This window comes from Microbacterium sp. W1-4-2 (assembly GCF_058349885.2).
The window spans coordinates 688,234-745,904 of record NZ_JBYRJC020000001.1 but is presented as its reverse complement, the minus strand read 5'-3'; the positions used below and the strand labels follow the sequence as shown (position 1 = coordinate 745,904).

General features: G+C 69.8%; 47 protein-coding genes and 1 tRNA gene (2 of these 48 only partly in view). 15 read left to right on the top strand and 33 right to left on the bottom strand.

The genetic code is table 11. The features are described 5' to 3' along the window. Positions 1-1,252, top strand: the 3' portion of a protein-coding gene (locus AC3RX0_RS03255; RefSeq protein ID WP_491504498.1) for an ABC1 kinase family protein. 482 nt of this gene lie to the left of the window's left edge; the window shows 1,252 of its 1,734 coding nt (coding positions 483-1,734); its start codon lies off the left edge, out of view; the stop codon is at positions 1,250-1,252. Here AC3RX0_RS03255 and AC3RX0_RS03250 read toward each other — a convergent pair. The 3 genes from AC3RX0_RS03250 to AC3RX0_RS03240 are packed head-to-tail and all read right to left on the bottom strand — an operon-like array spanning position 1,216 to position 5,886. Further along, positions 1,216-3,741, bottom strand: coding sequence for an HAD-IC family P-type ATPase (locus tag AC3RX0_RS03250; RefSeq protein ID WP_491504497.1), 2,526 nt, complete (start codon positions 3,739-3,741; stop codon positions 1,216-1,218). The genes AC3RX0_RS03255 and AC3RX0_RS03250 overlap by 37 nt on opposite strands. Before the next feature lie 10 nt (positions 3,742-3,751). Further along, positions 3,752-4,429, bottom strand: coding sequence for a BON domain-containing protein (locus AC3RX0_RS03245; RefSeq protein WP_498165872.1), 678 nt, complete (start codon positions 4,427-4,429; stop codon positions 3,752-3,754). A gap of 47 nt (positions 4,430-4,476) precedes the next feature. Continuing rightward, positions 4,477-5,886, bottom strand: coding sequence for an MBL fold metallo-hydrolase RNA specificity domain-containing protein (locus AC3RX0_RS03240; RefSeq protein ID WP_491504495.1), 1,410 nt, complete (start codon positions 5,884-5,886; stop codon positions 4,477-4,479). A 117-nt stretch (positions 5,887-6,003) separates the two neighbouring features. Between AC3RX0_RS03240 and ppsA the strand changes: the two genes are divergently transcribed. Next, positions 6,004-8,424, top strand: coding sequence for a phosphoenolpyruvate synthase (gene ppsA / locus AC3RX0_RS03235; RefSeq protein WP_491504494.1), 2,421 nt, complete (start codon positions 6,004-6,006; stop codon positions 8,422-8,424). Next, on the top strand, positions 8,421-9,359 hold the full coding sequence (locus tag AC3RX0_RS03230) for a 1-phosphofructokinase family hexose kinase (RefSeq protein ID WP_491504493.1): 939 nt from the start codon (positions 8,421-8,423) through the stop codon (positions 9,357-9,359). Before ppsA ends, AC3RX0_RS03230 begins: the two co-directional genes overlap by 4 nt. Before the next feature lie 19 nt (positions 9,360-9,378). On the opposite strand, the gene AC3RX0_RS03225 is transcribed toward AC3RX0_RS03230, so the two are convergent. Both AC3RX0_RS03225 and AC3RX0_RS03220 read right to left on the bottom strand, forming a co-directional pair. Next, complete coding sequence (locus AC3RX0_RS03225) at positions 9,379-11,076, bottom strand: sensor histidine kinase (protein WP_491504492.1); 1,698 nt, start codon at positions 11,074-11,076, stop codon at positions 9,379-9,381. Positions 11,077-11,408: 332 nt separating this feature from the next. After that, positions 11,409-12,353, bottom strand: coding sequence for an SDR family NAD(P)-dependent oxidoreductase (locus tag AC3RX0_RS03220; protein ID WP_498165869.1), 945 nt, complete (start codon positions 12,351-12,353; stop codon positions 11,409-11,411). On the opposite strand from AC3RX0_RS03220, the gene AC3RX0_RS03215 reads away from it, so the two are divergent. After that, a complete protein-coding gene (locus AC3RX0_RS03215) occupies positions 12,324-12,965 on the top strand; it encodes a response regulator (RefSeq protein WP_498165866.1) in 642 nt (213 codons plus the stop codon). The genes AC3RX0_RS03220 and AC3RX0_RS03215 overlap by 30 nt on opposite strands. Here the strand turns inward: AC3RX0_RS03215 and AC3RX0_RS03210 are convergent. The 6 genes from AC3RX0_RS03210 to AC3RX0_RS03185 all read right to left on the bottom strand — a co-directional run bounded on the left by AC3RX0_RS03210 (position 12,962) and on the right by AC3RX0_RS03185 (position 18,534). Next, entirely contained in the window at positions 12,962-13,468 is a 507-nt protein-coding gene (locus AC3RX0_RS03210; protein ID WP_491504489.1) for an amino acid kinase family protein, read from the bottom strand. The two genes, AC3RX0_RS03215 and AC3RX0_RS03210, sit on opposite strands and share 4 nt — an antisense overlap. Before the next feature lie 208 nt (positions 13,469-13,676). After that, positions 13,677-14,708: an ornithine carbamoyltransferase gene (gene argF / locus AC3RX0_RS03205; protein ID WP_491504488.1), complete on the bottom strand. Its 1,032-nt coding sequence runs from the start codon at positions 14,706-14,708 to the stop codon at positions 13,677-13,679. Further along, positions 14,705-15,988 (bottom strand): arginine deiminase, encoded by a 1,284-nt coding sequence (locus AC3RX0_RS03200; RefSeq protein WP_491504487.1) that lies wholly within the window; start codon positions 15,986-15,988, stop codon positions 14,705-14,707. Before AC3RX0_RS03200 ends, argF begins: the two co-directional genes overlap by 4 nt. Then, positions 15,988-17,397 (bottom strand): amino acid permease, encoded by a 1,410-nt coding sequence (locus AC3RX0_RS03195; protein ID WP_491504486.1) that lies wholly within the window; start codon positions 17,395-17,397, stop codon positions 15,988-15,990. Before AC3RX0_RS03195 ends, AC3RX0_RS03200 begins: the two co-directional genes overlap by 1 nt. A gap of 234 nt (positions 17,398-17,631) precedes the next feature. Then, positions 17,632-18,060 (bottom strand): hypothetical protein, encoded by a 429-nt coding sequence (locus AC3RX0_RS03190; protein WP_491504485.1) that lies wholly within the window; start codon positions 18,058-18,060, stop codon positions 17,632-17,634. 3 nt (positions 18,061-18,063) lie between these two features. After that, a complete protein-coding gene (locus AC3RX0_RS03185; protein WP_491504484.1) occupies positions 18,064-18,534 on the bottom strand; it encodes a universal stress protein in 471 nt (156 codons plus the stop codon). A 374-nt stretch (positions 18,535-18,908) separates the two neighbouring features. On the opposite strand from AC3RX0_RS03185, the gene AC3RX0_RS03180 reads away from it, so the two are divergent. Further along, positions 18,909-19,928 carry a peptidoglycan-binding protein gene (locus AC3RX0_RS03180; protein ID WP_491505370.1) on the top strand — a complete coding sequence of 340 codons (1,020 nt, stop codon included), beginning with the start codon at positions 18,909-18,911 and terminating at the stop codon, positions 19,926-19,928. A 138-nt stretch (positions 19,929-20,066) separates the two neighbouring features. On the opposite strand, the gene AC3RX0_RS03175 is transcribed toward AC3RX0_RS03180, so the two are convergent. After that, positions 20,067-20,165, bottom strand: a complete 99-nt coding sequence (locus AC3RX0_RS03175) for a hypothetical protein (RefSeq protein WP_491504483.1) — start codon at positions 20,163-20,165, stop codon at positions 20,067-20,069. Between the two features lie 114 nt (positions 20,166-20,279). Between AC3RX0_RS03175 and AC3RX0_RS03170 the strand changes: the two genes are divergently transcribed. The 3 genes from AC3RX0_RS03170 to AC3RX0_RS03160 all read left to right on the top strand — a co-directional run bounded on the left by AC3RX0_RS03170 (position 20,280) and on the right by AC3RX0_RS03160 (position 23,412). Continuing rightward, a complete protein-coding gene (locus AC3RX0_RS03170; protein ID WP_491504482.1) occupies positions 20,280-20,978 on the top strand; it encodes a BON domain-containing protein in 699 nt (232 codons plus the stop codon). A gap of 11 nt (positions 20,979-20,989) precedes the next feature. Then, on the top strand, positions 20,990-21,436 hold the full coding sequence (locus tag AC3RX0_RS03165; RefSeq protein ID WP_491504481.1) for an Hsp20/alpha crystallin family protein: 447 nt from the start codon (positions 20,990-20,992) through the stop codon (positions 21,434-21,436). An 89-nt stretch (positions 21,437-21,525) separates the two neighbouring features. Further along, positions 21,526-23,412: a heavy metal translocating P-type ATPase gene (locus AC3RX0_RS03160; RefSeq protein ID WP_491504480.1), complete on the top strand. Its 1,887-nt coding sequence runs from the start codon at positions 21,526-21,528 to the stop codon at positions 23,410-23,412. A 467-nt stretch (positions 23,413-23,879) separates the two neighbouring features. Here the strand turns inward: AC3RX0_RS03160 and AC3RX0_RS03155 are convergent, their stop codons facing one another. Next, on the bottom strand, positions 23,880-24,353 hold the full coding sequence (locus AC3RX0_RS03155; protein ID WP_491504479.1) for a universal stress protein: 474 nt from the start codon (positions 24,351-24,353) through the stop codon (positions 23,880-23,882). A gap of 188 nt (positions 24,354-24,541) precedes the next feature. Here AC3RX0_RS03155 and mgtA point away from each other — a divergent pair, with 188 nt between their 5' ends. Then, positions 24,542-27,211, top strand: a complete 2,670-nt coding sequence (gene mgtA, locus AC3RX0_RS03150) for a magnesium-translocating P-type ATPase (RefSeq protein ID WP_491505369.1) — start codon at positions 24,542-24,544, stop codon at positions 27,209-27,211. On the opposite strand, the gene AC3RX0_RS03145 is transcribed toward mgtA, so the two are convergent. The 6 genes from AC3RX0_RS03145 to eno form a co-directional block, all read right to left on the bottom strand. After that, a tRNA-Leu gene (locus AC3RX0_RS03145) sits at positions 27,171-27,243 on the bottom strand. The genes mgtA and AC3RX0_RS03145 overlap by 41 nt on opposite strands. Before the next feature lie 83 nt (positions 27,244-27,326). Then, positions 27,327-28,934: an NAD(P)/FAD-dependent oxidoreductase gene (locus tag AC3RX0_RS03140; protein WP_498165863.1), complete on the bottom strand. Its 1,608-nt coding sequence runs from the start codon at positions 28,932-28,934 to the stop codon at positions 27,327-27,329. A 23-nt stretch (positions 28,935-28,957) separates the two neighbouring features. After that, a complete protein-coding gene (locus AC3RX0_RS03135) occupies positions 28,958-30,232 on the bottom strand; it encodes a S8 family serine peptidase (protein WP_491504477.1) in 1,275 nt (424 codons plus the stop codon). Then, positions 30,229-30,795 (bottom strand): DUF501 domain-containing protein, encoded by a 567-nt coding sequence (locus AC3RX0_RS03130; RefSeq protein ID WP_491504476.1) that lies wholly within the window; start codon positions 30,793-30,795, stop codon positions 30,229-30,231. Before AC3RX0_RS03130 ends, AC3RX0_RS03135 begins: the two co-directional genes overlap by 4 nt. A 71-nt stretch (positions 30,796-30,866) precedes the next feature. Beyond that, on the bottom strand, positions 30,867-31,397 hold the full coding sequence (locus tag AC3RX0_RS03125; protein WP_491504475.1) for a septum formation initiator family protein: 531 nt from the start codon (positions 31,395-31,397) through the stop codon (positions 30,867-30,869). A gap of 31 nt (positions 31,398-31,428) precedes the next feature. Further along, positions 31,429-32,709, bottom strand: a complete 1,281-nt coding sequence (eno, locus tag AC3RX0_RS03120) for a phosphopyruvate hydratase (RefSeq protein ID WP_491504474.1) — start codon at positions 32,707-32,709, stop codon at positions 31,429-31,431. A 108-nt stretch (positions 32,710-32,817) separates the two neighbouring features. On the opposite strand from eno, the gene AC3RX0_RS03115 reads away from it, so the two are divergent. Next, positions 32,818-33,390, top strand: a complete 573-nt coding sequence (locus tag AC3RX0_RS03115; protein WP_491504473.1) for a GNAT family N-acetyltransferase — start codon at positions 32,818-32,820, stop codon at positions 33,388-33,390. 278 nt (positions 33,391-33,668) lie between these two features. Next, the gene (locus tag AC3RX0_RS03110) at positions 33,669-35,327 is read left to right on the top strand and encodes an HNH endonuclease signature motif containing protein (RefSeq protein WP_491504472.1); all 1,659 of its coding nucleotides are present in this window, start codon (positions 33,669-33,671) and stop codon (positions 35,325-35,327) included. Between the two features lie 131 nt (positions 35,328-35,458). Here AC3RX0_RS03110 and AC3RX0_RS03105 read toward each other — a convergent pair whose 3' ends face one another. From AC3RX0_RS03105 to AC3RX0_RS03090, 4 genes are all read right to left on the bottom strand, one after another. Then, positions 35,459-36,454, bottom strand: a complete 996-nt coding sequence (locus AC3RX0_RS03105) for a DUF2332 domain-containing protein (RefSeq protein ID WP_491504471.1) — start codon at positions 36,452-36,454, stop codon at positions 35,459-35,461. Between the two features lie 24 nt (positions 36,455-36,478). Next, the gene (locus AC3RX0_RS03100) at positions 36,479-36,928 is read right to left on the bottom strand and encodes a YdeI/OmpD-associated family protein (RefSeq protein ID WP_491504470.1); all 450 of its coding nucleotides are present in this window, start codon (positions 36,926-36,928) and stop codon (positions 36,479-36,481) included. Positions 36,929-37,168: 240 nt separating this feature from the next. Beyond that, complete coding sequence (locus AC3RX0_RS03095) at positions 37,169-38,200, bottom strand: DUF1648 domain-containing protein (protein ID WP_491504469.1); 1,032 nt, start codon at positions 38,198-38,200, stop codon at positions 37,169-37,171. Then, positions 38,197-38,547: a GntR family transcriptional regulator gene (locus AC3RX0_RS03090; protein WP_491504468.1), complete on the bottom strand. Its 351-nt coding sequence runs from the start codon at positions 38,545-38,547 to the stop codon at positions 38,197-38,199. The genes AC3RX0_RS03095 and AC3RX0_RS03090 overlap by 4 nt, the downstream gene beginning before the upstream one ends. A 100-nt stretch (positions 38,548-38,647) precedes the next feature. On the opposite strand from AC3RX0_RS03090, the gene AC3RX0_RS03085 reads away from it, so the two are divergent. Continuing rightward, complete coding sequence (locus AC3RX0_RS03085) at positions 38,648-39,127, top strand: DUF4442 domain-containing protein (protein ID WP_491504467.1); 480 nt, start codon at positions 38,648-38,650, stop codon at positions 39,125-39,127. Here the strand turns inward: AC3RX0_RS03085 and AC3RX0_RS03080 are convergent. Beyond that, positions 39,099-39,905, bottom strand: coding sequence for a helix-turn-helix transcriptional regulator (locus AC3RX0_RS03080; protein WP_491504466.1), 807 nt, complete (start codon positions 39,903-39,905; stop codon positions 39,099-39,101). The two genes, AC3RX0_RS03085 and AC3RX0_RS03080, sit on opposite strands and share 29 nt — an antisense overlap. A gap of 86 nt (positions 39,906-39,991) precedes the next feature. Between AC3RX0_RS03080 and AC3RX0_RS03075 the strand changes: the two genes are divergently transcribed. Then, on the top strand, positions 39,992-40,504 hold the full coding sequence (locus AC3RX0_RS03075; RefSeq protein ID WP_491504465.1) for a VOC family protein: 513 nt from the start codon (positions 39,992-39,994) through the stop codon (positions 40,502-40,504). A 31-nt stretch (positions 40,505-40,535) separates the two neighbouring features. On the opposite strand, the gene AC3RX0_RS03070 is transcribed toward AC3RX0_RS03075, so the two are convergent. The 3 genes from AC3RX0_RS03070 to AC3RX0_RS03060 all read right to left on the bottom strand — a co-directional run bounded on the left by AC3RX0_RS03070 (position 40,536) and on the right by AC3RX0_RS03060 (position 43,815). Next, positions 40,536-41,786 carry a histidine--tRNA ligase gene (locus AC3RX0_RS03070; protein WP_491505368.1) on the bottom strand — a complete coding sequence of 417 codons (1,251 nt, stop codon included), beginning with the start codon at positions 41,784-41,786 and terminating at the stop codon, positions 40,536-40,538. A 72-nt stretch (positions 41,787-41,858) separates the two neighbouring features. After that, positions 41,859-42,485: a nucleoside triphosphate pyrophosphohydrolase gene (locus AC3RX0_RS03065; RefSeq protein WP_491505367.1), complete on the bottom strand. Its 627-nt coding sequence runs from the start codon at positions 42,483-42,485 to the stop codon at positions 41,859-41,861. Positions 42,486-42,642: 157 nt separating this feature from the next. Next, positions 42,643-43,815 (bottom strand): Na+/H+ antiporter NhaA, encoded by a 1,173-nt coding sequence (locus AC3RX0_RS03060; protein WP_491504464.1) that lies wholly within the window; start codon positions 43,813-43,815, stop codon positions 42,643-42,645. Positions 43,816-43,996: 181 nt separating this feature from the next. Here AC3RX0_RS03060 and AC3RX0_RS03055 point away from each other — a divergent pair, with 181 nt between their 5' ends. Then, a complete protein-coding gene (locus tag AC3RX0_RS03055; RefSeq protein WP_491504463.1) occupies positions 43,997-46,672 on the top strand; it encodes a phosphoenolpyruvate carboxylase in 2,676 nt (891 codons plus the stop codon). A 3-nt stretch (positions 46,673-46,675) separates the two neighbouring features. On the opposite strand, the gene AC3RX0_RS03050 is transcribed toward AC3RX0_RS03055, so the two are convergent. Continuing rightward, positions 46,676-47,287 carry a gamma carbonic anhydrase family protein gene (locus tag AC3RX0_RS03050; protein ID WP_491504462.1) on the bottom strand — a complete coding sequence of 204 codons (612 nt, stop codon included), beginning with the start codon at positions 47,285-47,287 and terminating at the stop codon, positions 46,676-46,678. Between the two features lie 162 nt (positions 47,288-47,449). Between AC3RX0_RS03050 and gdhA the strand changes: the two genes are divergently transcribed. Beyond that, a complete protein-coding gene (gene gdhA, locus AC3RX0_RS03045) occupies positions 47,450-48,808 on the top strand; it encodes an NADP-specific glutamate dehydrogenase (protein ID WP_491504461.1) in 1,359 nt (452 codons plus the stop codon). Between the two features lie 15 nt (positions 48,809-48,823). On the opposite strand, the gene AC3RX0_RS03040 is transcribed toward gdhA, so the two are convergent. From AC3RX0_RS03040 to AC3RX0_RS03020, 5 genes are all read right to left on the bottom strand, one after another. After that, a complete protein-coding gene (locus AC3RX0_RS03040) occupies positions 48,824-51,319 on the bottom strand; it encodes a bifunctional lysylphosphatidylglycerol flippase/synthetase MprF (protein WP_491504460.1) in 2,496 nt (831 codons plus the stop codon). Then, positions 51,319-52,614, bottom strand: coding sequence for an alpha/beta hydrolase (locus AC3RX0_RS03035; RefSeq protein WP_491504459.1), 1,296 nt, complete (start codon positions 52,612-52,614; stop codon positions 51,319-51,321). The genes AC3RX0_RS03040 and AC3RX0_RS03035 overlap by 1 nt, the downstream gene beginning before the upstream one ends. 157 nt (positions 52,615-52,771) lie before the next feature. Next, positions 52,772-56,392, bottom strand: coding sequence for a transcription-repair coupling factor (gene mfd, locus AC3RX0_RS03030; protein WP_491504458.1), 3,621 nt, complete (start codon positions 56,390-56,392; stop codon positions 52,772-52,774). A 31-nt stretch (positions 56,393-56,423) separates the two neighbouring features. Beyond that, positions 56,424-57,005 (bottom strand): aminoacyl-tRNA hydrolase, encoded by a 582-nt coding sequence (pth, locus tag AC3RX0_RS03025; RefSeq protein ID WP_491504457.1) that lies wholly within the window; start codon positions 57,003-57,005, stop codon positions 56,424-56,426. Between the two features lie 74 nt (positions 57,006-57,079). Beyond that, positions 57,080-57,671: the 3' portion of a 50S ribosomal protein L25/general stress protein Ctc gene (locus AC3RX0_RS03020; protein ID WP_491504456.1), read on the bottom strand. It continues 29 nt past the right edge of the window; 592 of the gene's 621 nt are visible here — the last part of the coding sequence; the start codon falls outside the window, past its right edge; the stop codon is at positions 57,080-57,082.

Below are 57,671 nucleotides of genomic sequence, written 5' to 3'. Positions count from 1 at the left end.
TCAAGCACACGCGGCGACACTCGCCGACGGCACCCCTGTCGTCGTGAAGGTGCGCAAACCCGGAGCGGTGTCGCAGGTGCATACCGATCTGGAGATCCTCCAGAATCTCGCCGTGCACGCGGCGCGCGCTTGGGAGTTCGCGCGCGACATCGACGCCGTCGGAATCGTCGAGGAGTTCGCCCAGTCCTTGCGGGCTGAGCTCGACTACCTGCAAGAAGGCCGGAACGCCGAGAGATTCGCGCGAAACTTTCGGGACGACCCGACGATCGTCATACCCGGGGTCTCGTGGCCGCACACCACCTCGCGTGTCCTCACGCTGGAGAGGATGCACGGCATGAACGTCGCCGACACCGGCGCCCTGGAACGAGCCGGCGTGGACCGCGATCTTCTCGCCCGGCGCGGCGCGGGCATCGTGCTGCAGATGATCTTCGAGGATCGCTTCTTCCACGCCGACCTCCACCCCGGTAACCTCTTCATCCACCCGGACGGCACGATCGCCCTGATCGATTTCGGCATGGTCGGCGTCGTCTCAGATGAGTTGCGCGGACATCTGAGCCGCCTGTTCATCGCGATCGTGCGGGGCGATGCCGCGCTGCTCACATCGGCCGTGATCGCCGTCTCGTTGACGAGCGGCGGGATCGATCGGACGACTCTGCACGACGACCTGAGAGCGTTCCTCTCCCATTACCGGCTCGGGTCGGTGCGGCAGACGCCCTTCGCACGCATGATGACGGACCTGTTCGCGGTCCTGCGACGCAATCGCGTCCGGTGGCCCCACGAGATGACCATGCTGTTGAAGGCCCTTCTGCTCGTCGAGTCGCTTGCCATGAGACTCGACCCCGACTTCCGACTCGGCGAGGCGCTCGAGCCCTACGCGGAGCGCCTCGCCCGTGAGCGGCTGCGCGCGTCGGCCATCGCGAAGCGCGTCCTGATGTCCTCGGCCGATGTCGGCGAACTCGCACTCGACCTCCCGGGTATCGTCCGACGCCTGATGGATGCCGTCGACACCGCCGGCATCCAGGTGCACATGCGAGCCGCCGAGCTCGAGCCCCTCCTCGGACGAGCCGAGCGCATCGGGAACCGACTCGTGGCCGGCATGGTCGGCGCGGCCCTGATCACCGGCATCGGCGGACTGGTGGCGGGCGAGCGACGATGGCGCTCCTGGGAGAGCGCCATGGTCGGCGCCGGGCTCACGACGATCGGGGCGTTGAGCGCCTACCTGACGTGGACGGCCCGACGAAGACGGGGCTGAGCCTCCGTGCGGCGCAACCAGACCCGTTGCAGCATGAAGGCGATCCCGATCAGAACGCTCCCGGCAACGGCGAGGACTGCAACGAGTACGAGCAGTTCGGTCGAGAGCGGCTCGAGCTGAAAGAACCTCGCCGTCAACGGGAGCCACGAAACGAGCAGGTATCCCACGATCATGGCCGCCGCGATGAGGCACTTCGGCCACGTGATCGGCAGCGACACGAGGACGAGCACCCAGAGTCCGAGGATCGCGACGAGGATCGTCGCCGCGGTCCGCGTCTGGCTCATGGGCAGGTGCCACGCCTCTCGGCCGATGAGCGCGAGCATCGTCATGCCGATCCCGATGATGGTGCCGACGGGGACGGCGAGACTCAGGGTACGGCGCAGGAAGCCCCGCCGGTAGCGGCGTGAGTTCGGCAGCAGGGCGAGGAAGAACGCCGGGATGCCGATGGTCACGCCGTCCGTGATCGACAGCTGCCGCGGCAGGAACGGAATCTGCACCAGCAGGATGCCGAAGAGGATGCCGATGACGGCGGCGTAGACGGTCTTGGTCAGGAACAGCACCGAGACCCGTTCGATGTTCGCGATGACCCTGCGGCCCTCGTCCACGACGTACGGCAGGTGCGAGAACCGCCCGTCCAGCAGGACGAGGCGGGCGACGGCCTTGGTCGCTGCCGATCCGGAGTCCATCGCGATGCCGATGTCCGCCTGCTTGATCGCGAGGGCGTCGTTGACGCCGTCGCCGGTCATCGCCACGGTGTGGCCACGGCTCTGCAGGGCGACGACCATGGCCTTCTTCTGCTCGGGCGTGACCCGCCCGAACACCGCGTGCGCGTCGACCCTGTCGGCGAGGGCGACCGGATCGGCGGGCAGCGTTCGCGCGTCGCACCCTACGGGGACGTCGAGGCCGACCTGCCGGGCGATCGCAGCGACCGTCTCGTGATCGTCGCCCGAGATGATCTTGACCGTGATGCCCTGACGGGCGAAGTACGCGAGGGTGGATGCCGCGTCCTCGCGTATGCGCTCACGCAGCGTGAGCAGCGCGACGGGGTGGAGTCCCGGCGGCAGCCGCTCGGCCACCGCATCGTCGGGGGCGAGCGCGACGCTGGAGTGCGCGAGGACGAGCGTGCGGCGGCCGGTGGCGGCGAGCTCGTGGACGGCGGTGGCGAGTGTCGCCTTCCCGTCGTCCCCCTCCCACGGGACGGCGCGATGGACGGCGTCCGGGAACACGAGCCCGGGCGCGCCGAGGACCCACGTTCCGGGCAGCCCGTCGAGGGTCGCCGCGCTCCACTTCCGAGCCGAGGAGAACGGGATCTCGCACACGGCGGAGGATGCCGCCGGCCCGGGGTACGCCGCCGCGAGGCTCTGCGCCGTGGCGTTCGCGTCGGGCGCCGCGCCGAACCAGGCGAGCGCCGTGCGCCAGCCGGGCGCGGTACGGGAGTCGAGGGGATGCTCTGCGTCGAATGCGATGTCGCCGCGGGTGAGTGTGCCGGTCTTGTCGAGGCAGACCACGTCGACCCGGGCGAGGCCCTCGACGGCGGGCAGATCCTGGACAAGGACACGGTCGCGGACGAGGCGGGCGGCGGCGACCGCGAAGGCGATGCTCGTGAGCAGGACCAGCCCGAGCGGGATCATCGCGATGATGACGGCGATGGAGTCCACTGCTGCGATCCGCCAGCCGTCGTCGCGCAGCGCGTGCCGCCAGCCGCCGTGGATCTGCACCTGGGCGTTCGTGACCAGCAGGGCGACCGGGCCGATCCCCCACGCGACCCACGCGAGGATGCGATCGACGCTGCGGCGCAGTTCGGAGTGCGCGAGCCGGAACCGCCGAGCCTCGTGCGCGAACCGGTTCGCATACGAGTCGGCGCCCACCCGTACCGTGCGGGCGACGCCCCGCCCTGCGACGACGGTCGACCCCGAGAGCACGTCGTCGCCGGGGCCCTTGTCGACGGCGTCGGCTTCGCCGGTGAGCATCGACTCGTCGATCTCGAGTCCGGCGTCCTCGATCACGACGGCGTCGGCGGCGACCTGGTCGCCGGCGCGCAGCACGAGGAGGTCGTCGAGCACGACGTCGCCGGGCCCGATCTCGGCGTCGACGCCGTCGCGCCGCACGCGGGCGTGCGGCGCGTGCAGGAGGGCGAGCCGGTCGAGCGCGACCTTCGCGCGGACCTCCTGGTAGCAGCCGACGAGGGTGTTGAAGATCGCGGCGAGTCCGAAGAGGGCGTCCTGCCAGTGGCCGAGGACGAGCAGGGCCGCGAAGCACGCGAACACGATCGCGTTGAACAGCGTGAACACGTTCGCGCGGACGATGCTCCACCACGTGCGGCTGGTGTCGGCGGCGAACGCATTGGTCTGTCCCGCGGCCACACGGTCGGCGACGTCGGCGGCACGCAGACCGACGGCCGCTGCGGCACGGGAAGGCGCAGTGCCGGAGGTCGCGGGCCTGTCCGTCACGGCGTCCACATCCACGCGACGGGCGGAGTCGGCATCCATGGCCAACCGTTCAGCGGACGGGCTCACCTGCACGGATCTCGAGACGGTTGTCGACGTCGGTGACGTGCGCAGACGCCCACGCGGCCCGTTCCGCTTGACGTCTCGCCGCCCAGGAGTCCACCGTTCCGGTGAGGATCGCGGTGTTCCCGCGCACCGTGACGGTGACCTCCGCTGTGGCCAGTTGGGCGTTGCGGGTGATGGCCTGCCGGATCCGCCGGTCCGTACCCGCGGCTGCCGGGCGTTCGCTCAGTTCGACTTGGTTGTCCACGTCGTACACACCTCGGAGGAACTGGACGGTCTTCTCTGCCGCCTCACGCTGGTACGCCCATTCCGCCACACCGCGCAGCCGCACGGTATGACCATCGATCTCTGCCTTGACGGTATCGGGCACGTTGACGGCGTTGCGAAGCGCGCGCCGGACCTCTTTGGCGATGTCGATCTCGGTGATCGGACGGTCCGTGACCGGATGCACCGTCATGTCGTCGACCACGGCCCGCACCCCGCGGACCCGCAGCGCCGCTTTCGTCGCAGCCGCGCGTTGACTGTAGTGATCGACCTCGCCGGACAGTGCGACGATGCCGTCGTCCACGGCGACGCCGATTCGCGCCACATCCACCTCCGGGGTCCACTCCAGCTCGTCTCGCACCTCCGCCTGCACGTGCAGGTCGGCGTCGGCCTCAGCCGTCATCTCTTCTCCTCTGCCAGGTCGCGGATGCAGCGCACGGACGGCGGACGTCATGCTCCCACCGCCTGTGCGGTCTCGACGGGCGCGTCCGTGCGTGCGGCATCGAGGTCCACCTCCTGCCCGTGGTCCGCGGCGCGCACGTTCCACCCCAGTGCGCGCTGGATGCGGACGCGCAGGGCGTCCGCCGCGTCGGGCTCGCCGTGCGTGAGGTACACGGCCTGCGGTGCACGCTCGGCATGCCTCATCCACTCCACGATCTGTGGCGCATCCGCATGTGCGGACATCATGTCGAGCATGTGGATCTCTGCCCGGACGGGCACGTCTTCGCCGTGGATGCGCAGAGTCCGCTGGCCTTGCAGCAGCGCGGCGCCCCGGGTTCCTCCGGCCTGGTACCCGGTCAGGACGATGGCGTTCTTCGGATCCGCTCCGTAGGCGACGACGTGATGCAGGACGCGGCCGCCTTCGAGCATGCCGCTGGCGGAGATGATGATCGCCGGCCCACCGCGGAGGTTGAGCAGCTTCGATTCGTCGACGGTCCGGACGAGGGTCGCGATCCGGTACATGTCCTCGAACTCCGCCGCGGAGATCCGGTGCTCCTGCGGATACCGGTGGTAGATCTCCGACCCGTTGACGGCCATCGGGCTGTTCAGGAAGACCGGCACCTCGGGGATGCGTCCCGTCGACCGGAGCCGGCTCAGATGCAGCAGCAGCGTCTCAGCCCGGCCGATGGCGAATGCCGGGAGGATCACGACACCCCCGCGGCCGCACACCCGGGTGATGATGTCGGCCAGCGCCTGCCCGGCATCCTGCGGGGAGTGGATGCGGTTGCCGTACGTGGACTCGCACACCAGAACGTCGGCGCCGGAGAAGGCACGGGGAGGACGCATCAGTGCGTCATCCTCTCGCCCCAGGTCGCCGGTGAAATGGACGAGCCGATCCGACACGGTCAGTCGGATCTGCGCAGCCCCGAGGATGTGCCCGGCCGGGAGGAACCGTGCTGTGATTTCCCCCACCGCCACGTCCGTGTCGAACGGGTGAGACTGGAACCGCTCCAGCGCGCTCCAGGCGTCCTGGACGGTGTACAGCGGCTCCGGGCGGGCGTGCCGCGAGAAGTGATGACGCTGCGCGAATGATGCTTCCTCTTCCTGCAGGTGACCGCTGTCAAGAAGGACGAGCCGGCTCAGATCGGCGGTGCCGTGCGTGGTGTGCACGCGCCCCCGGAATCCGTCGCGCACGAGAGCGGGCAGGTAGCCCGTGTGGTCCAGGTGCGCGTGTGTGACGAAGACGGCGTCGATCGTGGCCGGCGGGACCGCGAAGGGGGTGCGGTTCCGTTCCCGCAGCAGCTTGTAGCCCTGGAAGAGACCGCAGTCCACCAGCACTCTGGTCGTATCGGTCTCCACGAGGTAGCGGGATCCGGTGACGGTGCCGGTTGCTCCGAGGAAGCGAAGGCGTGCGGTCATGTCCTCATCGTGACTCAGAACGGTCCCCGCTCATGGGACCTTGGTCCCGGTGCGGATTCCGCCCTCTTCGGGACCTTCGGCCCACCCGGGCGAGCGCTCGTGCGTCACCGTGAGTCCATGACGAACATCCTCGACCTCTCGTGCATCTCGATGGCCGATCTCGCTCAGGTGGGCGGCAAGAACGCGTCCCTCGGCGAGATGATCTCGCGGCTGGCCGACGCGGGCGTGCGGGTCCCCGGCGGCTTCGCGACGACGGCGGACGCCTACCGGTCGTTCCTGGCCGGAGGCGGCGTGGGCGCGCATATCGAAACGGCCCTGGAGAGGCTGGATGTCTCGGATCTGGATGCGTTGGCGCGTACCGGCGACGAGATCCGCGGGTGGCTCGGTGAGCAGCCCCTTCCCCGCGACGTTGAGGACGACATCCGAACCGCGTTCGCTGGGCTTCTCGCCTCAGACGAGGACGCAGCGAACGCGACGTGGGCGGTGCGCTCGTCCGCGACCGCCGAGGACCTGCCCGACGCGTCGTTCGCGGGACAGCAGGAGACGTACCTGCACGTCGCGGGCATCGAGAACGTGTTGCGCGCCGTCAGAGCGGTGTTCGTGTCGTTGTTCACAGACCGCGCCATCGCATACCGGGCCCATCACGGGTACGCGCATACGCGCGTCGCGCTGTCGGCGGCGGTGCAGCGCATGGTGCGCTCGGATGTCGGAGCCTCCGGTGTGATGTTCACGGTGGACACCGAGAGCGGTTTCGACCGTGCCGTGCTCATCACCAGCGCGTACGGCCTCGGCGAGACGGTCGTGCAGGGCGCGGTCAACCCCGACGAGTTCGTCGTGTACAAGCCCGGCTTGCGTGCCGGCCACGCCTCGATCCTGAAGAGACAGGTGGGCGAGAAAGCGGTCGCTCTGCGCTTCGCGCCGAACGGAGACGTCGGGACGAGCACCGTGCTGGAGAACGTCGAGGACGCGGATCGCAGGCGGTTCAGCATCTCGGATCCCGACGTCGAGCAGCTCGCTCGTTACGCGCTGATCATCGAAGAGCACTACGGGCGCGCGATGGACATCGAATGGGCGCGCGATGGGATCGATGGACTCCTGTACATCCTCCAGGCTCGGCCGGAGACGGTCGTCTCTCGCGCCGACGCGGCCGTGCTGCGCCGGTTCGTGCTCCGCGAACGTGGGGACGTGCTCCTGACCGGACGGGCGGTCGGGCAGCGGATCGGCACGGGAACCGCGCGCGTGGTCGAATCGCCGGCCGAGATGGACCGTGTGCAGCCGGGAGAGATCCTTGTCGCCGACATGACGGACCCGGATTGGGAGCCGATCATGAAGCGCGCTTGCGCCATCGTCACCAATCGGGGTGGCCGCACCTGCCACGCCGCGATCATCGCGCGCGAGCTCGGCATCCCCGCTGTTGTCGGCACCGGGACCGCGACTCGGGATCTGGCGGACGGCTCGCAGATCACGGTCTCCTGCGCGGAGGGGGAGGAAGGCCACGTCTACCGTGGACGGCTCTCGTTCGATGAGACGCACACCCGCCTGGACGAGCTGGGTGAGCCGCCGGTTCGCTTGATGCTGAACGTCGGCACGCCGGATCAGGCGTTCACACTGTCGGCGCTGCCCAACCGCGGTGTCGGCCTTGCACGGCTCGAGTTCATCGTCGGTCAGCAGATCGGCGTCCACCCGCGTGCGCTGCTCGACGACGAGACCCTCCCCGAACCGCTCAGATCCGATGTCGCGCGCCGTACCGCCGCGTACGATTCGCCGCGGGAGTTCTTCGTCAAGCGCCTTGCCGAGGGTGTTGCGATGATCACCGCCGCCTTCGCACCGGAGCCGGTCATCGTCCGCACCAGCGATTTCAAGACGAACGAGTACGCACATCTTCTGGGCGGTGACCGGTATGAACCGCACGAAGAGAACCCGATGATCGGATGGCGCGGCGCGTCCCGCTACATCACCCCCGGCTTCCGAGACTGCTTCGCCATGGAGTGTGAAGCTCTGCGATACGTGCGCACCGAGATGGGACTGACGAACCTGCAGATCATGGTGCCGTTCGTGCGCACCCTGACCGAGGCGACGTCTGTGGTCGAAGAGCTCGCCCGCCATGGCCTGCGACGCGGGCAGGACGGGCTGGAGATTCTGATGATGTGCGAGATCCCGTCCAACGCGGTGATCGCCGACCGCTTTCTCGAGCATTTCGACGGGTTCTCGATCGGATCCAACGATATGACGCAGCTGGTCCTGGGTGTCGACCGGGACTCCGAGCTGGTCGCGTCCGAGTTCGACGAACGGGACCCCGCCGTTCAGGAAGTGCTCCGGCTCGCCATCGGTGCGTGCACCCGCCTCGGCCGACACGTCGGCATCTGCGGGCAGGGACCGTCCGACCACCCCGACTTCGCCGACTGGCTGATCGAGCAAGGGATCGAATCGATCTCGCTCAACCCTGACAGCATTGTGGAGACCTGGCTCCGGCTCGCGTCACCCACCGCGGTATCAGCGCATCCGTCGGCTGAGATCGACAGGGAGAGCACCGCATGACGCCGATCCTGACGCTGACGATGAACCCGGCGCTGGATGTGTCGACCACCGCGCCGACCGTGGTGCCGGACCTGAAGCTCCGCTGCGCGCCGGCCCGTCTCGACCCCGGCGGCGGCGGCGTGAACATCTCACGGGCGATCCGGAATCTTGGCGGCCGTTCACGGGCGATCTACCCCCTCGGCGGTCCCACGGGCGAGATCTTCCGAAAAGTGGCGGCGGATGAAGGCCTGTCCGGCGAGGTGGTGGGCATCACGGAGAACACGCGCGAGAACTTCGCCGTCATCGATGCCTCCTCCGGGCGGCAGTACCGGTTCGTGCTGCCGGGGCCGCATCTGAGCGAGGCAGAGTGGCGCGCCTGCCTTTCCGCCGTCGTGGCGCACATGCCGCGCGGAGGCTACCTGGTCGCAAGCGGCAGCCTCCCGCCCGGGGTACCCGAGGACTTCTACGGTGTGCTCGCCCGCACCGTCGCCGGCGCAGACGTCCATCTTGTGATCGACGCCTCCGGCCCCGCACTCGCACACGCTCTGGATGAAGGCGTCTTCCTGATCAAGCCCAGTCGAGACGAGTTCGCTGAGTTGGTCGACGGTGACCCGGACATGACGGACGAAGAGCGCCTGGACGGTGCGCACGGAATCGTCAGTGCAGGACGGGCCGCGGTCGTCGCGCTGACCATGGGCGCCGAGGGTGCGCTGCTCGTCTCGGCCGCGGGCGCCCTGAGCCTTCCGACGCCGGCGGTTCCCGTGGCCAGCGCGGTCGGAGCGGGCGACGCGTTCCTCGCCGGCCTCGTGCTCCGCCTCGCTGAGGGTCGATCACTCGCGGACGCGTTCCGCACCGCCGTCGCCGCGGGGAGCGCGACGGCCATGATGTCCGGGACCGGGCTCTGCCGTGTCGAGGATGTCGGAAGGCTCGAGGAATCCCTGCCCATACGGCCGTGAAGCCGCTGTCGTGCGCCCGTCACGTGCGCAGCGGCGCGCACCATTCCAGGCGGGTCCCCCCGCCCTGCCGCGACTCCAGGGAGAACTCCCCGCCACGGTTCTGCGCGCGGTGCCGGAGATTGGCGGTGCCTCCGGTCCGTGCCGCTTCGGGTCGGATGCCGTCACCGTCGTCGTCGATCGCGACCGTGATCGCCGTCTCGCTCACCGTGACATCCACGACGGCGTGTTCCGCATGCGCGTGGCGGGCCACGTTTGCCAGTCCTTCCCGGACCACGGCGATGACGTCGTCGGCGACCGACCCGGTCAGTGCGAGGTCGATCGGACCGGTGAAGGTGATTCTCGGGGCGTTCGGTAGCCCGGGTGCCAGTTCGCCGATGACGTCCAGGATGCGGTTCCGAGCCAGTGCGGTACCCGTCGTCGCCGGGCGGCTGCGAAGGGTGAAGATCGCTGTCCGGATGTCGGCGATCGCGGCGTCGAGTTCGGCCACGCTCGCCTCCAGCCGTGCCGCCGATGCGGGGTCCGCGGACGCGAGCGCCTGCAGGCCGAGGCCCGTGGCGAACAGTCGCTGGATCACGTGGTCGTGCAGGTCGCGGGCGATGCGGCTGCGCTCCTCGATGACCTCGAGCTGCTGCCGGTCCCTCCGCGCCCAAGCCAGGGAGATCGCGATCCCGGCCTGCGCGGCGAAGTCGCCGATGGTCTCGAGTTCGGCGTGTGTGAAGGTGGCTCCCCCGCCGCCTCGCGACGCGCAGAGCGCCCCGATGGAATGGCCACCCGCCCCTAGGGGCACGGCCGCCGTCATCCCGAATCCCGAACGGCTGCCTCGCAGTCGCCGCTCGGTGCGGCCGTCGGTGAAAGCGCCCGTGACCACCGCGCCACTGCCGACGGCTTTCGCTGCGAGCGCGGAGGATGCCGGGATGAGTGTGTCGCGAAGCCCTGCCGCCTCTGCTCCCCGGGCTGTGGCGATACGCCATTGGTCGGCGTCGTCGGGGGTCACAATGGTCACCAGCTCGGTGTCGATGACCTGGGTGAGCCGGTCGGCGACCAGCCCGAGCACGTCGCCGGTGCCCGGATCCAGCAGTGCGGCGCTGATCTCGGACTGCGCCCTGCTCAGTCGTTCCCGGCGGCGCGCGTCCTCATACAGCCGGGCGTTCTCGATCGCGATGCCCGCGGCCGCGGCGAGCGATTCGATCAGCGCTTCGTCCTCGTCGGAGAACTCGCCCCCTTGGTGGTCGGTCAGGTACAGGTTGCCGAACGCCTGGTCGCGTACGCGGATGGGGACGGCGAGGAACGAATCCATCGGCGGGTGGTTCTCGGGGAATCCCGCCGACCGGGGGTCGTCGGCGATGTGGGCGAGGCGCAGTGGCTGGCCGCTCTCGAAGACGAGGCCGAGCAAGCCGCGCCACTCCGGCAGGTGGCCGATCGCGTCGACCTGCTCGTCATCCATCCCCACATGGATGAACCGCTCCAGCTCGCCTTCCTGGTCTCTCACCCCGAGCGCGCCGTACCGGGCGTGCACGAGGTCCACCGCGGTCTTCACGATCCGGCTGAGCACCTGATCGAGGTCGAGAGGCTCGATGACGACGCGTGTCGCCTCCAGCAGGGAACGGAGCCGGCCTTGAACGGTGAGCACTCGTTGCGCCCGGTCGACCAGTTCACGGATCGTCTTCTCGAGTTCCCCGCGAGGGATGTCGGGGAATCTCAGGTCGGCATCACCCATGCTCGGTCCACCTTCGACATTCCGAACCGCTGGGTCCGCGTAGGTGGATGGCCGGGTCGTGCGCTTCATCAACGGTTCGCTTCAGGTGAGGTTCCTGCGCCGGGCGTGACACTCGACACACGGCGATAGGACACTCGATATGTCCATGGTGCACCTGTCGCGCCGACGGCGGAAGTCTTCTCTGAGCGGACGGCGTGGCCGACGGTCGCCCTCGCGGTCAGGTGGTGATCACAAGGGATTCGCTGCCGTTATTGTTCGCTTCGACGGCGCGCATCTCTCTTCCGTGGAGGAGCGCTGATACCGACGGCACTGCCGTGTGCTCGGAAAGACCATCAGATCGCGGCCCAGCCGCCATCGACGGGCAGGATCGCGCCGGAGACGTCGGAGGCGTCGTCGCTGAGCAGCCACGCGATCGCCGCGGCGATCGCGTCCGGCTGTGCGACCGCGGGAACCGTGGCCTGGAAGATCGGGCCGAGTCGCTCCTGCGCGTGCGCGGAGCGGAAGCCTGCCTCGATGTTCGTCGCGACCGGGCCGGGGGCCACTGCGTTGCAGCGGATTCCCTTGGGAGTGTAGAAGAACGCAGTGCTCAGGGTGAACCCGTTCACGGCGTGCTTGGACACCGTGTACGGGGTACCCGCAGCGGACCCTCGCAACCCTGCCTCGGAGCCGACGTTGACGATGGATCCCCGCCCCTCCTCGAGCATCAGCGACAGCGCGGCGCGTGTCATCCTCATCATCCCCGTGAGGTTGACGCTGAGCACCCGATCCCAGTTCTCATCGGTGATCTCGGCGGTGGGCTCGAACCCGTCCATGATGCCCGCGACGTTCGCCAGACCGTCGATCCGCGGGCGGGCCGCAGCCATCACCCGGTCGATGGTCAGCTGCTGGGACAGGTCGCCGTCGATGGTGACCGTTTCGGCTCCCAGCTCCGCTTCAAGGCCCTGGAGCCGTTCCCGGGAGATGTCGACCCCGATCACTCGTGCGCCTTCTCCGGCGAGCCGGAGGGCCGTCGCATGCCCGATGCCCGATCCTGCGCCGGTGACGATGATGGTGCGATCCTGGAAGCGGTTCTCGGTCATGACCGTGCCTTTCGTGAGGATGGATTCGTGGTCGCCTTCAGCCAATCGCGACCAGTCGCGCGGGTCAGGGCCGAAAGTCCCGTACGGTGGCGGGCTTGGCAGACTAGATTCGGTCGAGGACGTTCCGCTGGCGACCGCCGCGTGACGGAGGCTGTGGATCGGGGTGAGATGGTCACGATCTTCCTTGTCGACGACCACGAAGTGGTGCGTCGCGGAATAGCTGGAATCCTGGAAAGCCAACCGGACTTCCAAGTCGTCGGCGAAGCAGGTACGGTTCGCGACGCCTCTGCTCGGATCGCCGCGACGGTTCCCGATCTGGCGATTCTGGATGTCCGTCTCCCGGACGGCAGCGGCATCGACCTGTGCCGGCACATCCGGCAGGAGCATCCGACGGTCCGCTGTCTGATCCTGACCGCGTTCGACGACGATGCCGCGGTGATGGCTGCCGTCATGGCCGATGCGGCGGGTTATCTGCTCAAGTCCGTGCATACCGCCGATCTGGTCAACTCCGTGCGCACCGTCGTGTCCGGTCGTCGGCTGCTTCACCCTTCCGCCCGGCGGCAGGCGACACAGCTGATGCGCACTGCACCGGCCGAGGATCCCCGGTTCGGGTCGCTGAGCCTGCGCGAACGGCAGATCCTGAGCCTGATCGCAGATGCGCTCACGAATCGGCAGATCGGCGAACGCCTCGGCCTTGCGGAGAAGACGGTGAAGAACTATGTCTCCACGATGTTGAGCAAGCTCGGGTTCGATCACCGCACACAAGCCGCCGTCTTCGAGATCGAGCGAACCGGCGGCGCCACACACTAGCCGACGGCGGTGTCACCGGGCGGGACGACCTGCGTTCCCAGGACGCCGGCCACGACCTCCTCGGCGTGCTCGATCGGACCGATGATGGCGGGCTTGCCCGTCGCGAGGACGAAGTCGCATGCTGCCTGTGCCTTGGGCCCCATCGAGCCAGGAGGCAGGTCCATGGCCCGCAGCAGTACTGGAGTGGTTTCGGAGATCACAGTCGCCTCGGCCGTCCCATAGCCGGCGATCCCCCCGGGAACATCGGTGAGGATCGCCAACAGGTCCGCGTCGAGGGCGCGTGCGAGAAGTGACGCAGTGTGATCCTTGTCAATGACAGCGTCGACGATCTCGCGGCCTCCTCCGCTGAGCAGGACGGGGACGCCTCCGCCCCCGCCCATGATGACGGCGAAGCCGTGCTCGAGGAGCATGCGCCCAGCGTCCAGTTCCAGAATCCGTTTCGGCCAGGGGCGACGGGACGACGCGTCGCCATCCCCCGCCGTCTGCGCTGATCGTCCAGCCATGTGCCCGGGCGAGTTCGTGGGCATGGCCGCTGCCATAGACGGCGCCGATGAACTTCTCCGGTCGGGTGAGCGCCGGATCGTCCTCGGCGATCTGCGTGTGGGTGACCACCGTCGCCGTGGGCGTCGTGAGTCCGGCGTTGCTCGGCGGACTCACTTGCGAGAAGTCCGACTTGCGGCCCGTTGCCGCCAAGAGCCACCACGAGGCGCATCACGACTCACCGGTCGTCGGATCACCCTGTGCAAGACTCTGCAGCATAACCGCTTTGATCGTGTGCAGCCGGTTCTCTGCCTGCTCGAAGACCAAGGAGTGAGCAGACTGGAACACGTCATCGGTGACCTCGGCACCGTCCAGACCGTCCTCGGCGAACACCTGTGCGCCGATCTTGGTCTTCCTGTCGTGGATGGCGGGAAGGCAATGCAGGAATTTGACGTTCGGGTTCCCGGTGCGATCGATGACCGACCGGTCGACCCGATAAGGGGTGAGAAGCCGGATCCGCTCCCGCAGCAGCTCGGCCGACTCCCCCATGCTCACCCAGACATCGGTGTAGAGGAAATCGACGCCCGCGATGGCCGCATCCACGTCGTCCGTGACCAGGATGGAACCGCCGCTGTGCGCGGCACGTTCCCGCGCGGCCAGAACGATGCCAGGCTGCGGCTGGAGAGCGGGCGGGCACGCCACCCGGATGTCCAGGCCGAGGAGCGCGCCGGCGACCAGGAGACTGTGCACCACGTTGTCGTTCCCGTCACCGACGAAGCACACGGAGGGACGTGCGGTGTCCGAACGTCGATGCTCTTGGATGGTCAGCAAGTCAGCGAGCGCCTGCGTGGGGTGCCACACGTCGGTCAGCGCGTTCCAGACCGGAACGCCAGCCGACCGGGCAAGCGTCTCGACGGAATCCTGAGCGAACCCGCGGAACGCGATCCCGTTGTAATAGCAGGCGAGAACCCGGGCGGTGTCCTCAATGGATTCGGTGACGCCGAGGTGACTGCTGGCGGGGTCGATGTATGCACAGTGGGCGCCGAGTTCGTAGCAGGCCACTTCGAACGCGCAACGGGTGCGAGTCGACGGCTTTTCGAACAGCAGCGCAAGAGTCTTTCCGCGCAGCAGCGGAACCTCGGTGTCGCTGCTGCGAGCTGCCTTGAGCACAGCGGCCAGACTCAGCAGCTCTCGCAGCCGCTCAGCACTCAGATCCGTGTCCTTGAGCAGGTGCAGCGGTTCTGTGAGGGTGGTGCTGCTCATCGGCTCGGTCCCGACGTCGGGTCGCGCTGGATGGGGCAGGACATGCACCTGGATCCGCCCCGGCCGCGCCCCAGTTCGCTTCCGCTGACCGTGATCACCTCGATGCCGTGTTTGCGCAGCATCGTGTTGGTCGCGACATTCCGGTCGTAGCCAATGACGACGCCGGGCGCGATGGCAAGGAAATTGTTCGCGTCGTCCCACTGCTCCCGGGCGGCGAGCCGCTGGTCTGCCTCCACGGTGAGGAAGCGGAGCTGCTCGGTTCCGAGGGCGTCACCGAGCAGTCCCGCCAGCGGTCGTGCCTGACCGACCTGCAGGTGGTCCTGGTCGTCACTGGGGGTGATCGCATGTGCGAGCAGTCGGTCGCGGTTCAGCGTCGGCGACATGATGAACGTGTGATCGTCCAGCATGGTCATCACCGTGTCCAGGTGCATGGTCGCGTGCGAGCGCGGGAGCGGAACAGCGATGACCTCGGCTGCCTCACCTGATGCGAACAGCTGCTGCGCGAGCATCTCGACCGCCATGGGACTGGTGCGCTCCCCCATGCCGATGAGGACCGTGCCGTGCCCTACGACCAGAACATCGCCGCCTTCGATGGTCGCGAAACGGCGGTATTCGTTCGGGCTGTAACTGTGGAACGCGGCCGCGCGGAACAACGGATGATACGCATAGACCGCCCGCACGAGAAGGGTCTCCATCCGCCGCGCCGGCTTCGCCATCACGCTCACATTGACCCCGCCATAGATCCACGCGGAGCTGTCCCGTGGGAACAGAGTGTTCGGCAGGGGCGGCAGGAGGAACCCACGCGGATCTCGTGCCTGCCAGAGAAGGCTGTCGGTCGCCGGTGCGCCGAACTCTTCGATCGTGATACCGCCCATCAGCCGGGCCGCCAGCACGGCCGGGGACTGATCGTCGAAGTACCGCCGCAACTCGGGCGCGAAGACGGGCCCGAAGCGGTCAGGGGTGCAGACGTGGTCCAGCACGGATTGCCGCGCGTTTACGGAGGCAAGCGTCTCGGCGAGCAGCTCTGCGAATTCGTGCACGACGACGCCGTGGGACCAGAGCACCTCGACGAACGCGTCATGTTCACCGCGGGCCTTTGCGGACCAGATGATGTCGTCGAACAGCAGCTGCTCGCAGTTGTCGGGTGTCAGCCGATCCAGTTCGATGCCCGGACGGTGGACGATCACTTGCCGAAGCACGCCGACTTCGGAGTGCACCCCGAGGGACGTCGATCGGACGTCGGCCGACGCCTGCCGCGGTGCCGTCTGAGTCGTGCTCATCAGTGTGCCTTCGCTGCCAGCGGTTCGGACGGTGTGATGAGCTGCTCATTGCGCGTCGCGGACGTGTCGGCCGGGGACACTCGAACCAGCCTGCGTCGGGTCTCTGCCTTCATCCACACATAGAGCGGAACACCCAGCAGGAACGCGATCGCCCCGTAGAACGTCGCCTGTGCGCCAGTACCCAGGAGAGCCCAGAATGTGAACACGAGGGCGAGCACGGATACGGTCAGATCCCTTGCCAGCCGGGCGCCGGCGACAGCGCGGGCATGGGTCACAAGCCAGTACACCTGCGCTGCGGCGGAGAAGAGGTAGGGCACCACCGCGGTGAACACCGTCAGCAGCACGACCATCATGAACACCTGATCGAAGCTCGTGTACGCGAGGACGGTCAACAGCGTGGCGAGGACTGTAGAACTGATGATGCCGACCAGCGGCATCCCGCGGTCTTCCCGCGCGAACACGCGTGGGAACATGTCATCTTTCGCCGCAGCGTGCGGCATCTCGCCAACGATGAACGTCCACCCGACGAGGCATCCCAACCCGGAAATCACCGCAACCACCGCGATCGTCTGCCCGGCCCAGGTGCCCCCGAAGATCGCGTCGGCCGCGTCGCTGAAAGGAGCAGCGGACGTGCGAAGGTTCGCGTTGCTGACGGTCCCGAAGACTGCCAGCGTCCCAAGGATGTACACGAGACCGCACGCGAGGGTGCCGTAGATCGTGGCGCGAGGAACGTTCCTTTCGGGACGCGTCACTCGGCCAGCGGCGACGGAGGCTGTCTCGATGCCCAGATAAGCGAAGAGGGCAACGGCGCCGGCACCGGCGAGGGCCGCCCATCCGTTCGTGCCGGACGAGTTGAACGGGCCGAAGTTCGCCGGGTTGAGGAAGAACAGCCCGAAGATGGCGATGACCGCGAGCGGGACGATCTTCAGGATCGTGAAGACCACTTGGGCGCCACCCATGCTGCGCAGCCCCAGGACGTTGATGAGCACGGGGATCCATAGGCAGACGATGGCGATCACGATCGACCAGCCAACGGCGTGGTCCGTGTTCACGAACACTTCCACATATCCCGTCAGTGCGACGACGATTGCCGCATTCCCCGCCCAAGCGGTCAACCAATAGGACCAGGCGTTCAGAAAGCCCGCGAACTCTCCGAAGGCCTCCCGCGCATAGAGGTACGGGCCGCCGGAGCCGGGCACCCGCTTGGTAAGCCAACCGAACACGATCGCCAGCGCGAGGGCGCCTATCGTGACGAGCACGAACGCGACGAGGCTGATCGGGCCGAACGCCGCCAGCGCGGACGGCAAGCCGAACACCCCGGTTCCGATGACTGAGCCGATCACGAGCGCTGATGCTGCGGGAAGCCCCAGCCGCCTGCCGCGCGACCTGGTTGCTGTTGAAGTAGTCATGACGCCATCGTCGTCGCGGCAGGCGGGCGGGCGAGGGTCGAAGGTCCTGTCAGAATCGGCCGATCGTGACCGACCGATCCGCCTGGTCAGGACCATCGCCGCTTCCCCCAGCCTCGGGGCGCACGTCGCCGGACGGACCGTCGCCTCGGCCATGCTGCGGCGACGCCGCGGCCTGGCTGACGTCGATCGGTTGCGTCGGGGGCAAGGAGTCGTACACAGCGCTCCAGCTGCCGTTCATCCTGCGCTCCTTCTCGACCGGGCCGACTCGGCGTCGCCGCCGCGGCCGTGCGTGCCCACGAGCGCGTGCCCCTTGATCAGCTCGTACTCGGATTCCGTGATCGCACCATCGTCGCGCAGCATTCTTGCCGTCGCGATCTCGATGGCAGGAGACACTCTCCCAGAGAATTGGCCGCCGTCGTCGAGCCCAACGTCCTGAATGACTCGCTCCCGCATGCCGGGACCGCGGACGATCACATACACGAGCACCACGACAAAGGGGAAGAGCACGAGGCAGAGGAGCCACGCTGCCTTCCAGCCTCCGGCCAGGCCCCGGTCACGGAACAAGTCGATGACGACCAAGGAAAGCGCGAGCAGATAGGCGCCGAGGGTGGCGAGCCAGAAGAGCGGCCAGATCAGCGCCCAGAAATCAGCGACGAGACGCATCGCTCAGTCCGCCTCGTCGCCCCGCTCATCGGCAGGCTGCTGTCGGGGAGAATGCACCACCAGGACAGGACACTGGGCGTGTGCCGCGCACGTTGAACTCACCGATCCGAGCAGCAGCCCGACGAATCCCCCGCGGCCTCGGCTGCCCAGAACCAACATCCCACTCCTGCGGCTCATCTCGATGAGAGTCGCGGCAGGCGGCCCAGATAAGACCGTCAGCGTGAGATCCGCGGGCAGCTCCTGCCCGAACGCCTGCTGAACGGCATCGTCGAGCACCAGTCGTGCCGCTTCTTCCAGCGGCGGTGCTGCCGGGGCGTAGTTGTCAGCGAACGGCGGATACATCCACAACGTCACCGCTTCCAGCGGCGCGTCGAATGCGTCCGCGACTCTCGCCCCGTACCGAAGGGCATCGATCGAAGACGGGGATCCGTCCACCCCGACGAGGACGCGGTCAGTCTTCATGGTGTCTTCCATGCCTCCACATTCTTCGGCCATCAGCGGACACGCCGGGACGAAAGTCACTTCGACCAGGATGACGTGCCACCACGGATGCCCGTTCCCGTCATATTTGTTCGGGTCGTACCATGCGGCGATCAGCGATGAGCGATCAGCAGTGGAACGTGGATGTTCGGCACCCCGAGGAACTGGTGAACCAAGCCAGAATCCTCGACGAGCTCGAGAAGCGACGCTCATAGACACATTCGGGCACACGACGTGATGTCTGCTGATGGTGATCGTCGTCGGTCCTGTGCTGACGGCAGAAGGATGCGGCGGCCTCACGGTTCCGCTCGTGATCCTAGGTGGGGATCACGGGACCATTTGCCCTGCCCGACCACCCAGGCGGGGCAATGCTGACGTGCGAATCCAGACGATCGGGGGATGCCATGCGGATCACGCAGCGGACCGGACCCGGCCGGTGGCTGAAACTGACCGCGGCGGGCGTCGCTCTGACGGCGGTGCTCATCGTCGGCGGAGGTGTGGCGACCGCCCCCTCCGCTGAGGCTGCGGCGGTATCGTGCACAAGCACCACGCCCCTTGCCTCGCGACCACTGCTGCGTTATGGCGACACGGGGTCATGCGTCATCGATCTGCAACGGCGCCTGATCGTCCGGGGATTCTCCGTGGGCTCGACGGGGGCCGACGGCATCTTCGGGCCCGCCACCTATGCCGGGGTCCGGCGATTCCAATCAGCACGGGGGCTGGTCGTCGACGGCATCGTCGGCCCCTACACGTGGGCGGCGCTCATGGCCGTCGGATGGCCACCGGCCGGTTACGACCGGTACCGATGTGGCAACGCCGGCAACAGGGTCCTGCTGGTCTTCGACGACCACCCCGTGAGCTCGGCCGCCTCTTATGCGCTGATCAACACCGCCCGCGCCGACGGCATCGGCATCGGCCTGGCTCCCAACGGGATCTCCGTCGCGCGCGGCCTGGTGAACGTCGCCTACGCACGCTCCAAAGGCATGCTCGTCGTCGACCACACGTGGGATCATCGGGATCTGACGACCCTGTCGGTGAGCGGCGTCGCGTGGGAGATTACACGGCCCGCCATCGGCAGCAACTACGTCCGACCGCCCTACGGCGCCGAGAACTCCACCGTGCGCAACGTGCTCGCGAGCTACCGGAAGTACGACTGTCTGTGGAACCTCGACCCGCGCGATTGGGATGGCAAGACCCCCCGCGCCGCGGCCGACTACATCATTGCCCACGCCCGCGCTGGCAGCACGGCTGTCGTACACATGAACCACCTGGGCACCCAGCCAGCTCTCCTGTCATACATCAAGGTGGGGCTGGCCAGGCGCGCGCTCGCTCTGTGCGCACCCTGGACCGGACCCACCCCCGCCATCATGCCGCCCCGGTACTGCTAGAGCATCCCCAACGAACATCGGGTCCGGGCAATCATGGCCTGGATGAAGACGGCGGTGCCGCGCTCACTGGTCCAAGCCGCAACCCGGCGAATCCGCCATGCCCCCGGCTGCCGGGTACCAGCATGCCGCAGGCGCTGCTCACGACCAGACGGTCACCGCTTCGAACGGGGCATGGAGTGCGTGCGCGATTCTCTCCGCGTACCGGAGGGCCTCGATCGAGGAGGGTGAGCCATCCACCCCGACGAGTGCACGGTTGTTCCCTTCAGCAAGACGGGACGAAAGTCATTCCCGGCCGGATAGCGGGACCTATGGCCCTATGACGGCGAACACGTCAGACCGATCGTTGTCCGGATGGATCCGCAATCGATGAGAGGAACACATATCATGACCATCGCAACCGATCACGATCTCGACGTTCAGACGCTGGTTCGCACCGAGCTCGAGTGGACACCGGACGTCGACGCCGCGGGCATCGGCGTTGCCGTCGAGGACGGCGCCGTCACCCTGTCCGGCGAAGTGGACAACTACGCGGAGCAACTCGCCGCCAAACGCGCCGCCCTCCGCGTGGTCGGTGTCCGCGCCGTCGTGGACGACATGCGCGTCCACCCGAAGTCGGCCTGGCCTGTCACCGAGACCGACATCGCCAAAGAGGTGGAACGGGCTCTGAGAGCCGCCGCGAACGTGCCGGCCAAAGTGAAGGCGGAGGTGAACGGCCACAACGTCACGCTCGTCGGAGATGTGGAGTGGAACTTCCAGCGCGAAGCCGCAAGACGTGCAGTCCAGTACCTGCGCGGCGTGTACACGGTCAGCAATCAGATCGTCCTCACATCGCGCCCATCGGCCGACGACACTGAGGAGCGTGTACGCAACGCGATCGTCCGCAATGCACAACTCGACGCCAAGACCATCGACGTGACAGTGAACGGCACGAAGATCACGCTGACCGGAACGGTGAAGTCGTGGGCCGAGAAGACCCAGGCCTCGAATGCCGCATGGTCCTCCCCGAACGTCACCGACGTGCTCAACCACATCGTCGTCCAATCGTTCTGAGGAGCCGGATCATGACACGCGCGATCGTCCGCTTCGACCCCTTCGCCGGACTGGACATGCTCCAACGCGACCTTCTGGACGACCGGTTCTTCCGCGCCCTGCGCGGGAACCGGATGCCCACCACGGATGTCTACACCGAGGATGACAAGGCCCTCATCGTGGAAGCACACCTCCCGAACTTTGCGGAGGATGACATCTCGGTGGACGTCGGCGGCGGCACCCTCGTCATACAGGCCGAACGACACGAACGAGACGATGACAAGCACAAGAAGTACGTGGTGCGGGAGAGCAGCAGCAGCTTCTACCGCAGCATCGCCCTTCCTGAGCGCGCCCAAGAGGAGCAGATCACCGCCGCATTCGACGACGGCGTCCTCAAAGTCACCGTGCCGCTTGGAGACACCTCCGCGGCACGGAATATCGCGATCACCAGGGGCGCCGGCGACAACCCACTCCCGTGAGACACGGCGAGAGCGTCGCGGGGCTGGGCCCGCGACGCTCTCGCCATGTGTGCAGAACGAGGTGATGAGACCTGAGGAAGGCAGTGTGTATGAGGTTCGGCAAGCTCGTCTGGTCGCACCCGATCATCGTGGTGACGGTCGCCGTTCTCGCCGGCGTCCTCGTCATCGATGTGATCGGCCGCCCCGATATTGCGCGGTGGTCGGCCATCACCTGGGTCGCCCTGGTCGTCGTGTGGACTGCCGCGAAGATGATCCGCGACGTGCTGCACGGACGGGTCGGCCTGGACGTTCTCGCGGTGGTCGCGATGGTCGCCACGCTCGTCGTCGACGAGTACATCGCAGCTCTGATCATCGTGCTGATGCTTTCGGGCGGAAGGGCTCTCGAAGACGTCGCCGCCCATCGCGCCAAACGAGACCTCACCGCATTGCTGGACCGGTCGCCCCGAACCGCCCACGTCCTCCGCCCTGTTCGAGACACCACGTCGGATAACGTCGTCGACACCCCCGTGGAGGATGTCGCAATCGGGGATGTGATTCTCGTCCGCCCATCCGAGGTCGTCCCGGTCGATGGCCGCCTGCTCACTGAAGAGGCATCCTTCGACGAATCCTCGCTCACGGGTGAGAGCATGCCGGTCACGCGCAGAAGCGGCGACGAGGTCCTCTCGGGATCGATCAACGGCGACCGGGCGGTCCGCATCCGAACCCTCCGGCGCAGCGCGGACAGCCAGTTCCAGCAGATCGTCGCACTCGTGCACGCCGCCGAGAAGTCACGGGCGCCGGTCGTCCGCGTGGCAGACCGATTCGCCGTGCCGTTCACGGCCGTCGCGCTCATGCTTGCCGCCGCCGCTTGGGCATTGTCCGGCCAGCCGACCCGGTTCGCGGAGGTGCTCGTCCTCGCGACCCCGTGTCCCCTGCTGATCGCTGCTCCTGTCGCGTTCCTCGCCGGTCTCTCACGGGCGGCGAAGAGCGGCCTGATCATGAAGGGCGGGGCCGTCCTCGAACAACTTGCCCGGATCCGCGTAGCTGCCTTCGACAAGACCGGTACCCTCACCCGAGGTCTTCCCATCCTGGTCGACGTCCGGCCAGAGGCCGGATTCAGCGGCGATGAGGTGCTGCACTTGGCAGCGTCGGCAGAGCAGTACTCTTCACACGCTCTCGCTGCGGGCATCCGGGACGCGGCGCTCGAGCGAGGATTCACGCTTGCTCGGTCCGAGGAGGCCGGTGAGATCGCCACGAACGGTGTCACGGCCATCTTTGAGAACCATTCCGTCACCGTGGGCAAGCCGGCGTACGTCGCCGCGCTCGCGCCGGAGCTGCGACGCACCGCGCTCGCTCCGGGGCAGGCCGCGGCCTATGTCGCCGTCGACCGGCGATTCGCGGGGAGCCTCATCCTCGCCGACGCACCTCGTCCCGAATCAGGCCAGGTGATCGCATGGCTTCGCGAGCATGGCGTCGAACGTATCGTCATGCTCACCGGGGATGCGCGGCCCACCGCCGAGTCCATCGGAGAGACGATCGGCATATCGGAAGTGCAGTCCGAGCTGCTGCCCGGCGAGAAGGTGCGCTTCGCCTCCCGGCTGCGTCCCCGCCCTGTCATGATGGTCGGCGATGGGGTGAACGACGCACCCGTGCTCGCCGCTGCAGACGTCGGCGTCGCGATGGGCGCGCGGGGAGCCACCGCGGCCGGAGGTGCGGCGGATGTCGTCGTCCTCGTCGACTCGCTCCGCCCCGTGGTGGATGCCGTGGCCATCGGCCGCCACACCCTCCAGGTCGCATTGAGCGCCATCTGGATCGGGATCGGGCTCAGCGTCGGCCTGATGCTCGTCGCCATGACCGGCGTCATCCCCGCCGTCGCCGGAGCACTCATACAAGAGCTCGTCGATGTGACGACCATCCTGTACGCGCTCCGGGCGCTGGGTCGAGGCGACACCGTGTATCGTCCTCACACGTCTCAGCTCGAACCGGTGAAAGAGTGAACCCCCGAATCCAGGGGTGAGTTCGGCGCATCCGAGGCAGCGGAGCCCCGCCGTCCCCACACGGCATGACCAAAGTCACATCCGGGCCACACGGCCAGGTGTTGACTCTTCACAACACGAGAGAAGGTCCGACATGATGTGGGGCTACGGATATGGCGCATGGTGGATGTGGCTTCCGGTACTGCTGTTGGGACTCGTCCTCCTCGCAGGAGTGACAGCCGCGATCCTGCTCGCCATGCGCGCCAGCAGCGCCGGCAGACCACCATCGCATCCGGCTGGCGAGGCAGGGGCCGACCCCGCTCGACGAATGCTCGAGGAGAGACTCGCTCGCGGTGAGATCACGGTGGACGAGTTCCGCGGCCTCCTCGAGGCACTCACGACAAGCCGGCACACGCGATGAACGAAGACGTGCGCTGAACCCAGACCCCGCCCACGGCGTCCAGTCACTGCCCGCCCACAGCGCCCAGTCACTGCCCGCCCTGGGCCTCCTCCCGGACGACGTTCGTCGAACCCGTGTTGCGAGGATGGACGATGAGCACGGGGCAGTGCGCGTGCTCGGCGCACGCCGCGCTCACCGATCCCAGCAGAAGGCCCGCGAAGCCGCCATGACCGCGGCTGCCGACCACGAGCATCGAACTGCGCTTGCTCTCTTCGATCAAGGTCTGGGCGGCAGGCCCCGCGATAACCGCTCGCTGCAACCGCGGCGGCGAATCGGCGAAGGCCTGCTCGATGCTCATGTCCAGGATCTCCTCGGCATCCTTCTGCGGCGACCATGAATCGGGGACATACGCGGAAGTGAAGACCGGGTAGTTCCAGGCGGTCATGACCGCCAGTGGCGCGCCGAAGGCTTCCGCAATTCGCGCCGCATACCGCAATGCGTCGATCGATGAAGCCGAGCCGTCCACGCCGACCAGCACACGGTCGCTCTCGATGTCTTCCATATCCTTCACGCTGACGTCTGCATCGCACCACATGCAGGACGAAAGTCACATGCCGTCCCACGAGCGGGCAGCTGTTCTCAACGCGCGTTCGCCGTCCGCCGCCCCAGAGGGACCGTGTGACCTTGGTCCCGCCGCCGCGCCGCCATGAGCTCGAACGTGGAGTGAGAGTCGCCGTCAACGGGAGTCGTATGGTGTTCAACGCCCAGAGGGCCGCATCCCACGTCACTGCCGAGGGCGTGAGCACCGTGCGCCGGGCCGCCGGACAGGATGTGTCGACCGTCCTCTCCGCGCTCGGGACGAGCCAGGGGGGCCTGTCGCAGATGGAGGCCGCGGCGCGTCGGGAGAAGTCAGGTCCGAACGCGCTGCGCGAGCACCGTTCGCAACCGCTGCGCGTACTCTGGCGGCAGGTACGCAGCCCCATTCTGATGCTCTTGTGCGCGACGGCACTGGTCTCAGCGTTCGTCGGCGAAAGCGTCGATGCGCTCACCATCGGTGTGATCCTCGCGACCAGCGTCGGACTTGGATTCATCAACGAGTTCCGCGCCGAACGGTCGGCCGTCGCCCTCCACGAACGGCTGCGGCATACGGCGATCGTCCTGCGCGACGGCGCGCGAACCCGCATCGACGTCACGCAGATCGTGCCAGGAGACGTGATCGCCTTGTCGGTCGGCGCGGTCGTGCCTGCCGACCTCCGGCTGCTCGCCGTGACCGGTCTCGAGTGCGATGAGGGCATCGTGACCGGGGAATCGATCGCGACCAGCAAGTCGACCGAGCCGGTGGAGGGTGTGCCCGCCGTCGGAGATCTGACCTGCTGCGCCCTCATGGGAACGGTTGTGCAGGCGGGAAGCGCTGTGGGCGTCGTGGTCGCAATCGGCACGGACACCGAGTTCGGCCGGATCGCGCTCGGCCTGGATGCACAGGAACCGGTCACCGAATTCCAACGTGGTCTTGGGCAGTTCTCGACGTTCCTGCTTGTTGTCGCGATCCTGCTCACGTCGTCGATCTTCGTGGGTGCCCTGCTGCTGGGCCGACCCGTGATCGACTCCCTCCTCTTCTCCCTCGCGATCGCGGTCGGAATCACCCCACAGCTTCTGCCGGCGGTTGTCAGCGCGAGTCTCGCCGCCGGATCGCGGCGTCTCGCCCTGCGCCGCGTGCTCGTCAAGCGCATCGTGTGCATCGAGGATCTCGGGGACCTCGATCTGCTCGTCACCGACAAGACCGGAACTCTGACGACCGGCAACATCGTGTTCGATCGGGCTGTGCCGGTCGGCGAGACGACGGAGGACCATCTGATCCTGCTCGGGCTGCTCGCCACCGATGTCGACTTGCAGTCTGCTTCCACCGTGGGTCTGACACCACTCGATGCCGCGCTGTGGGATGCGGCTTCCCCTGTCGCCGCGCCCATCTCGGGCTATCACCGCCTTGACTCCCGGCCCTTCGATCACGAGCGGCGAATGACCGAAACACTCGTCAGCAACGTGGCCGGCCCGCCGAGCATCGTGGTGAAGGGTGCCGCAGAATCCGTCATACCGATGTGTGTCTCTGTCAGCGACGCAGACCGATCGCAGCTGGCATCGCTCTACCAGACGGGTGCGCGCGTCGTTGCCGTCGCATCACGACCAGCCCCCGACGCGACGAGTCTCATCGATGACGAACGGAAGCTGAAGCTGAACGGATTCCTTGCCTTCTCGGACGGCATCAAACCAGACGCTGCGACGTCACTGGCCCGCCTGGCAGCCCTGGAGGTGAGCGTGAAAGTCGCCACCGGCGACAGTGTGGCTGTCGCCGTCCATGTCTGCACTCAGATCGGCATGCCCGTGCAGAACACATTGACAGGCGACCAGATCGACGCGCTGCGCGATGACGACCTTGCCGACGCGGCAGTGCACACCACGGTCTTCGCGCGGGTCTCACCAGAACAGAAGGCACGGGTCATCCGCGCATTGCGGCAGAAGGGTCGCGCAGTCGGCTTCCTCGGCGACGGTGTGAATGACGCGCTGGCACTTCACAGCGCAGACGTCGGCATCTCGGTGGATTCCGCAGTGGATGTCGCCAAAGATGCCGCCGACATGATTCTCCTTGACAAGGACCTTGGCGTGCTGGCCGACGGGGTCGGCGAAGGACGACGGATCTTCTTGAACACCATCAAGTACGTGCTCATGGGTACGTCCAGCAACTTCGGGAACATGTTCAGCGCTTCCATCGCTTCGATGATCCTGTCATTCCTGCCGATGCTGCCCGGGCAGATCCTTCTGAACAACCTGCTCTATGACTCCAGCCAGCTGGCGATTCCGACGGACAATGTCGATGCGGTCCGGTTGCATGCGCCCTCGCACTGGGACATCGCGGCCATCCGCCGGTTCATGCTGCTGTTCGGCCCGATCAGCTCGGTGTTCGACTTCGCCACCTTCGCCCTGATGCTGTTCGCGTTCCGCGCCGCGCCATCCGAGTTCCGCTCCGGCTGGTTCATCGAATCGATCGCCACGCAGACGCTCATCGTCTTCGCCGTGCGCACGCACCGGGTCCCGTTCCTGCGCAGCAGGCCCTCACTCGCGCTCACCGTGTGCGTCCTGACCGTCGTCGCCGTCGGCGCATGGCTGCCGTACTCGCCGATCGCGGGCCTGCTCGGCTTCACTCCGCTGCCGGCGCTGTTCTTCCTCGCTCTGGTCGGCATGGTGATCGCGTATCTCATCCTGGTCGAAGCCGCCAAGATCCTTTACTACAGACACCTCGAACGTATGCCGATGAGAGCGGAGCGCCATCGCGCATATCCGCATCGAATCGCCCGTCGTGCTGCGCGGTTCTCTGTGTCCAGAGTGCCCCCACTGGGATTCGAACCCAGACTGAAGCGATTTTAAGTCGCCTGCCTCTGCCGTTGGGCTATAGGGGCGCGCTGTCAGCGTACCGGGGTATGCGAGAGCCCGCGGTCGCTCTCCGATGACGGACAGCGGCCGCGGGCTCTGCACCAGCGGATCAGGCCGACGCCGATGCCTTCTTGGCGGCGGGCTTGCGGGCCGGGGCCTTCTTGGCGGGCTTCTCGGCCCCGTCGGCTGCGGCATCCTTCGCCGGCGCCTTGGGCGCCTTCGCCGGCACCGCCTTCGCACGCGGCGCCTTTGCGGCGGCCGACTTCGGCGCCGTCTCGGCGGGTGCGGCGGCGACCTTCTCGGCCGACACCTTGACCGGAGCCGCCTTGGGCGATTCGGCCACGGGTCCGGCGGGCGGGGCCTCGACAGGCTGGGGCGGGCGCGGCCGGGCGGCGAACTGCTCGAACGCGGCGCGCGGCGTCTGCACGGCCTCGAGGCTCACGATGTCGCGGCCGAGCCACAGGTTGTTCCACCAGCCCCACAGCACACGCCACTTGCGCTCCCACGACGGCATGGCCAGGCCGTGGTAGCCGCGGTGCGCGACCCAGGCGGGCAGGCCCGTGAGCGCGAACTTGCCGGACTGGAACACGCCGGTGTAGAGGCCGAGGCCCGCGACGGCGCCGAGGTTCTTGTGGAAATAGTCCTTGGTCAGCTCGCCGCGCAGCACTGCCACGAGGTTCTTGGCCAGGAGCTTGGCCTGACGCACCGCGTGCTGGGCGTTGGGCACGCAGTAGCCGCCCACACCGCCGCCCGACAGGTCGGGCACAGCCGCGACGTCGCCCGCGGACCAGGCGCCCTCGACGAACTGGTCGTCGGTGCCCACGCGCAGGTCGGCGCGGGTGCGGATGCGGCCGCGCTCTTCGACCGGCAGGTCGCCGCCGCGCACGACGGTGGGGTTGGCCATGACGCCGGCGGTCCACACGATGAGGTCGCTGGCGAGGACCTCGCCGGTCGACAGCTCGACGTTGCCGTCCACGGCGCTGGTCACCTGGGTGTCGAGGTGCACGTACGCGCCGCGCTGGGCGAGGCTCTTCAGCACCCACTCGCTGGTCTTCAGCGACACCTCGGGCATGATCCGGCCCATCGCCTCGATCAGGTGGAAGTGCGTCTCGTCGAACGAGATCTGCGGGTAGTCCTTGAGCAGCGACGAGGCGAGCGAGCGCATCTCGCCGAACGCCTCGATGCCGGCGAAGCCGCCGCCGACGACGATGAAGGTGAGCAGTCGATCGCGCTCGGGACCGGCCGGAATGGCCGCCGCGCGCCCGAAGTTCGAGATCAGGCGGTCGCGGACGGCGACGGCCTCTTCGATCGTCTTCAGGCCGATCGCGTTGTCGGCGATGCCCGGGATCGGGAACGTGCGCGAGACGGCGCCCGCGGTGACGACGATCTGGTCGTACTCGTGCTGCCACGTCGAGCCGTCCGGCCCGGTGATCGTGGCGGTCTTGTTGGCGTGGTCGATGCCGGTGACCTTGGCGTTGACCACGGTGGTGCGCTTGAGGTGTCGCCGGTGCGATACGACGGCGTGGCGCGGCTCGATCGAGCCTGCGGCCACTTCGGGGAGGAACGGCTGGTACGTCATGTACGGCAGCGGGTCGACCATGGTGACTTCGGCTTCGCCACGCCGCAGGTGCTTCTCGAGCTTCCACGCGGTGTAGAAGCCGGCGTACCCACCGCCGACGATGAGGATCTTGGGGGCAGTGGTCACGGCGGTGTTCACGGTGGGGAGAACTCCTAGGGATGTCAACGGCGGGGCGTGCGAGATCCGCGCGCCGATCGGATGCGACGGGCAGCAGCGGTGAAGCCCAGTCCCACCAGTATAGCGGGGAGCGTGGCCGCCATCAGGGGGAGGCTGCCGTACAGCACCGTCTCGCGGCTCGGCAGGAACGGCGAGACCGGGCGGGTGACGGTATCGGCGCGCGGCAGCGGCGAGACCTCGACCGGCTTCTCGGAGGGCGCCGGAGCGGGCGAGGCCTGGGCGCGGCGGTACACCCGGATCCATTCCTTCAGGTCATCCGCGGGGCTGCCCGGGACCTGCGGGACGGTCGCAGAGACGGCGGCTGCGGCATCCACGATCCCGTATCCGTATAGGGGGCTGGGCACCGTCTTCACGCCCGCCGGCTTCTGCGCCGTCTTGAGGATGCGCTCGATGACGTTCTGCGCGTTCAGGTCCGGATGCGCCGCGCGCACGAGCGCGGCGATGCCCGACACGATGGGTGCGGCGCCGCTGGTTCCGTCCCAGGTCTGGAGAGTGCCGCCGTCCGACACGCCGAGCAGGGCCTCGCTGGGGGCTGCGACCCCGATCGTGATGCCCTGAGTGGATGCCTCGACACTCGCCTGTCCGGTCGGCCCGACGCCGGCGACCGTGAGCACGCCCGGGATCGTGGCGGGGGCTCCGACGATGTCGGTGCCGCTCCCCCGGTTGCCGGCGGCGACCACCACGACGACGTCGTGCTCGTACGCGTAGAGGAACGCGTCGTCCCAGCTCTCGTCCCAGTCCAGCGTGTTGGTGGTGAACGACAGGTTGATCACCTTCGCGCCGTGATCGACCGCCCAGCGCATCGCCTTGGCGATCTGCTGCGTGAACGGCACCTGCGAGCTCGCGCCGAAGCCGACCGAGATGGAGAGGATGTCGGCCTCGGGTGCGACGCCGATCATGCCCGTGTCGGCACCGGTGCCGCGTGCGGCGGCGAGCGAGGCCACCCAGCTGCCGTGGTTCGGGTCGACGGCGCCGACCGGCGTGCGGCCGTCGGGGGTTCCCGCGCCCGAGACATCGGTGCCGCCGACCACGGCCGGGTCCAGCTCGGGCGCGTGGCCGACGCCGGTATCGATCACGGCGATGCGCACGCCCTTGCCCTTGGTGACCTTCCACGCCTGCTCGACGTGCGTCATGGGCAGCCAGTACTCCGCCGAGCGGACCGGATCGGCGGAGCCATCGGGCTCGGGCACGGCGGAGGCCGCGGTGCACGCGAGCACCGCCAGCGCACCGGCGACCAGGGCGACGAGGATCCTTCTCATCCAGCGGTGCCTTCGTCGTCGACCGGCGAGTGCGCGTCATCCCGGCCGCCGAGCAGCGGTCCGGGGTTCGCGCAGACGCAGTGCTCGGGCGACCAGTCCGACCGCGCGAGGGCCGCGTCGCCGATCGGGTTCACCCCGGGACCGGCGGCCAGGGCGTGCCCGGCGAGGGCGTGTAGGCACTTGACCCGCTCGGGCATGCCGCCGGCCGAGATGCCGTCGATCTCGGCGACCTCGCCGTACTCGGCCCGATCGGCAAGATACGCCTCGTGCGCACGCCGGTACGCGGCGCGCACCTCGTCGTCGGCGAGGGCGTTTTGCAGCTCGGGCATGACGTGGTCCGCTTCGAGCCGCGACATCGCGGCGGTGGCGGCCGGGTGGGTGAGGTAGTAGAACGTGGGGAACGGGCTGCCGTCGGGCAGCCGCGGTGCGGTGGCGACGACGGTCGGATTGCCGCACACGCACCGAGCCGCGACCCCCACCACGCCGCGCGCAGGACGGCCGAGCTGCTCGCGCAGAACGGCGAGGTCGGCGTCGGTCACGGGATCGAACGGCGGGGTCGTCACACGCTCAAGGCTATCGGTGGCGTGCTGGGACGCGGCTGATGCCCGGCCCGCTCCAGGGGCATTGCGACGGATCATTTCGGCGCGGGCACGGCGCTGCGGGCGATGCCCGCCTGTGCGACCGAGCGGACCAGCTGCGACATCCAATCGGTGTGCGTGGCCTGCACGGTGTCGCTGACGGGAGCCTGCGAACGCGGGATGTCGGTGGCCGGCAGATCGTCGTCGACGAGGTAGACGACCTCGCCCGGCTTGCTGTAGTACAGGCGCGATCGCGCCTGCGTCATGATGTACGCCGGATCGCTCCAGCGCTCGCGCTGCCGCTGCAGATCGGCGACCTGGTCCTTCGTCACCTGCACCGACTGCTGCAGCGCGGCGATCTGCTGGCGCTGCGACACGTACGTGCCGATCGTGGGCACGAGCACGAACACACCGAGCACGACGAGCCCGAGCATGATCGCGGTGAAGCCCGAGAGCCGGGATGCCGCGAGCCACCCGCGCACGTCGACCCGCTGGGTCTGGCGCTGCGGCTTCTGCGGCTTCTGTGTCGGGGCCGGGGCCGGGGCCGGCCCCGACATGCCGGAAGGGGGAGCGGGCCTTCGGACCATGACTCCCCCTTCCTGGAACAGCGTGCGGGCCTCAGCCCTTGAAGCGCGGGAAGGCTGCGCGGCCGATGAACTCCGCCGCATCGCCCAGCTCTTCTTCGATGCGCAGAAGCTGATTGTATTTCGCCACGCGCTCGCTGCGTGCGGGCGCGCCGGACTTGATCTGACCCGAGTTCACGGCCACGACGAGGTCGGCGATCGTGGTGTCCTCGGTCTCGCCCGAGCGGTGCGAGAACATCGTCGTGTAGCCCGAGCGGTGGGCGAGCTCGACGGCGTCGAGGGTCTCGGAGAGTGTGCCGATCTGGTTGACCTTGACCAGCAGCGAGTTGGCCACGCCCAGGTCGATGCCCTTGGCCAGGCGCTCGGGGTTGGTGACGAACAGGTCGTCGCCGACGAGCTGGATCTTCGCGCCGAGCTTCTCGGTCAGCAGCTTCCAGTCGTCCCAGTCGTCCTCGGCCAGCGCGTCCTCGATGGTGACGATCGGGTAGGCGTCGACGAGGCCGGCGTAGTACTCGATCAGCTCAGGTCCGCTCCACGCCTTCTGGTCGAGCGTGTACACGCCGTCCGCGAAGAACTCGGTGGCCGCGGCATCCAGCCCCAGCGCGATGTCGGCGCCCGGCGTGAAGCCGGCCTTCTCGATCGCCTTGACGAGGAAGTCCAGGCCCTCGCGATTGCTGGGCAGGTCGGGGGCGAAGCCGCCCTCGTCGCCCAGGCCCGTGCCGAATCCGGCCGCCTTCAGCTCGCTCTTGAGGACGTGGTAGGTCTCGGCGCCCCAGCGCAGCGCCTCGGCGAAGGTGGAGGCGCCGATCGGGGCGAGGAAGAACTCCTGCATGTCGATGCCGTTGTCGGCGTGCTCGCCGCCGTTGATGACGTTGAACAGCGGAACGGGCAGGACGTGCGCGTTGGGCCCGCCGAGGTAGCGGAACAGCGGCAGATCGGCGCTGTCGGCGGCGGCCTTCGCGGTGGCCAGCGACACGCCGAGGATCGCGTTCGCGCCGCAGCGGGACTTGTTCTCGGTGCCGTCGGTGTCGATGAGGATCTCATCGATCACGCGCTGATCCGCGGCATCCACCCCTTCGATGGCAGGGCCGAGCTCGTCGACGACGGCGGCGACCGCCTTGAGCACGCCCTTGCCGCCGTAGCGGCTCTTGTCGCCGTCGCGCAGCTCGTACGCCTCGAACGCGCCGGTCGATGCGCCCGAGGGGACGGCCGCGCGCTGGACGATGCCGTCGTCGAGCAGCACCTCCACCTCGACGGTCGGGTTGCCGCGCGAGTCCAGGATCTCGCGTGCGTTGACAGCCTCGATAAGTGCCACGGAGGACTCCTTGGGTTGTGAGAGGTGGAATCTCGGAGCGTCGTCGGTCCGCCCCCGAGTCTACCGAGGGGGCTCCGACGTCGATGGCGTGGGTTACCGTCGGGGACGATGGATGCCGAGACCTCGCGACTGATTCTGCGCCCGCCGACGACCCACGACATCGATGCGATGTTCGCGATCTACGGCGATCCGCGCGTGTGGACCCACTTCCCCACCCTGCGCCACACCGAGCGGGCGACCACTGCTCGCATGGTGCAGCGGTGGATCGACAGCTGGCGGACGGCCGGGCTGGGGTCGTGGGTGGTGCGCACGCGCGCCGGCGAGATCATCGGCAACGGCGGCTGCACGCTGCTGGCCCCGCCGGTGGCCGGGGGTCGCGATGCGGGCGACGGGTCGCTGTGGAACCTCGGCTACCGGCTGCACGCCGACCATCACGGACACGGCTATGCGACCGAGGTTTCGCGCGCGGCTCTGGCGGCGGCGCACGACCGGGCCCCCGAGCGACCCGTGATCGCCTTCCTCGTGGAGCACAACCGCGCCTCGGCCGCCGTTGCGCAGAAGGTCGGGCTCACGCTTGTGCATCGGGCGCCGGACGCGGGCAACCCGGACCCGTCGGTGATGCGGCTCGTGTACGCCGACCGCGACCTGACCGCCGCGCAGCTGTCGACCGCGCTGCGCTGAGTCGCCCGGGCCGTTGAGCGAGCGGAGCGAGCCGAAACGACGGCCGCCGCCCCGGTCGTCGAGCGCGCGCAGCCAGTCGAAACGACGGCCGCTCCGGTCGTTGAGCGAGCGGAGCGAGTCGAAACGACGACCCCCGCCCACCTGCCACGCGGGCACTCGGCCCGCATGAGGGCTTACGTCGTGTGCGAGTACTCCGCCGGGCCGAAAGCACTCCGGTCCACGGCCCCTGTCTTGCGCCGGCCGAATCGAGTGTCGGAGGTTCGTTCTACTGTGGGGATATGGACCTCGAAGCGTACGAACCGGGTGCGGGATGGCTGGATCCCGACCGGTTCGTCGACGAGTCCGACTGGCTCGAGCCCGGGCAGGTCCCGATCCGGCAGGTATGGGGTGCGGACGTGTTCACCTCGGGGGCCGCGCACGATCATGCCCTGGACGATGTCGACGAGGTGACGACCGCGCAGCGCCGGCTCACCGCCCGTCAGTACGCCCTGTTCGCCCGGGTGCTGGCCGATGCCGCGGAGTGCCCCGACCCGTGGTGCGGGCCGGACCCGACCCAGCACCCAGACTGGGTCGACCCGCGTGGCCGCTCGGTCGCGCGGGTGCGCGCAGACCGCCGCGACCTCGCGGTGCGCGCGGCAGTCGCCGACCTGGCCGTCCGCACCCGCATCGCCGAGTCGACGGTCCGCTCACGTGCGCACGATGCGCAGGTCCTGCAGGAACGCTGCCCGCGGGTGTGGACCGCGTTCCAAGCCGGGCTCGTCGATGAACGCAACGCCGGCACCGTCGCCGACTACGCCGGCAGCCTTCCCACCGAGCCCGACGAGCCCACGAATGTCGGCGATCCGGCGGATGCCACGGACCTTACCGACCACGATGGCACGACGGAGGCGGAGCAGTCCTCGGCGTGGGCGACGTTCGATGAGCAGATCCTCGAAGCGGCCCAGGTGCTGCCGGCCGGGAAGTTCCGCACCCGCGCCCGGTCGACCCGGGAACGCGTGCACCGGGAGACGATCGAGGTGCGCCACGCCCGCGCGCGCAAAGACCGGGGCGCATGGGTCGGCAATGACCTGGACGGAATGGCCACTCTGTCCATCCACGGGCCTGCCGCCGACATCCACGCCGCGTACAATCGCGCCGACCAGGCCGCCCGCCACCTCGCCGGTCAGCACGGCGAAACCCGCACTCTCGCGCAGCTCCGCGCCGATGTCGCCCTCGACCTGCTCACCCGCACCGACATCCCGACCGGCGTAGTCGCACCCGGCGCGGCCACCACGAACAACGTAGCTGCGGTCACGGACACGACCGTTGACCCCGGACTCGGCGCAGCCACGGACGCGACCGGCACCGCCGGCACCGACGCGACCGTTGACCCCGGACTCGGCTCAGCCACGGACGCGACCGGCGAAGTCCACGTCGGCGCACCCGACGCCGCAACCACCGGCATCCCGACCGTCATCCGCACCGGCAAACCCGCCGTCGCCATCACGGTGCCCGCCCTCACCCTGCTCGGGCAGAGCGACGAACCCGCGACCCTGCACGGTTACGGACCGATCGACCTCGAATCGGCACGGCGGATCGCCGGCGACGCGACCAGCTGGGTCCGCATCCTCACCCACCCGGTCACGGGCACGATCCTCGACCTGGACCGCACCGTCTACAAGATCCCCAAACCGCTCCGCCGGTGGCTCGGCGCCCGCGATCCCGTCTGCACCTTCCCCGGCTGCTGCAGACTCGCCCGCGACTGCGACATCGATCACCGCATCGAATGGCAGCACGGCGGCACGACCACTGCCGGCAACGTCGGCCCCCTCTGCAAACCCCACCATCGCGTCAAGACCGAGACCCGATGGCGCATCGAAACCGACCCCGAGACCGGCAAGGCCATCTTCCATTCCCCCAGCGGCCTCGTCACTGACACCGACCCCGCGCCCTGGTAGTTCTCTCGTCGACGCCCTGCGCCCGACGCCCAGCTGCCCGACGCCCTGCGCCCAACGCCCAGCTGCCCTGGGCCCGACGCCCAGCTGCACGACTCCCAACTGCCCGACGCCCGACCCCGCCCCCTCGACCCTTACGCCTCCACAGCCGCGTAGCTCTGCCCGTGAGGACCAGCGAGTGCCACCGGCAGGCCGTTCAGCGCGATGACGGTCCGCCCGTTCGCCGGTTTCCGAAGCTGCGACACGATGGCGGGGAACACGCCGGGCCCTTCGTTGCTGATCCAGTCGACGGGGAGGGCCCTGATCCGGTCGGCGAACTCGATCCGCCGCTGCGGGGCGACGTAGACGAGCACCGAACTGTGGAACACCACGACGTGCGCGCCTTCGGGCGCCCGGCCGACGAGGTCCGGCACGGCCATCAGGATGTCGCCGGAGACGAGCTCGGGCGGATCCGCCCTCACGATCGATGCCGCCGCGCGCAGCCGCTGCCGCCGCGCCTCGTGTTCGGGCCACACGAGCGTCTCGAGCCACGCCATCGCCTCGGCGTCTCGCACGTCGAGCGGGTTCAGGTCCACTCCTGCGCGCCACACCACCTCGGGCATGCGCTCGGGCGCACCGGGCGGATCGATGTCGCACGGGATGACCACGCTCGACGGGCCGTCCGGCGGATCGAGCGAGATCACCGACCGACCGACCGAGTACCGGTAGCTGTAGCGGTCGGGGTACAGGCACAGACCGGCCGAGGCCCCAGCCTCGATGAGCGCGAGCGGCCCGGTCATCCGGCTGAGCAGAGGCAGCAGCACCGCACATCGGGCCGCCTCATTCGTCTGCGTCGCGTGCGTGAGGGCCACCGCTTCGACCTGCTCCCAGTGCGCCAGCAGCCAGTCGCGGAACGGCCCGTAGTCGCCCACCGGCGCCCCGGCGAACCGCGCCGCGGCGAACACCAGGTTCGGCTGCCGTTTGACCGCAGGCAGCGCCTCGATCAGCGTCACCACGGCGGCGTCGCCCGCGACTGCCCGCGCCCACTCCTCGAAGATCGCCGAGACGCCGTGCGCTTCGACGTCCGCGAAGCGGCGATAGACGTCGCCGACCGTCGAGGTCACGGCATCCTGCATCGATACGACCGCCACACGCTCCTCATCGCCGGCGCCGCGTCACGCCATCCCGTCCCGCACCTTCTCGACGACCGCCGCGATCCGCCGCTCGCGCGTCGCCTGCAGCTTCGCGCTCGTGACCGACCGCACGTGCTCCTTGCGATGCGTGAATGCGAGCGCATCGAACGCGGCACGCGCGCCGGGATCGGCATCCAGTGCCACCGCCAGGTCGTCGGGCACCTCGACCGTGCGTTCGGCCGTGTCGACGGCGATCTCGGCGTCGACCGTGTCGCCGATCTCGACACCGAGCTCTGCCCGAGCGGCTTTCGACAGGCCGATCAGGTTCCGGCCTCCCATGACCCCGAGGCGCAGACGCGCCGATCTGCCGCCGATCGTCACACGCACCGCGGCACGCTTGCCCCCGCCCAGCTCATCGACCTGCTCATCGGTCAGCTCAATCGCCGTCGCAGGGCCGTGCGGCTCGAGAACAGTCTGGATCTGTATCGCCATGGCCCCTGATCCTTCCCGATACGCGCGCCGATGTCATCCCCTCGGCGGGATCGACGCCGGTGGGGACATCGATACGGGATGCCGCGGCCCGCGCGATGCGGCCGGCCGAGCCGAGCGGGAGCGCGACGAGCCAGGCCAGACCGTTGGCCGGCACCACCTACGTCACGATCGCGGCGGGACCGATGCGGATCGGCGCCTCGGCACGCGTCGATGCGCGGCCGCCGGCCGGATTCTGCTCGGTCACGAGTCCTTCCTGTCGAGATACGCCTGCAGCAGCCCGACACCGACGTCGGCGCCGTCCACGGTCACGACCAGCGGGCGCTTGCCACGCCGTTCCACCTCGATCGCCGGTCCGCGCCGCAGCACGATCCCGGTGCGGCCGTCGAGGCCCAGACGCCACCCGAAGCCGCCGAACTCGCCGAACGGGTTGCAGTCCACGGCCCGCACGGCTGTGATGTCGGCCAGCGCCACGTGCGTGCGCGGCACCCCGATCTGCGAGCGGACGGACAGTCCGTCCGGCCCGACCCGCACTCGGAACGACGCCGACGAGGCGAACGCGAACCCGATCAGCGCGAGCGTGAGCACCGGGATCCACGCCGCCTCGGACGCCTGGACCACCATCACGGCGGTGATGCCGACGACGAGCACGAACGCGACCGAGATCAACGCCATCGCAACCCGCGACATCGTCGCGGTGGCCAGCCACACGACGCGCTCGCCCGCCGCGATCGAGGCCACGTGCGCGGGCCGCAGGGGCGTGCCGGGCGTCGGGCGCACGTGCGGCTGCACGAGCCAGCCGACGGCGATCAGCACGGCGAGGACGACCGCCGCGGCGACCATCACCCCGGCGATGCCGGCGACCTGCCGCGCGTCGTCGACCCCACGCTGCAGGGCCACCGACCCGACGGAGGTCACCGCGCTGAAGCCCGACAGACCAAGCGCCAACGCACCCAGCAGCCTCGCCGCACCGCCCCACTGATGCCGGGCGGCAGTGAAGGTCGCCGCCACGATCAGGACCGGGACGCCCAGCCCGATCCCGATCGCCAGCCACACGAATGTTCCGGGCGGGCCGTAGCCGTTCACGCCCCCGACGCCCCAGTGCGTGGCGGCCGGGTTCGGCAGCTCGGGCAGCCACACGACGATCAGGATCACCGCGATCGCGGTCAAGAGGATCGGCGCGGCCACGGCCACGAGCAGGAACACGAGGCGGGCACGGCGCACATCGGCGGCGGGCATCGCGCTCACGTCATGCTCGGACGCGGGGTGGGTCATGGTGTCGTCTCCTTGATCAGGGCCGCGAGCGTCGCCGGGGAGACTCCGAGGCGCGCCCCGCGGCGCACGAGTTCCGCGATGTCGTCGGCGAGTTCGGCCAGCGGCGCGGCGCTGGCCGACACCACGGCGCCCCGCCCCCGCCGCAGCTCGACGAGGCCCTCTGCCCGCAGCTCCTGGTAGGCCCGCAGCACGGTGTGGACGTTGACGTCGACCGAGGCGGCGACCTCGCGGGCGGCGGGAAGACGGTCGCCCGGGCGCAGTCTGCGCGCGAGCACGTCGGTGCGCACCGAGGCCGCGATCTGCTCGAACAGCGGCGTCGTGCTCTCGGCGTCGATCCGGATCAGCATCGCCCACCCCCTTCGCACTTATTCTAATCTAACTAGAACAATTGTCGAAGAAGTCCACACGAACCGCCGCACGCGCGCACGACGGGGCAGACTGACGGCCATGCGTGTCACTCCCCGGCGCCTGAAGATCGCCATGAGCCTGTGGATCCCGAACCTGTTCAGCGGCATCCGCGTGAAGCGCTTCGCCCACGACTGGACGAGCGCCACCGTCGAGCTCCATGTCAACCTCTTCACCCGCAACTACGTGAAGACGGCGTTCGGCGGCGCCATGCAGGCCATGACCGACCCGTACTTCTTCATGCTCGTGATGCACCAGATCGGTCGCGACTACGTCGTGTGGGACACCCGGGCCGAGATCGAGTTCGTCCGCCCCGGCCGCGGCGTGCTCACTGCGCATTTCGAAGTGTCGCCCGCCAAGGTGCACGAGCTGCGCGAACGCGCACGCGACGGCGCGAAGGTGCTGGAGTGGTTCTCGACCGAGATCACCGACCGCGGCGGTGACGTCGTCGCCCGCGTACGCCGCGAGGTGTACGTGCGCGAGAAGAAGCGCGTCACGTCGCGCGGTACTCGGATGCCGTGAACCCGAGCACCGTGCGGAAGTCGTTCGCCAGGTGCGCCTGGTCGACGTAGCCGAGTTCGGCGGCGATGTCAGCGAGCGACTCGTCGGGGTGCTCGCGCACGCGCTGCGCGGCCTCCTGCAGCCGTCGGCGCCGGATGATCGCGGCCGGCGGCAGTCCGACCGTGCGGTGCGCGAGTCGCTGCAGCGTGCGCACCGACACCGCGAGACGGGATGCCGCGTCCTCGACGCGCAGGATCGCGGCATCCGTCATCAGCAGCCGCGCCATCTCGTTCGCAAGCACCGCCTCGGAGGTGCGCGCACCGACGCGCACATCCAGCCACCGCCCGAGGATCGCGGCGGCCCGGGCGGCATGGCCTGGCATGACCTCGGCCACGGAGGCGGCAAGCGCAGCGGCGTCGGGTTCAGCGGCGTCGAGCGCGACGGCATCCATCTCGGCGGCGTCCATCTCGAACGCGGAGTCGACGAGGTCCGCGGGCGCAGCACTCAGCGCGGCCAGCGCCGCCGGGCGCAGCACGGCGCCGACGGCCCACCCCGCGCCGAACAGCACCCGGTCGGTGGCGCGCGTCGTCGCCCCGTACAGCGTGACCCGACCGCTCTCGATCACGAGGTTCGCGGCCGGGTACGCCAGCACCCGTTGGACCGACGACCGCTCCTCGGGCAGGTCCCACTCCGGTACCCACGACCATTCGACGAGGTCGGCCACCGCCGGCTCGGGCTCGACGCGCGTGAACTGCGGCAGCCGGTCGGGGAACAGCACGCCCCGCGTGGGATCGGTCACCGCGCCAGACTATTGCGCGCCGGCGACACCGCACGTTGTCGCGAATCTCCAAGCCGGCGCGGCGGCGCCGCCCGTAGCCTCGCACCATGACCACCGAGAACATCGCCGGCGTCACCGGCGCGCACACCACCGACGGCCGCCCGAACGGCGCGACCAGCCTCACCCCGTTCCTCGCGATCGCGAACGCGAAGGACGCCCTCGACTTCTACCGCGACGTGTTCGGAGCGCGGATCATGGACGTCACCGAGTTCGACGGCGTCGTTGTGCACGCGAGCGTCGATTTCGGCCTCGGACTGCTGCAGCTCGGCGAGCCCACGCCCGCCTATGGACTCGTCCCCGCGCCGGCCGGCGACGCCGACTGCTATTCGATGGGGCTCTATGTTCCGGACGTGGATGCCGCGACCGAGCGCGCGGCCGCGGCCGGCGCCACGGTGCGCGAGGCGCCGTCGACGTTCGTCTCGGGCGATCGGTTCGCCAGCATCCGCGACCCGTTCGGGGTGCGCTGGTCGCTCATGACCCGCGTCGAGGACCTCTCCGAGGACGAGAGCGCCGCCCGCGTGGCCGAATGGGCCGCCGCCCAGCAGGGCTTAAGCGGCTGAGTCTCGCGGCTCGGCCGAGGAGCGCCGCGACTCAGCCGAGGGGCTTGACCTCGAGCTCGTCCTGACCGGCAGCCACCGTCGCGAACCCGGTGTAGCCGTCAGCCGTGGCGCGCTCCAGCAGGGCCTTGAGGTTCTTCGTCCGCGTCTCCAGGCGCACCCGCCCGCCGTCCGAGACCAGGCGCGCCTTGTGGGCGGCCAGCTCCGGCAGCGGCACGTCGCGGTCGTGCACGAGCACGATCGCGGCGGCTGCGGCATCCGCGCCCTCCGACACCAGGTCGACGATGCGCTCGAACCCGATCGAGAAGCCGACCGCCGGCACGTCCTGGCCGAGGAAGCGGCCGATCATGCCGTCGTAGCGGCCGCCACCGCCCAGCGAGTAGGACGCGCCCGGGTGCGCAAGCTCGAAGATCGTGCCGGTGTAGTAGCCCATGCCGCGCACCAGGAACGGGTCGAACACGAGCGGCACGTCCGCGTCCGGCCGCGCAGCTCCCACGGCATCGCCGACCGCCACGAGGTGCCCGACGACCTCGTCGGGTGCGCCCTCGGGCAGCGCCGCGCGGATCTGACGCTCGCCGAACGGCTGGTGCTCCATCGTCTGCGGCCGGCGCAGGAACGCCTCGAACGCGTCCACCGCCGCTGGCGACGCCCCGCGTTCGCGCAGCTCGGCGGCGACCCCCTCGGGACCGATCTTGTCGAGCTTGTCGATCGTGATGAGCACGCCCGGGCGCTCATCGTCCGCGAAGCCGAAGGTTCCGAGCATCCAGTCCAGTGCGCGGCGGTCGTTGATGCGGATCGTGCCGCCGGCGAGGCCCAGCGCGTCGACGGTGTCGAGGGTGGCGACGGCGAGCTCGGCCTCGGCGCGCGCCGAGGCGTCGCCGATGATGTCGATGTCGCACTGCATGAACTGGCGGTAGCGGCCCTTCTGCGGCCGCTCGGCCCGCCACACCGGCGCGATCTGGATCGAACGGAACACGCCCGGCAGCTCTCCGCGGTGGCTCGCATAGAACCGCGACAGCGGAACGGTCAGGTCGTAGCGCAGACCCAGGTCGGTCAGCGCCGCCGGGTCATCGGCCGCCGCACGGATCGCGTCGGCGTCCAGGCCCCGGCGCAGCACGTTGTAGGCGAGCTTCTCGTTGTCGCCGCCGACGCCGGCGTGCAGGCGCCCGTACTCCTCCATGACAGGCGTCTCGATCTCGTCGAACCCGTGCGCGCGGTAGCGCTCGCGGATGACGGCGAGCACGCGCTCACGACGGGCCTTGTCGGCGGGGAGGAAGTCGCGCATCCCGCGCGGCGGATTGACGGATGCCACGAAGCCATCTTCGCAGGTCGAGCCGGCCGGGCCGTGCCCGCCGGTTCAGCCGGCCTCCGCCGCCCGCACGTCGCGTTCGAGCACGCGCAGCCGTTCGCGCAGGGCCCGCTCGGCATCCCACCCGTGTGCGCGCGCCTGCGCGACCAGGCCCAGCAGCGCGTCGCCGAGCTCGGCCTCGGTGCTCGGGCCGGGCGGAGTCGAACCGCTCGGCTCGCGGAGCGACCGGGCGGCGCTCGCGTGCGGGGCGATCGCCGATGCGCGCCCGAGCAGCTTCTGCGCGAGCGCGAGCGCCGGCATCCGCTCGCTCACGCCTTCCAGCACCGACCGGCGCTCGCGCTTCTCGGCCGCCTTGGCGGCGGTCCACAGCACGAGCACCTCGTCAGGCGTGTCGGCCGTGGCATCGCCGAACACGTGCGGGTGACGCCGCACCATCTTCTCGGCGAGCGCCCGGGCGACGTCGTCGATGTCGAACGGGTCGGCGGGGTCGCGCGAGGCGATCTCGGCGTGGAACAGCACCTGCCACAGCAGGTCGCCCAGCTCTTCGCGCATGTCGGCGCGGGTGCCGTCCTCGACGGCGTCGATGAGCTCGGCGCTCTCTTCGACGAGATACGGCACGAGGTCGCGATGCGTGATCTGCTGCGACCACACGCAGCGGTCGCGCACGGCGTGCATGACGTCGGCCGCCGCCCGCAGCGGGTCGGTCGGCGGATCGGCGAGCGGGTCGCCCGGCGGGTCGAACCCGGCGCCGCTCACGACGTCTCCGGCAGGAAGTCGGCGGCGACCCGGCCCCGCCCGCGCACGTCGGCGCGCTCCCGCTGTGCGTCCTCGGTCATGCCGGCCCCTTCCTGTGGACTCGTGCACGCCACGATACGACGATCCCCGACAGAGCGAGCGAGACCACCGAACCGGCCAGCACGCCGAGCACCGCTTCATCGCGCAGCACCGGCGCTCCGGCGAACGCGAGGTTCGCCAACAGCAGCGACACGGTGAACCCGATGCCGCCCAGGGCGCCGGCCGCGATCAGGTCGGGCAGGCGCAGCCGCGCCGCGGCGGGCACGCGCAGCGCGCGCTGGGCGACCCAGGCGGTGCCGCTGATCCCGACGAGCTTGCCCACCGGCAGCGCGAGCAGGATCCCCCAGAACACGGGCGAGAGCCCGTCCGATCCCACCGCCGGGATCGTCACGAGCGCCGCCGACAGCGCGAACACCGGCAGGATCAGCCCGTTCACCCACGGCTCCAGCGCGTGGCGCACCCGCATCCCCGGGTACTGCGCCACCGCGAGACCGACGAGCACGCCCGCGATCGTCGCGTGCACCCCCGAGGCCAGCGTCGCCGCCCACGTGCCCACCGCGAGCACCGCGATCAGGACGGCGAGGGTGCGGGTGCCGCGACCGCCCAGCTGACGGCTCAGGATGCCGATGCCCGCCGCGAGCACGAGCGCGAGCACCAGCATCCACCCGTTCACGTCGGTGGCGAACAGCACCGCGATGAAGACGATCCCGACGATGTCGTCGAGGATGGCCAGGGCCAGCAGGAACACGCGCAGCGCCGCGGGCAGCCCCCGTCCGAACACCGCCAGCACCCCGAGGGCGAACGCTATGTCGGTCGCGGTGGGAACCGGCCACCCCGCGGCCAGCCCTGCGGGGGCGGCGACGGCCAGGTACAGCGCGATCGGCACGGCGACGCCGCCGGCCGCCGCGATGGCCGGCAGCACGGCGCGACGCGCCGAGCGCAGCTCGCCGGCCGTGAGCTCGAACTGCAGCTCCACCGCGACGGTGAAGAAGAACACGGCCAGCAGGCCGTCGGCGATCCACTCGCCCACGTCGAGCTCGAACGGCGTGTCCGAGATGCCGAATGTGAAGTGCTGCACGGCGAAAGCGGCCGCCGATGCCGGCGTGTTCGCCAGGACCAGCCCTGCCGCCGCAGCGATCAGCAGCAGGACCGCCGGAAAACGGGCGGAGCGCAGCAGACGGCTCACCTCGTGCGTCGGTGTGCGGGTCATCGGACCTCCGAGGTGCGGGGACGGGACGGCTGCGGATCCGCGAACGCGCGCGCAGACGCCGCCGACCAGACTTCCCGGCACACCGTGGTCCATGTTATCGGCCGACGGCTTGTCGGCAGGCTGCGCCCACGCCGCGGTAATGCTTCGGAACGTGGCCGCGCCACGCGGCTAGCGTGGAAGGATGCGCGAGCCCACTCCCACCGAAGCCCTCACGCTCGCAGGCCGACACGAGTCGGCGGGCGAGGTCCCCGAGCGCATGCGGGCCGACGTGCGCCTGCTGGGCGAGCTGCTCGGGCAGGTGCTGCGCGAGAGCGGTTCGGAGGGGCTGTTCGACGACGTCGAACGCCTGCGCGGCGCGGCGATCCGCGCACGGGCCGAGGGCACGCCCGAGGCGTTCGAGGCGGCCGAACGGATCGCGAACGGGTTCTCGGTGGACCGTGCCGACGAGGTCGCGCGCGCGTTCACCTGCTACTTCCACCTGGCGAACCTCGCCGAGGAGCACCAGCGGGTCCGGGTGCTGCACGAGCGCGACGGCCGGCCCGACCGCGAGGACGCCGGCGACTCGGTGGCCGCAGCCTATGTGCGGCTGGCCGCCGAGGTGGGAGAGGACGAGGCCCGTGCACGCCTGCAGGAGCTGCGCTTCCACCCGGTGTTCACCGCGCACCCCACCGAGGCCCGCCGCAGGGCGGTGGCCTCCGGCATCCGCCGCCTCGCGGCCCTCCTGGACACGCACGACGCGTCGATCCCCGACGGCGCGGACCGGCGCCGCGCCCGGCGCCGCCTGCTCGAAGAGATCGACACGCTGTGGCGCACCGCTCCCCTGCGGCCGCACAAGCCCGCGCCGGTCGACGAGGTCGGCACGGTCATGGCGATCTTCGACGAGACGCTGTTCACCGCGGTGCCGCACGTGTACCGCCGCGCCGACGACGCGCTGCAGGGAGCGGACGCCGGCCGCGCGGCCCCCGTCGTCCCGGCCTTCGTGCGCCTGGGCTCGTGGGTCGGCGGCGACCGGGACGGCAACCCGTTCGTGACGGCGTCGGTCACCCGCCAGGCCGCGGCGATCGCGAGCGACCACGCCCTGCGCGCGCTGGAGGCGGCCGCCGAGCGCATCGGCCGCACCCTCACGCTCGACGCCGACGACACGCCGGCCTCGGACGCCGTCCGTTCGCTGTGGCGTGGCTACGGCGACGCCGATGAGGCGAGCGCCACCGAGATCGCGCAGCACTCCCCCGACGAGCCGCACCGGCGCGTGGTCCTGCTCATCGCGCGCAAGCTCGCCGCGACCCGCACCCGCAACGCCGACCTGGCGTATCGCGACGCCGACGAGCTGCTGGCCGACCTGCGCGCGGTGCAGTCCTCGCTCGCCGCGGCCGGCGCCCTCCGCGCGGCGTACGGCCATCTGCAGCAGCTGATCTGGCAGGTGGAGTCCTATGGCTTCCATCTCGCCGAGCTCGAGGTGCGCCAGCACTCGGCCGTGCACGCCAAGGCGCTGGCCGAGCTCGACGCGGGCGGCGAGCGCAGTGCCCAGACCGACGAGGTGCTCGAGGTCTTCCGCGCCATCGCGCACATCCAGGGCCGGTACGGCCGGCGCGCCGCGGGCCGGTACATCGTCTCGTTCACCCGCTCCGCCGCCGATCTCGAAGCCGTGCACCGCCTGGCCGCGTACGCCGCCGAGGACGGCGGGCCCACACCGGTGCTGGACGTGATCCCGCTGTTCGAGACGTTCGCCGACCTGCAGGCGGCGCCCGAGGTGCTCGCCGAGTCGATCGCGCTCCCGGCGTTCGCCGCCCGCCTGCGCGAGACCGGCGACCGCCTGGAGGTCATGCTCGGCTACTCGGACTCGTCGAAGGACGTCGGCCCGGTCGCGGCGACCCTCGCGCTGTACACCGCGCAGGAGCGCATCGGCGCCTGGGCGCAGGACGCCGGCATCCGCCTCACGCTGTTCCACGGCCGCGGCGGGGCGCTCGGCCGGGGCGGGGGCCCCGCCAACAGCGCGATCCTCGCGCAGCCGCCGCACTCGGTCGACGGCCGCTTCAAGCTCACCGAGCAGGGCGAGGTGATCTTCGCCCGCTACGGCGAGCCGGCGATCGCGATGCGCCACATCGACCAGGTCGCCGCCGCGACCCTGCTGGCGTGGGCGCCGTCGGTCCAGCAGCGCAACAGTCGCGCCGCCGAGCGCTTCGCCGACGTCGCACAGGCGATGGATGCCGCATCCCGCGCCCGCTTCTTCGAGCTCGTGCACGCCCCGGGGTTCGCTCCGTGGTTCGCGACCGTGACGCCGATGGAGGAGATCGGCCGTCTCGCCCTGGGCTCGCGCCCGGCCCGTCGCGGCCTGTCGGTGGAGTCGCTGGAGGACCTGCGGGCCATCCCGTGGGTGTTCTCGTGGTCGCAGGCGCGCATCAACCTCGCCGGCTGGTACGGGCTGGGCACGGCGCTGCAGGCGGTCGGCGATCTTCAGCGCCTGCGGGACGGGTATGCGCACTGGCCGCTGCTGCGCACCATGATCGACAATGTCGCGATGGGCCTGGCCAAGACCGACGACCGCATCGCCGAGCGCTATCTGGCCCTAGGCGACCGCGACGACCTGGCCGCCCTCGTCCGCGACGAGCTGGTCCTGACCCGCGACTGGGTCGCCCGGGTCAAGGGCGTAGACGATCTGCTGGCCGACAAGCCGATCCTGCAGCGCGCCGTGAATCTGCGCAGCCCCTACGTCGACGCGCTGTCACTGCTGCAGCTGCGGGCGCTGCGGGCGCTGCGCGCGCAGGGGCCCGAGGCGCCCGAGCCCGATCCCGATCAGGAGCGGCTGCTGCTGCTGGCCGTCAGCGGCGTGGCCGCGGGCCTGCAGAACACGGGGTGAGGCTCAGCCGCCGGCCCCGTCGATCGGACGGTCGTCGGCGTGCCGGGCGAGGCTGCGGCCGTAGCGCTCGGTGAGCTGCACCATGAGGTCGGGGGTGTCCCGGTCGAGCCCGAACACATAGCCGGGGAAGTCGAGCTCCTGCTGCAGGTCCCAGATCCGCTCGTGCTCGCTCGGCGGCAGCACCTGCACGGGCTCGCCCACCGCGACCCAGCCGATCGGCACGACGCTGTCTTCGGGCAGGTGCGTGCGCAGGTGCACCACGGCGTTGATGCGCACGTCGCACCGGGCGTCGATGTGGGCGCCGTTGAACACCCGCGTGCCGGTCGCCAGGAACACCTCGTCGCCGATCACGGCGCCCGAGATGCTGGCCATCGGGCCGACCAGGGTGTGGTCGCCGATGTGCACCGAGTTCGCCGCGCTCGCGCGGATCAGCGCGTTCTCCATCACGATGACGCTGCGCCCGAGCGTGATCGGGCCGCCCTCGGCGGTGATCACCGCGCCGTGCAGCACCTGGCAGTCCGGCCCGATCGTGACGTCTCCGCTGATCACCGCGGTCGGCGCGATCTGCGCGGTCGGGTCCACCCGAGGACCGGCTCCGAGATGTTCGAACAGCACTCGCCACCTCCTTGTGCGAACAGCCGCGGCGCGCGCCGTGTGCCGCGCGCGACCCCGCCGCGTGTTACGTCGGTGAGTTCAACCGTCAGCGTAGCGTCGGTAAAGTGAGAAAGCTCACCACCGCGTGCCTCATACGCCCATCCGGACCGGAAGCCTTCTCTCGTGACCACAACTCTCGCCGTCCTGCCCTCCTCCGTCCGCTCTGTGTACGACGCCGTCGTCGCCCGCGACCCGCACGAGCCGGAGTTCCTGCAGGCGGTGCACGAGGTCCTGGACTCGATCGGCCCGGTCCTGGAAGCCCATCCCGAGTACGTCGACGCCGGCATCCTCGAGCGCATCGTCGAACCCGAGCGCCAGATCATGTTCCGCGTCCCGTGGGCGGACGACGACGGCGCACTGCACGTCAACCGCGGCTACCGCATCCAATTCAATTCCGCATTGGGGCCGTACAAGGGCGGGCTGCGCTTCCACCCCTCGGTGAACCTCTCGATCATCAAGTTCCTCGGGTTCGAGCAGATCTTCAAGAACGCCCTGACCGGCCAGGGTATCGGCGGCGCGAAGGGCGGCAGCGACTTCGACCCGCGCGGGCGCAGCGACGCCGAGGTCATGCGCTTCTGCCAGTCGTTCATGAACGAGCTGTATCGCCACATCGGCGAGCACACCGACGTCCCGGCCGGTGACATCGGCGTGGGCGGGCGCGAGATCGGCTACCTGTTCGGCATGTACCGCAAGGTCACCAATCGGCACGAGTCCGGTGTGCTCACGGGCAAGGGCACCGGATGGGGCGGCGCCGAAGTGCGTACCGAGGCCACCGGTTACGGAGCCGTGTTCTTCGTGCAGGAGATGCTGGCCGTGCACGGCGAGACCCTCGAAGGCAAGCGCGTGGGCGTGTCGGGTTCGGGCAACGTCGCGATCTACGCGATCGACAAGGCCCGCCAGCTCGGCGCGATCCCGGTGACCGCATCGGACTCGTCGGGCTGCGTGATCGACGAGTCGGGCATCGACGTCGACCTGCTGCGCCAGATCAAAGAGGTCGAGCGGGCGCGCATCTCGGAGTACGCCGCCCGTCGACCCGGCGCCCGGTTCGTCGAGGGCGCACGGCCATGGGAGGTCGCGGTGGATGTCGCGATCCCGTCGGCCACGCAGAACGAGATCGACGAGGCCGATGCCGAGGCGCTCGTCGCCGGCGGCGTGCGCGCCGTCGCCGAGGGCGCGAACATGCCCTCGACCCCCGAGGCCGTCGAGGTCTTCCGTTCCGCGGGCGTGCTGTTCGGTCCGGGCAAGGCCGTCAACGCCGGGGGCGTCGCGACCTCGGCCCTGGAGATGACCCAGAACGCCGGGCGCGAGCGCTGGAGCTTCGCCGACAGCGAGCACCGCCTGCGCGGCATCATGCGCGACGTGCACGCGGCCGCCTTCACCGCCGCCCGGCACTACGGGCACGAGGGCGACTACGTCGTCGGCGCGAACTGCGCGGGCTTCGAGCGCGTCGCGCGCGCGATGCTCGCCCAGGGCGTGATCTGACCCGGTCCCACCCGTTCAGTCCCTGCGCGCCGACAGGGTGCGCACCGTCGCGAGCGCCTGCCGGGGCGACGCCGTCGGCAGGTACGCGCGCAGGATCGCCCCGGCCGCGGCGGGCAGGCTCGCGGCGTCCTCGTACGCCATGTAGATCGTGTCGAGCTCAGGGTGGAACTTCTTCTTGAACTCGAACAGCGAGCGGAAGCCGTAGACCGGCTCGAGCACGTCGGCCAGCCACCTCAGCACCCGGCTCAGCAGAGAGGACCGCGGCGGCCGCTGCCCCTCGGGCACCGGGCGCGTGACCAGCGGCGCGCCCGACAGGCTCATCACCTCGATGCCGTCGTCACGCATCCGCAGCGCCGCCGACGCGATGAGGAACACCATGATCTCCGACATCGCGTCATCGCTGCGGCGCATGAAGTCCAGGGTCCACCCCGTCAGCCGCTCGTCGCGCCACGACGGCAGCCAGCTGGTCACCGCCTGCAGCTCGTCATCGGCGTCGACGGCCAGCAGCAGGGCGACGTCGGGGTCGCGCAGCTCGGCGAGGCCGCCGAGGGTGAATCCCAGCTCGGGCAGCTCCTTCTCCGCCACCCAGTGCTCGCTGAGCACCTCGATCTGCGCCGCCATCGACGCGGGCAGGTCGTTCCAGCGCGTCCAGACCGCCCGCACTCCCTCGCGATCGGCCTTCGCCAGGGCCTGCCGCACCCGCTTCCACCGCCCACCGGCCAGGTCCATCCCGGCGGGCCGGATGACGGTCTCCTCCCCGACCGAGACATCGCGCCAGCCGCGGGTGCGCAGCAGATCCCGCGTGGCCACATGGATGCTGTAGAAGACCGGGATCCATCCGTGCCGGTCGCAGAACCCGAGGAAGCCATCGACGACGCCCGCCCGGTCGGCCGGCGCGCAGATCGGGTCTGCGATCACCAGGGCCACCGCGCCGACGAGCCGGTAGGCGACGGCGCCGTCGTCGCCGACCCACTGCCGCGCGCCCTCCCACGTGCCCATGAAGCTCATCGTGCCGCCGCCGGTCGTCTGCAGCAGTTCGCGGAACCGCGCCAGCGGCGGGTCGCCCCGGTGTCCGGCCGAGCGCAGCAGGAGAACGGCGGCGACGATCACCGCCAGCCAGAACGCCACACCCGCCCACTGGTCGACCAGCAGTGTCGCGCCGTGTCCCGGCATCCTGCCCTGCGAGATGCCGCGCGTGAAGCCGGCCGGCAGCAGCAGCACGACCAGATCGCGGAAGATGTCGCGGAACCCGAGCGGCACCGTCGGGCGCCCGGTGACGACGATCGCCACGATCCACAGCCCGATCACGGCGACGAACGCGATGCTGACCGTGAGCCAGAAGCGGCGCACCGCGCGCAGCGGCACGGCGACCTCGAATCGGCGTCGGGTGAGCATGAGCACGACGATGACCGCCAAGGGCACCCCGACGGCCAGCGCGGCGCTCAGCGCGAACCGCTCGCCCACGCGCTCGATGCCCTGCAGCGACGACAGGGCGAACACTCCCACCGCCGCGCCGGTGGCCACGAGCGAGACCGCGTTGACGGCCACGGCCAGGATCCACGCCGCCCGCCGGCCGCTGCGCAGACCCCACGCGGCGACCAGGCTCAGTGCGACCGGCACGAGGCTCAGCAGCACCTGGCCGATGCCGCGCGCGATCACGTGGATGTCGGCCGGGTCGCCGCAGGCGCTGCGGAAGTAGGTGGCGCAGGCCTCGAACGCCTCGCCGCGGTCGACGTGGGCGAATCCCGACACGACCAACGCCAGCGGACCGGTGACGGTGCGCTCGAGCAGCACGATGACCGGGCCGACACCCGTGACGGCCACCACCGCCGCGACGAGGGTGCGCACTTCGCCGTAGGACGCGCGGCGCCAGGTGCGCGCCGGCGGCTGGACCCGCCGGCCCCCGACGGGCATGTCGCGACTGAGCACGGCGCCGAGGCCGAGGCCGAGCACCGCCGCGATCACCCTGTAGAAGCTGTCCTGATCGCCGCCGTACAGCGCGAACGTCAAGACGACGGCGAAGCCGATGACACGGATGCGGCGGCGGAACAGCGTCGGGGCGAACGCGCTCCCCGTCATCAGCACGCCGAACACGCCGATCGGCGGGTCGAGGGTCAGCTCCGGCCGGGCCAGCAGCAGCAGCGGGGTACCCAGCCAGATCGTCAGCAGGTGCAGTCCGATGCCGGCCAGCACCGCCAGCACACCGATGCCGAAGTACGCGAGCACGGTGCGCGCCGTGCCGATGACCCGCTCGATGTACGCCATCACGGTGAGGGCGACGGCGGCGCTCAGCAGCGCGTCCACGAGCGAGCTGGGCACGAGCAGGGCGGTCGCCGGCGTCCACCACTGGTGCTCCTCGCCGGTGGTGACCGGACCCGCGGCGATCCAGCGCGTGGCGTGCGTACGCGGCAGCGAGAAGACGAACCCGGTCACCATCACGGTGACGGCGATGGTGACCGAGAACGGGTGCTGCCGCAGATACCGGACGACGGTGCGCAGCGCGGTACGCATCACACGCGCGGCGACAGGCCGAGCGCCGGGTACAGCTGGGTGAACACGGCGGTGAGCCCGCCGCTGAGCGCCGAGCCCACGTGGGTGGCGCCGGGGATCTCGGTCAGCGTGGCGATGAACCCGGCCTTGCTCAGCATCTCGGCGTTGCGCCGCGCATAGCCTGAAAACCGCGCGTCGAGCGATCCGCCGGTGAACAGCGCCAGGTGGCCGGCGAACTGCCCGGCGTTCTTCTTGACGAACACCGCGGGCCGCTGCGAGTGCTCGAGCGCGACCTGGCCGCGGAACCCGTCCTGCAGCGCCGTGTAGGGGTCGGAGGCACCCGGATAGTCGTCGCCGGAGATGCTGATCATGTTCCCCCAGATCTTCGGGTACTCGGCCGCCCATTTCAGGGAGCACGCGCCGCCGTCGGAGTATCCGGCGATCGTCCAGTACTTCGGGTTCCGGATGACGTTCAGGTGCGTGCGCGCGTAGCGCACGATGTCGGTGTTGAAGTACTGCGACACATTGCCGAACCTCGAGTAGGGCGAGCACGCCGGCTGCTGCGCCGGATTGCCCAGCTGATCGGCCACGATGACGATCGGCGCGAGGCCGTGGTGCCTCGCGGCCTGCTGGTTCAGCGCCGCCGCGATGAAGCGCGGCGTGGGGCTGCCGGGCTTGCCGTTCATCATCACCACGAGCGGCAGCGCCGGGGCGTTCTTGACCAGGGCAGCCGGCGGCAGGTAGATCGCGGCGTCGCGCGGCACGAACCTGCCGGTGGACGGAATGCGGTTCACGCCCGACAGCGTGCCCACCCGGCCGACTTTCGGCATGTCCGCCGGAGCCTTCCACCGCAGATACAGGGGCTTGTACGCCTTCGGGGCGACCGGATCCGTCTGATGGAGGTGCGTCGCGGGCAGAGCCCCGACCGACGGCAGCGTGCTCACCCCGAGCACGTCGGCGATCGTCGGGGTCAGGCCGAAGCCGCCGTTGATGCCCATGGCCGCCGACAGCGGGGCGATCACGATGAGCGCACCGGCGACGGCCTTGCGCCAGACCGGCGTGCGCCACATGCTCGCCACGCCCAGCCCGACGCCACCGCCGGCAGCGGCCATCCACCAGGCGGTCCCCTTGGGCATCGGCACGCCGAAGACGTCGGTGGCGTCGGTGATCCACACCGCGATCATGCCGAGCAGCGCTCCCCCGGCGACGGCGGGGATCGCCGTGACCGCCCAGGTCCGCGTCCGGTCGCGCACCAGCAGCACCACCGCGGCCGCGGCCGTGAGCAGCCAGAAGGTCTCGGGAAGGGGACCGCTCATCACGTTGAGGTTCAGAAACCACCGACTCATCGGCATCGCCCTTCCGCGCTGTTCGCCACATGCCTTGGCGAGCATATGAGCGCGCGCTTACGGCGATCCCCGAGATCGCTATGCGCAGGCTTGAGGTAGTGAGTGGGTCGGCTGAGCAGCCGGCGGATCAGGATGCCGTGCCGGCGGCGGGCTCGGATTCGGCGACGGGCAGCGGCCACAGCTGGTCGATGAGCGTGCGCGTCCAGGCGATGAGGTCGCCGTCGGCGACCGGCTCGCCGCTGGCGGCGGGCAGCGGAACCACGACGGCCTCGCCGCTCGCGACGCGCTTCGCCTTCGGGTACAGCCGTTGCAGCCTCACGCGCATGGAGTCGGGCAGGCGCGCCGGCGCGAGCCGCAGATTCGGGCCCATCGCCACGACGTCCGACAGCCCGGCCTGGGCCGCACGTCGCCGCAGTCCCGCGACGGCGACCAGGCCCTCGACCTCGGCGGGCAGGTCGCCATAGCGGTCGCGCAGCTCGTCGACCACCGTGGAGATGGCGTCGTCCCGGGCCGACGCGCCGGCCGCCGCCGACAGCTTCTGGTACGCCTCCAGCCGCAGCCGCTCGCTGTCGATGTAGTCCTCGGGGATCCGCGCCTGCACCGGCAGCTCGAGGCGCAGCTCGGTCGGCCCCTCGGTCTCGTCGCCGCGGAACGCCGCGACCGCTTCGCCCACCATGCGCAGGTACAGGTCGAAGCCGACGCCGGCGATGTGCCCGGCCTGCTCGGCGCCGAGCAGGTTTCCCGCCCCGCGCAGCTCGAGATCCTTCAGTGCGACCTGCATGCCGCTGCCGAGGTCGTTGTTCACGGCGATGGTCTCGAGCCGGTCGGCCGCCGTCTCGGTCAGCGGCTTCATCTCGTCGTACAGGAAGTACGCGTACGCCCGTTCGCGCCCGCGTCCCACCCGGCCGCGCAGCTGGTGCAGCTGGCTCAGGCCGTACTTGTCGGCGCGGTCGATGATGATCGTGTTGGCGTTGGAGATGTCCAGGCCCGTCTCGATGATCGTGGTCGACACCAGCACGTCGGCGCGTCGCTCCCAGAAGTCGTCGACGACCTGCTCGAGCTGGTGCTCGCCCATCTGCCCGTGGGCCACGACGATGCGCGCCTCGGGCACGAGCTCGGCCAGGTGGGCGGCGACCCGCTGGATCGACTGCACCCGGTTGTGCACATAGAACACCTGCCCCTCGCGCAGCAGCTCGCGGCGGATCGCGGCGGCGATCTGCTTGTCGTTGCGGACGCCCACGTAGGACAGGATGGGATGCCGATCCTCGGGCGGTGTCTGCAGGGTCGACATCTCCCGGATCCCGGTGACCGCCATCTCGAGCGTTCGCGGGATCGGAGTGGCGCTCATCGCGAGGATGTCGACGTTGGTCTTGAGCTTCTTCAGTGCGTCCTTGTGCTCGACGCCGAACCGCTGCTCCTCGTCGACGATCAGCAGCCCGAGGTCCTTGAAGATCACCTTCTCGGTGAGGATGCGGTGCGTGCCGATGACCATGTCGACGGTTCCGTCGGTCAGCCCCGCCAGGGTGTCGCGGGCCTGCTTGTCGGTCTGGAATCGCGACAGCGGCCGCACTTTCACCGGAAAGCCCGCGAACCGCTCGGTGAACGTCTCGAGATGCTGCTTGACCAGCAGCGTCGTGGGCACGAGCATCGCGACCTGCTTGCCGTCCTGGATCGCCTTGAACGCGGCGCGCACGGCGACCTCGGTCTTGCCGAAGCCGACGTCTCCCGACAGCAGCCGGTCCATCGGGATCGGCTTCTGCATGTCGGCCTTGATCTCGTCGATCGTCTGCAGCTGATCGGGGGTCTCGGCGAACGGGAACGCCTCTTCGAGCTCGCGCTGCCACGGTGTGTCGGGGCCGAACGCGTAGCCCTTGGCGGCCATCCGCGCGGAGTAGAGCTTCACGAGCTCGACGGCGATGTCGCGCACGGCCCGGCGCGCCTTGCCCTTGGCCTGCGCCCAGTCGCTGCCGCCCATCTTCGACAGCGCCGGGGCCTCGCCGCCGACGTAGCGCGAGAGCAGGTCGAGCTGGTCGGTCGGCACGTACAGCTTGTCGCCCGGGTACCCGCGTTTGCCGGGCGCGTACTCGAGCACGAGGTACTCGCGGGTGCTCTTGACCGCGTTGCGCCCGCCGCTGGAGACCTCGCGCTGGGTGAGTTCGACGAACCGGCCGATCCCGTGCGTGCTGTGCACCACGAAATCGCCGGCCTTCAGCTGGAGGGGATCGACCACATTGCGTCGCCGCGAGGCGAGCTTCTTGACGACCCGCGTGTCGGCGCCGATCGTGCGCCCGTAGAACTCCGCCTCGGTGAACACGGCCAGACCCGCCTCGGGCGACTCGAAGCCGCGCTCGAGGCTGGCCACGACGACGTGCGCGACGCCCGGTTCGGGCACCTCGAGCACTTCGTCGACGCGTCGCGCGGCGATGCCCCGCTCTGCCAGCACGTCCCGCGCGCGGTCGGCAAGGCCCGGTCCCGAGACCGTCACCACGACCCGCACGCCGTCCGACAGCAGCCGCCCGATCCGCTCGGTCGCCCCGTCGATGCTGCCCTGGAACGATCCGACTGCGGTGCCGGGCACCCGCACGGCGTTCCCGTCTGCATCCGCCGGGTCCGCGTCTTCGACGTCGGCGGCGCCCGAGTCGAAGACGCTGAGCGTCCACCACACGCCGTCCCTCTCCCGCGCGACCTGGCGCAGCTCGGGCAGCGTGAGGAAGTCGCCGGCGCCGAGGTCGATCGGCGCCTCTCCGCCTGCCGTGGCCACGCTCCAGGCAGCGTCGAGGAACTCGCGGTTGGTCTCGGCCAGCGTCATCGCGCGGGTCACCGCGCGCTCTGGGTCCAGCAGCGCGACCGCTGCACCGCCCGGCAGATAGTCCACGAGGCTCACGAGGCCCTCGACCAGGGCCGGTGTGAGTGACTCCATCCCCTCGGCGGGGATGCCCTCGCTCATCTTCTCCAGCATGCCGCGCAGTCCGGGCGAGCGCTCCGCGAGCGCGCGGGCGCGTTCCCGCACGGCGTCCGTCAGCAGCAGCTCGCGGCTGGCGAGCAGCTCGACAGCGGCGACCTCGCCGGGCAGGCTCCTCTGATCGGCTACCGAGAACGCCCGGATCTGGTCCACCTCGTCACCGAAGAACTCGACGCGGTACGGGTGGTCGGCCGTCGGCGGAAAGACGTCGAGGATGCCGCCGCGCAGCGCGAACTCGCCTCGGCGGGTGACCATGTCGACGCGGTGATAGGCCCGTTCGACCAGCTGTGCCGCCACCGCGCCGAGGTCGTGCCCGCGGCCGCCGGTCGCCAGCACGATCGGGCGTGCGTCGGCCAGGCCCGCCGCCAGCGGCTGCAGTGCGCCGCGGACCGATGCGGTGATCACCAGCGGCGGACGCTGGTCGGGGTCGGCGTCGCTCCAGTCACGGGCGCGGCGCAGCACGTCCAGCCGGCGCCCGACGGTCTCGGCACTCGGGCTCAGCCGCTCGTGCGGCAGGGTCTCCCACGCCGGGAAATGCAGCACCTCGGCGCCGGGCAGCAGCGCCTGCAGCGCAGGGCCGACGGCATCCGCGCGCCTGCCCGTAGGCGTGATCACCAGCAGCGCGGCGGGGTGCCCGGCGGTGCGGCGGCGTTCGATCAGCGCCGCCAGTACGGGGGCGTCCATGCCTTCGACCAGGGAGAGGTCGGTGTCGACGGATGCCGCAGCCAGCACGTCCCGCACGGTTTCGGCCTGCGCGAGGGCGCGCGCGATCCCGGGAACTGTCACCAGAGGATTCTACCGGCGAGCGCCGACACCCTCACCCGCGCGGCGCGTGATGCCTCTGCTGGGCGGCCAGCAGCCCCTCGTCGATGAGCTGCTCGACGGCGTCGGCGGCATCCGACAGCAGGATCGGCAGCGCCTTGCGGTCGGCGGCACTGAACGGATCGAGCACCCAGTCCGCGGCATCCTGACGCCCCGGCGGCCGGCCGATGCCGACCCGCACGCGCGGGAACTCGGGCGTGCCCAGCGCCTTGGCGACGTCGCGCACGCCGTTGTGCCCGCCGTGACCGCCGCCCACCTTCAGCTTGATGGTGTCGAAGGGGATGTCCAGCTCGTCGTGCACGATCACCACGTGCGCCGGGTCGACGCCGTAGAACTTCGCGAGGTTGGCCGTGGGTCCGCCCGACACGTTCATGTACGAGTTCAGCTTCGCCAGCACGATCTTGTCGCCGCCCGGGCGCACCCAGGTCTCGGCGATGCGGGCGTTCGCCTTGTGCGCCTTGAACCGCTCCCCGCGCCGGTCGGCGAGCTCGTCGACGACGAGCTGGCCGACGTTGTGCCGGGTCAGCTCGTACTGCGGTCCGGGGTTTCCCAGACCCACCACCAGCCAGGTCGTCACTGTGCGTCATTCCTCCGGATACGCGTCGAGGGGGCGCGCAGCGCGCACCCCCTCGACGACAGGACGAACGCGGATCACTCCGCGGCGGGCTCCTCGGCGGGCGCCTCTTCGGCGCCCCCCTCGGCCTCTTCCGCGGCCTCTTCCTCTTCGACCGGAGCGGCCGGGACCGAGACGGCCACGATCAGCAGCTCGGGGTCGTCGGTGAGGGTCGCGCCCTTGGGCAGCGCGATCGCGCCGGCGGTGATGTGGTCGCCCTCCTCGCGGCCCTCCACGCTGACCTCGATGTGCTCGGGGATGTGCGTGGCCTCGACCTCGAGGCGCAGCGTCGCGGTGTCCAGGTTCACCATGGTGCCGGGAGCGGACTCGCCCACGATGACGACCGGGACCTCGACCTGGAGCTTCTCGCCCTTCTTCACGAGGAGCAGGTCGATGTGCTCGATGATCTGGCGCACCGGGTCGCGCTGGACGTCCTTGACGAGGGTGAGCTCGTGCTTGCCGTCGATGTCCAGCTCGAGCAGCGCGTTGGCGCGACGCACCAGGAGCGAGACCTGGTGGCCCGGCAGGGCGACGTGCACCGGCTCGCTGCCGTGGCCGTAGATGACGGCGGGGATCTGGCCGGCCGCGCGCAGGCGCCGCGCGAAGCCCTTGCCGAAGTTCTCACGCCGC

What these genes read in the sequence shown, in the direction of transcription:
- AC3RX0_RS03250 (WP_491504497.1), bottom strand. Translation starts at nt 3,741, where the DNA reads ATGGATGCCGACTCCGCCCGTCGCGTGGATGTGGACGCCGTGACGGAC.
- AC3RX0_RS03245 (WP_498165872.1), bottom strand. Translation starts at nt 4,429, where the DNA reads ATGACGGCTGAGGCCGACGCCGACCTGCACGTGCAGGCGGAGGTGCGA.
- AC3RX0_RS03240 (WP_491504495.1), bottom strand. Translation starts at nt 5,886, where the DNA reads ATGACCGCACGCCTTCGCTTCCTCGGAGCAACCGGCACCGTCACCGGA.
- ppsA (WP_491504494.1), top strand. Translation starts at nt 6,004, where the DNA reads ATGACGAACATCCTCGACCTCTCGTGCATCTCGATGGCCGATCTCGCT.
- AC3RX0_RS03230 (WP_491504493.1), top strand. Translation starts at nt 8,421, where the DNA reads ATGACGCCGATCCTGACGCTGACGATGAACCCGGCGCTGGATGTGTCG.
- AC3RX0_RS03225 (WP_491504492.1), bottom strand. Translation starts at nt 11,076, where the DNA reads ATGGGTGATGCCGACCTGAGATTCCCCGACATCCCTCGCGGGGAACTC.
- AC3RX0_RS03215 (WP_498165866.1), top strand. Translation starts at nt 12,324, where the DNA reads ATGGTCACGATCTTCCTTGTCGACGACCACGAAGTGGTGCGTCGCGGA.
- AC3RX0_RS03210 (WP_491504489.1), bottom strand. Translation starts at nt 13,468, where the DNA reads ATGGCTGGACGATCAGCGCAGACGGCGGGGGATGGCGACGCGTCGTCC.
- argF (WP_491504488.1), bottom strand. Translation starts at nt 14,708, where the DNA reads ATGAGCAGCACCACCCTCACAGAACCGCTGCACCTGCTCAAGGACACG.
- AC3RX0_RS03200 (WP_491504487.1), bottom strand. Translation starts at nt 15,988, where the DNA reads ATGAGCACGACTCAGACGGCACCGCGGCAGGCGTCGGCCGACGTCCGA.
- AC3RX0_RS03195 (WP_491504486.1), bottom strand. Translation starts at nt 17,397, where the DNA reads ATGACTACTTCAACAGCAACCAGGTCGCGCGGCAGGCGGCTGGGGCTT.
- AC3RX0_RS03190 (WP_491504485.1), bottom strand. Translation starts at nt 18,060, where the DNA reads ATGCGTCTCGTCGCTGATTTCTGGGCGCTGATCTGGCCGCTCTTCTGG.
- AC3RX0_RS03185 (WP_491504484.1), bottom strand. Translation starts at nt 18,534, where the DNA reads ATGGAAGACACCATGAAGACTGACCGCGTCCTCGTCGGGGTGGACGGA.
- AC3RX0_RS03180 (WP_491505370.1), top strand. Translation starts at nt 18,909, where the DNA reads ATGCTGACGTGCGAATCCAGACGATCGGGGGATGCCATGCGGATCACG.
- AC3RX0_RS03170 (WP_491504482.1), top strand. Translation starts at nt 20,280, where the DNA reads ATGGATCCGCAATCGATGAGAGGAACACATATCATGACCATCGCAACC.
- AC3RX0_RS03165 (WP_491504481.1), top strand. Translation starts at nt 20,990, where the DNA reads ATGACACGCGCGATCGTCCGCTTCGACCCCTTCGCCGGACTGGACATG.
- AC3RX0_RS03160 (WP_491504480.1), top strand. Translation starts at nt 21,526, where the DNA reads ATGAGGTTCGGCAAGCTCGTCTGGTCGCACCCGATCATCGTGGTGACG.
- AC3RX0_RS03155 (WP_491504479.1), bottom strand. Translation starts at nt 24,353, where the DNA reads ATGGAAGACATCGAGAGCGACCGTGTGCTGGTCGGCGTGGACGGCTCG.
- mgtA (WP_491505369.1), top strand. Translation starts at nt 24,542, where the DNA reads ATGGTGTTCAACGCCCAGAGGGCCGCATCCCACGTCACTGCCGAGGGC.
- AC3RX0_RS03135 (WP_491504477.1), bottom strand. Translation starts at nt 30,232, where the DNA reads ATGAGAAGGATCCTCGTCGCCCTGGTCGCCGGTGCGCTGGCGGTGCTC.
- AC3RX0_RS03125 (WP_491504475.1), bottom strand. Translation starts at nt 31,397, where the DNA reads ATGGTCCGAAGGCCCGCTCCCCCTTCCGGCATGTCGGGGCCGGCCCCG.
- AC3RX0_RS03115 (WP_491504473.1), top strand. Translation starts at nt 32,818, where the DNA reads ATGGATGCCGAGACCTCGCGACTGATTCTGCGCCCGCCGACGACCCAC.
- AC3RX0_RS03110 (WP_491504472.1), top strand. Translation starts at nt 33,669, where the DNA reads ATGGACCTCGAAGCGTACGAACCGGGTGCGGGATGGCTGGATCCCGAC.
- AC3RX0_RS03100 (WP_491504470.1), bottom strand. Translation starts at nt 36,928, where the DNA reads ATGGCGATACAGATCCAGACTGTTCTCGAGCCGCACGGCCCTGCGACG.
- AC3RX0_RS03095 (WP_491504469.1), bottom strand. Translation starts at nt 38,200, where the DNA reads ATGACCCACCCCGCGTCCGAGCATGACGTGAGCGCGATGCCCGCCGCC.
- AC3RX0_RS03090 (WP_491504468.1), bottom strand. Translation starts at nt 38,547, where the DNA reads ATGCTGATCCGGATCGACGCCGAGAGCACGACGCCGCTGTTCGAGCAG.
- AC3RX0_RS03085 (WP_491504467.1), top strand. Translation starts at nt 38,648, where the DNA reads ATGCGTGTCACTCCCCGGCGCCTGAAGATCGCCATGAGCCTGTGGATC.
- AC3RX0_RS03075 (WP_491504465.1), top strand. Translation starts at nt 39,992, where the DNA reads ATGACCACCGAGAACATCGCCGGCGTCACCGGCGCGCACACCACCGAC.
- AC3RX0_RS03070 (WP_491505368.1), bottom strand. Translation starts at nt 41,786, where the DNA reads ATGCGCGACTTCCTCCCCGCCGACAAGGCCCGTCGTGAGCGCGTGCTC.
- AC3RX0_RS03065 (WP_491505367.1), bottom strand. Translation starts at nt 42,485, where the DNA reads ATGCACGCCGTGCGCGACCGCTGCGTGTGGTCGCAGCAGATCACGCAT.
- AC3RX0_RS03060 (WP_491504464.1), bottom strand. Translation starts at nt 43,815, where the DNA reads ATGACCCGCACACCGACGCACGAGGTGAGCCGTCTGCTGCGCTCCGCC.
- AC3RX0_RS03055 (WP_491504463.1), top strand. Translation starts at nt 43,997, where the DNA reads ATGCGCGAGCCCACTCCCACCGAAGCCCTCACGCTCGCAGGCCGACAC.
- AC3RX0_RS03040 (WP_491504460.1), bottom strand. Translation starts at nt 51,319, where the DNA reads ATGCGTACCGCGCTGCGCACCGTCGTCCGGTATCTGCGGCAGCACCCG.
- AC3RX0_RS03035 (WP_491504459.1), bottom strand. Translation starts at nt 52,614, where the DNA reads ATGAGCGGTCCCCTTCCCGAGACCTTCTGGCTGCTCACGGCCGCGGCC.